This window comes from Bdellovibrio sp. ArHS (assembly GCF_000786105.1).
GTDB lineage: Bacteria > Bdellovibrionota > Bdellovibrionia > Bdellovibrionales > Bdellovibrionaceae > Bdellovibrio.
The window spans coordinates 56,662-114,332 of record NZ_JTEV01000001.1 but is presented as its reverse complement, the minus strand read 5'-3'; the positions used below and the strand labels follow the sequence as shown (position 1 = coordinate 114,332).

At 46.6% G+C, this 57,671-nt stretch carries 55 protein-coding genes, 1 tRNA gene and 1 pseudogene (2 of these 57 only partly in view); 30 read left to right on the top strand and 27 right to left on the bottom strand.

What is annotated here, in order from left to right:
* The 4 genes in view from OM95_RS00565 to OM95_RS00550 are tightly spaced (at most 3 nt apart) and all read left to right on the top strand, a layout consistent with a single transcriptional unit that may run on beyond the window.
* Positions 1-1,116 carry the 3' portion of a hypothetical protein gene (locus OM95_RS00565; RefSeq protein WP_041869115.1) on the top strand. It extends 459 nt beyond the left edge of the window, so 1,116 of the gene's 1,575 nt are visible here — the last part of the coding sequence; its start codon lies beyond the left edge, outside the window; the stop codon is at positions 1,114-1,116.
* A 1-nt stretch (position 1,117) separates the two neighbouring features.
* Positions 1,118-1,876, top strand: coding sequence for a hypothetical protein (locus tag OM95_RS00560; RefSeq protein WP_041869113.1), 759 nt, complete (start codon positions 1,118-1,120; stop codon positions 1,874-1,876).
* A gap of 3 nt (positions 1,877-1,879) precedes the next feature.
* Entirely contained in the window at positions 1,880-3,085 is a 1,206-nt protein-coding gene (locus tag OM95_RS00555; protein WP_041869111.1) for a hypothetical protein, read from the top strand.
* Positions 3,076-3,480 (top strand): hypothetical protein, encoded by a 405-nt coding sequence (locus OM95_RS00550; RefSeq protein WP_041869108.1) that lies wholly within the window; start codon positions 3,076-3,078, stop codon positions 3,478-3,480. Before OM95_RS00555 ends, OM95_RS00550 begins: the two co-directional genes overlap by 10 nt.
* Positions 3,481-3,503: 23 nt before the next feature.
* Here the strand turns inward: OM95_RS00550 and OM95_RS00545 are convergent, their stop codons facing one another.
* Both OM95_RS00545 and OM95_RS00540 read right to left on the bottom strand, forming a co-directional pair.
* Positions 3,504-3,908 (bottom strand): hypothetical protein, encoded by a 405-nt coding sequence (locus tag OM95_RS00545; RefSeq protein ID WP_041869105.1) that lies wholly within the window; start codon positions 3,906-3,908, stop codon positions 3,504-3,506.
* Complete coding sequence (locus OM95_RS00540; RefSeq protein ID WP_041869103.1) at positions 3,908-4,780, bottom strand: hypothetical protein; 873 nt, start codon at positions 4,778-4,780, stop codon at positions 3,908-3,910. Before OM95_RS00540 ends, OM95_RS00545 begins: the two co-directional genes overlap by 1 nt.
* Positions 4,781-5,255: 475 nt before the next feature.
* Between OM95_RS00540 and OM95_RS00535 the strand changes: the two genes are divergently transcribed.
* The 3 genes from OM95_RS00535 to OM95_RS00525 all read left to right on the top strand — a co-directional run bounded on the left by OM95_RS00535 (position 5,256) and on the right by OM95_RS00525 (position 8,409).
* Positions 5,256-5,453 carry a DUF2892 domain-containing protein gene (locus OM95_RS00535; RefSeq protein ID WP_041869100.1) on the top strand — a complete coding sequence of 66 codons (198 nt, stop codon included), beginning with the start codon at positions 5,256-5,258 and terminating at the stop codon, positions 5,451-5,453.
* A gap of 209 nt (positions 5,454-5,662) precedes the next feature.
* The gene (locus tag OM95_RS00530; RefSeq protein ID WP_041869097.1) at positions 5,663-7,084 is read left to right on the top strand and encodes a hypothetical protein; all 1,422 of its coding nucleotides are present in this window, start codon (positions 5,663-5,665) and stop codon (positions 7,082-7,084) included.
* 173 nt (positions 7,085-7,257) lie between these two features.
* Positions 7,258-8,409: an alpha/beta hydrolase gene (locus OM95_RS00525; RefSeq protein WP_291515392.1), complete on the top strand. Its 1,152-nt coding sequence runs from the start codon at positions 7,258-7,260 to the stop codon at positions 8,407-8,409.
* A gap of 126 nt (positions 8,410-8,535) precedes the next feature.
* Here OM95_RS00525 and OM95_RS00520 read toward each other — a convergent pair whose 3' ends face one another.
* Entirely contained in the window at positions 8,536-8,988 is a 453-nt protein-coding gene (locus OM95_RS00520; RefSeq protein WP_041869091.1) for a hypothetical protein, read from the bottom strand.
* Between the two features lie 462 nt (positions 8,989-9,450).
* Between OM95_RS00520 and OM95_RS00515 the strand changes: the two genes are divergently transcribed.
* Entirely contained in the window at positions 9,451-10,155 is a 705-nt protein-coding gene (locus OM95_RS00515; RefSeq protein WP_041869088.1) for a hypothetical protein, read from the top strand.
* A gap of 7 nt (positions 10,156-10,162) precedes the next feature.
* Here the strand turns inward: OM95_RS00515 and OM95_RS16965 are convergent, their stop codons facing one another.
* From OM95_RS16965 to OM95_RS00500, 4 genes are all read right to left on the bottom strand, one after another.
* Positions 10,163-10,387, bottom strand: coding sequence for a hypothetical protein (locus OM95_RS16965; RefSeq protein WP_291515391.1), 225 nt, complete (start codon positions 10,385-10,387; stop codon positions 10,163-10,165).
* Between the two features lie 376 nt (positions 10,388-10,763).
* Positions 10,764-11,339, bottom strand: a complete 576-nt coding sequence (locus tag OM95_RS00510; protein ID WP_041869087.1) for a hypothetical protein — start codon at positions 11,337-11,339, stop codon at positions 10,764-10,766.
* Positions 11,340-11,369: 30 nt separating this feature from the next.
* The gene (locus OM95_RS00505) at positions 11,370-12,287 is read right to left on the bottom strand and encodes a nucleotidyl transferase AbiEii/AbiGii toxin family protein (protein ID WP_041869085.1); all 918 of its coding nucleotides are present in this window, start codon (positions 12,285-12,287) and stop codon (positions 11,370-11,372) included.
* An 11-nt stretch (positions 12,288-12,298) separates the two neighbouring features.
* On the bottom strand, positions 12,299-13,078 hold the full coding sequence (locus OM95_RS00500; protein ID WP_041869083.1) for a type IV toxin-antitoxin system AbiEi family antitoxin: 780 nt from the start codon (positions 13,076-13,078) through the stop codon (positions 12,299-12,301).
* A 185-nt stretch (positions 13,079-13,263) separates the two neighbouring features.
* Between OM95_RS00500 and OM95_RS17495 the strand changes: the two are divergent.
* Positions 13,264-13,371: pseudogene (locus OM95_RS17495) on the top strand (transposase); the annotation flags it as partial.
* A 93-nt stretch (positions 13,372-13,464) separates the two neighbouring features.
* On the opposite strand, the gene OM95_RS00495 reads toward OM95_RS17495, so the two are convergent.
* The 3 genes from OM95_RS00495 to OM95_RS00485 form a co-directional block, all read right to left on the bottom strand.
* Positions 13,465-13,540: transfer RNA gene (locus tag OM95_RS00495), tRNA-His, on the bottom strand.
* 82 nt (positions 13,541-13,622) lie between these two features.
* Positions 13,623-14,594, bottom strand: a complete 972-nt coding sequence (locus tag OM95_RS00490) for a hypothetical protein (protein ID WP_291515390.1) — start codon at positions 14,592-14,594, stop codon at positions 13,623-13,625.
* Positions 14,569-15,336, bottom strand: a complete 768-nt coding sequence (locus tag OM95_RS00485; protein ID WP_041869080.1) for a glycosyltransferase family 2 protein — start codon at positions 15,334-15,336, stop codon at positions 14,569-14,571. Before OM95_RS00485 ends, OM95_RS00490 begins: the two co-directional genes overlap by 26 nt.
* Positions 15,337-15,427: 91 nt before the next feature.
* On the opposite strand from OM95_RS00485, the gene OM95_RS00480 reads away from it, so the two are divergent.
* Both OM95_RS00480 and OM95_RS00475 read left to right on the top strand, forming a co-directional pair.
* Entirely contained in the window at positions 15,428-16,042 is a 615-nt protein-coding gene (locus tag OM95_RS00480) for a hypothetical protein (protein WP_041869201.1), read from the top strand.
* A 2-nt stretch (positions 16,043-16,044) separates the two neighbouring features.
* Positions 16,045-17,088 carry a rod shape-determining protein gene (locus OM95_RS00475; protein ID WP_041869078.1) on the top strand — a complete coding sequence of 348 codons (1,044 nt, stop codon included), beginning with the start codon at positions 16,045-16,047 and terminating at the stop codon, positions 17,086-17,088.
* Here the strand turns inward: OM95_RS00475 and OM95_RS00470 are convergent.
* On the bottom strand, positions 17,085-18,059 hold the full coding sequence (locus tag OM95_RS00470; protein ID WP_041869076.1) for an aminotransferase class IV: 975 nt from the start codon (positions 18,057-18,059) through the stop codon (positions 17,085-17,087). The genes OM95_RS00475 and OM95_RS00470 overlap by 4 nt on opposite strands.
* A 119-nt stretch (positions 18,060-18,178) precedes the next feature.
* Here OM95_RS00470 and OM95_RS00465 point away from each other — a divergent pair, with 119 nt between their 5' ends.
* From OM95_RS00465 to tsaA, 4 genes are read left to right on the top strand one after another with little or no spacing between them, the layout of a single operon-like run.
* On the top strand, positions 18,179-18,943 hold the full coding sequence (locus tag OM95_RS00465; RefSeq protein ID WP_041869073.1) for a carbonic anhydrase: 765 nt from the start codon (positions 18,179-18,181) through the stop codon (positions 18,941-18,943).
* A 17-nt stretch (positions 18,944-18,960) separates the two neighbouring features.
* Entirely contained in the window at positions 18,961-21,021 is a 2,061-nt protein-coding gene (gene metG / locus OM95_RS00460) for a methionine--tRNA ligase (protein WP_041869071.1), read from the top strand.
* On the top strand, positions 21,021-21,800 hold the full coding sequence (locus OM95_RS00455; protein WP_041869069.1) for an RNA methyltransferase: 780 nt from the start codon (positions 21,021-21,023) through the stop codon (positions 21,798-21,800). Before metG ends, OM95_RS00455 begins: the two co-directional genes overlap by 1 nt.
* Positions 21,785-22,564, top strand: a complete 780-nt coding sequence (gene tsaA, locus OM95_RS00450; protein WP_291515389.1) for a tRNA (N6-threonylcarbamoyladenosine(37)-N6)-methyltransferase TrmO — start codon at positions 21,785-21,787, stop codon at positions 22,562-22,564. The genes OM95_RS00455 and tsaA overlap by 16 nt, the downstream gene beginning before the upstream one ends.
* Here the strand turns inward: tsaA and OM95_RS00445 are convergent.
* The 3 genes from OM95_RS00445 to OM95_RS00435 all read right to left on the bottom strand — a co-directional run bounded on the left by OM95_RS00445 (position 22,533) and on the right by OM95_RS00435 (position 24,884).
* Positions 22,533-23,789 (bottom strand): hypothetical protein, encoded by a 1,257-nt coding sequence (locus OM95_RS00445; RefSeq protein ID WP_041869066.1) that lies wholly within the window; start codon positions 23,787-23,789, stop codon positions 22,533-22,535. The genes tsaA and OM95_RS00445 overlap by 32 nt on opposite strands.
* Positions 23,790-23,807: 18 nt before the next feature.
* Positions 23,808-24,185: a cysteine rich repeat-containing protein gene (locus OM95_RS00440; protein ID WP_041869063.1), complete on the bottom strand. Its 378-nt coding sequence runs from the start codon at positions 24,183-24,185 to the stop codon at positions 23,808-23,810.
* Positions 24,186-24,293: 108 nt separating this feature from the next.
* Positions 24,294-24,884 (bottom strand): exopolysaccharide biosynthesis protein, encoded by a 591-nt coding sequence (locus OM95_RS00435; protein WP_291515388.1) that lies wholly within the window; start codon positions 24,882-24,884, stop codon positions 24,294-24,296.
* 91 nt (positions 24,885-24,975) lie between these two features.
* Between OM95_RS00435 and OM95_RS00430 the strand changes: the two genes are divergently transcribed.
* Positions 24,976-25,248, top strand: coding sequence for a TMEM165/GDT1 family protein (locus tag OM95_RS00430; protein ID WP_041869195.1), 273 nt, complete (start codon positions 24,976-24,978; stop codon positions 25,246-25,248).
* 2 nt (positions 25,249-25,250) lie between these two features.
* Here the strand turns inward: OM95_RS00430 and OM95_RS00425 are convergent, their stop codons facing one another.
* The 5 genes from OM95_RS00425 to OM95_RS00405 all read right to left on the bottom strand — a co-directional run bounded on the left by OM95_RS00425 (position 25,251) and on the right by OM95_RS00405 (position 29,446).
* Complete coding sequence (locus tag OM95_RS00425; RefSeq protein WP_291515387.1) at positions 25,251-25,775, bottom strand: hypothetical protein; 525 nt, start codon at positions 25,773-25,775, stop codon at positions 25,251-25,253.
* Positions 25,776-25,965: 190 nt separating this feature from the next.
* On the bottom strand, positions 25,966-28,032 hold the full coding sequence (locus OM95_RS00420; RefSeq protein WP_041869059.1) for a sodium-translocating pyrophosphatase: 2,067 nt from the start codon (positions 28,030-28,032) through the stop codon (positions 25,966-25,968).
* A gap of 112 nt (positions 28,033-28,144) precedes the next feature.
* Positions 28,145-28,522 carry a hypothetical protein gene (locus OM95_RS00415; protein WP_041869056.1) on the bottom strand — a complete coding sequence of 126 codons (378 nt, stop codon included), beginning with the start codon at positions 28,520-28,522 and terminating at the stop codon, positions 28,145-28,147.
* On the bottom strand, positions 28,500-28,769 hold the full coding sequence (locus tag OM95_RS00410) for a heavy-metal-associated domain-containing protein (RefSeq protein WP_291515386.1): 270 nt from the start codon (positions 28,767-28,769) through the stop codon (positions 28,500-28,502). Before OM95_RS00410 ends, OM95_RS00415 begins: the two co-directional genes overlap by 23 nt.
* A 44-nt stretch (positions 28,770-28,813) precedes the next feature.
* Positions 28,814-29,446 (bottom strand): hypothetical protein, encoded by a 633-nt coding sequence (locus OM95_RS00405; protein WP_041869053.1) that lies wholly within the window; start codon positions 29,444-29,446, stop codon positions 28,814-28,816.
* A 70-nt stretch (positions 29,447-29,516) separates the two neighbouring features.
* Here OM95_RS00405 and OM95_RS00400 point away from each other — a divergent pair, with 70 nt between their 5' ends.
* The 3 genes from OM95_RS00400 to OM95_RS00390 all read left to right on the top strand — a co-directional run bounded on the left by OM95_RS00400 (position 29,517) and on the right by OM95_RS00390 (position 31,142).
* Entirely contained in the window at positions 29,517-30,050 is a 534-nt protein-coding gene (locus OM95_RS00400; RefSeq protein WP_291515385.1) for a sigma-70 family RNA polymerase sigma factor, read from the top strand.
* Between the two features lie 8 nt (positions 30,051-30,058).
* The gene (locus OM95_RS00395) at positions 30,059-30,580 is read left to right on the top strand and encodes a hypothetical protein (protein ID WP_041869050.1); all 522 of its coding nucleotides are present in this window, start codon (positions 30,059-30,061) and stop codon (positions 30,578-30,580) included.
* A 64-nt stretch (positions 30,581-30,644) separates the two neighbouring features.
* Positions 30,645-31,142 carry a hypothetical protein gene (locus OM95_RS00390; RefSeq protein WP_041869048.1) on the top strand — a complete coding sequence of 166 codons (498 nt, stop codon included), beginning with the start codon at positions 30,645-30,647 and terminating at the stop codon, positions 31,140-31,142.
* Here the strand turns inward: OM95_RS00390 and OM95_RS00385 are convergent.
* Positions 31,136-31,903, bottom strand: coding sequence for an endonuclease/exonuclease/phosphatase family protein (locus OM95_RS00385; protein WP_041869046.1), 768 nt, complete (start codon positions 31,901-31,903; stop codon positions 31,136-31,138). The genes OM95_RS00390 and OM95_RS00385 overlap by 7 nt on opposite strands.
* 3 nt (positions 31,904-31,906) lie before the next feature.
* Entirely contained in the window at positions 31,907-32,896 is a 990-nt protein-coding gene (gene cysK / locus OM95_RS00380; protein WP_041869045.1) for a cysteine synthase A, read from the bottom strand.
* Positions 32,897-33,111: 215 nt separating this feature from the next.
* Here cysK and nrfH point away from each other — a divergent pair, with 215 nt between their 5' ends.
* From nrfH to OM95_RS00365, 3 genes are read left to right on the top strand one after another with little or no spacing between them, the layout of a single operon-like run.
* On the top strand, positions 33,112-33,558 hold the full coding sequence (nrfH, locus tag OM95_RS00375) for a cytochrome c nitrite reductase small subunit (protein WP_041869042.1): 447 nt from the start codon (positions 33,112-33,114) through the stop codon (positions 33,556-33,558).
* A gap of 9 nt (positions 33,559-33,567) precedes the next feature.
* Positions 33,568-34,956, top strand: a complete 1,389-nt coding sequence (locus tag OM95_RS00370) for an ammonia-forming cytochrome c nitrite reductase subunit c552 (protein WP_041869039.1) — start codon at positions 33,568-33,570, stop codon at positions 34,954-34,956.
* Complete coding sequence (locus OM95_RS00365) at positions 34,956-36,317, top strand: cytochrome c biogenesis protein ResB (protein WP_041869036.1); 1,362 nt, start codon at positions 34,956-34,958, stop codon at positions 36,315-36,317. The genes OM95_RS00370 and OM95_RS00365 overlap by 1 nt, the downstream gene beginning before the upstream one ends.
* 2 nt (positions 36,318-36,319) lie before the next feature.
* On the opposite strand, the gene OM95_RS00360 is transcribed toward OM95_RS00365, so the two are convergent.
* A complete protein-coding gene (locus OM95_RS00360) occupies positions 36,320-37,219 on the bottom strand; it encodes a hypothetical protein (protein WP_041869034.1) in 900 nt (299 codons plus the stop codon).
* Between the two features lie 244 nt (positions 37,220-37,463).
* Here OM95_RS00360 and OM95_RS00355 point away from each other — a divergent pair, with 244 nt between their 5' ends.
* From OM95_RS00355 to OM95_RS00340, 4 genes are all read left to right on the top strand, one after another.
* Positions 37,464-42,260, top strand: a complete 4,797-nt coding sequence (locus tag OM95_RS00355; protein WP_291515384.1) for a hypothetical protein — start codon at positions 37,464-37,466, stop codon at positions 42,258-42,260.
* A 129-nt stretch (positions 42,261-42,389) separates the two neighbouring features.
* On the top strand, positions 42,390-42,812 hold the full coding sequence (locus OM95_RS00350; RefSeq protein WP_041869029.1) for a PPC domain-containing DNA-binding protein: 423 nt from the start codon (positions 42,390-42,392) through the stop codon (positions 42,810-42,812).
* 139 nt (positions 42,813-42,951) lie between these two features.
* Positions 42,952-43,413 (top strand): hypothetical protein, encoded by a 462-nt coding sequence (locus OM95_RS00345; protein ID WP_291515383.1) that lies wholly within the window; start codon positions 42,952-42,954, stop codon positions 43,411-43,413.
* Positions 43,414-43,473: 60 nt separating this feature from the next.
* Positions 43,474-44,916, top strand: coding sequence for a hypothetical protein (locus OM95_RS00340; protein ID WP_291515382.1), 1,443 nt, complete (start codon positions 43,474-43,476; stop codon positions 44,914-44,916).
* On the opposite strand, the gene OM95_RS00335 is transcribed toward OM95_RS00340, so the two are convergent.
* Positions 44,906-45,853, bottom strand: a complete 948-nt coding sequence (locus OM95_RS00335; protein ID WP_041869024.1) for a glycosyltransferase family 2 protein — start codon at positions 45,851-45,853, stop codon at positions 44,906-44,908. The two genes, OM95_RS00340 and OM95_RS00335, sit on opposite strands and share 11 nt — an antisense overlap.
* A gap of 69 nt (positions 45,854-45,922) precedes the next feature.
* Here OM95_RS00335 and rfbF point away from each other — a divergent pair, with 69 nt between their 5' ends.
* Genes rfbF through OM95_RS00320 form a run of 3 tightly spaced genes read left to right on the top strand, consistent with a single transcriptional unit; the run spans position 45,923 to position 48,665 of the window.
* Entirely contained in the window at positions 45,923-46,699 is a 777-nt protein-coding gene (gene rfbF, locus OM95_RS00330; RefSeq protein WP_041869021.1) for a glucose-1-phosphate cytidylyltransferase, read from the top strand.
* Positions 46,690-47,763, top strand: coding sequence for a CDP-glucose 4,6-dehydratase (rfbG, locus tag OM95_RS00325; protein ID WP_041869019.1), 1,074 nt, complete (start codon positions 46,690-46,692; stop codon positions 47,761-47,763). The genes rfbF and rfbG overlap by 10 nt, the downstream gene beginning before the upstream one ends.
* Positions 47,763-48,665, top strand: a complete 903-nt coding sequence (locus tag OM95_RS00320; protein ID WP_041869017.1) for an NAD(P)-dependent oxidoreductase — start codon at positions 47,763-47,765, stop codon at positions 48,663-48,665. The genes rfbG and OM95_RS00320 overlap by 1 nt, the downstream gene beginning before the upstream one ends.
* On the opposite strand, the gene metH is transcribed toward OM95_RS00320, so the two are convergent.
* The 4 genes from metH to OM95_RS00300 form a co-directional block, all read right to left on the bottom strand.
* Positions 48,658-52,251, bottom strand: a complete 3,594-nt coding sequence (gene metH, locus OM95_RS00315; protein WP_041869184.1) for a methionine synthase — start codon at positions 52,249-52,251, stop codon at positions 48,658-48,660. The genes OM95_RS00320 and metH overlap by 8 nt on opposite strands.
* 87 nt (positions 52,252-52,338) lie before the next feature.
* Positions 52,339-53,283 carry a methylenetetrahydrofolate reductase gene (locus OM95_RS00310; RefSeq protein ID WP_041869014.1) on the bottom strand — a complete coding sequence of 315 codons (945 nt, stop codon included), beginning with the start codon at positions 53,281-53,283 and terminating at the stop codon, positions 52,339-52,341.
* A gap of 142 nt (positions 53,284-53,425) precedes the next feature.
* The gene (locus OM95_RS00305) at positions 53,426-55,237 is read right to left on the bottom strand and encodes a nucleoside-diphosphate sugar epimerase/dehydratase (RefSeq protein WP_291515381.1); all 1,812 of its coding nucleotides are present in this window, start codon (positions 55,235-55,237) and stop codon (positions 53,426-53,428) included.
* Between the two features lie 84 nt (positions 55,238-55,321).
* A complete protein-coding gene (locus OM95_RS00300; protein WP_041869012.1) occupies positions 55,322-56,623 on the bottom strand; it encodes a nucleotide sugar dehydrogenase in 1,302 nt (433 codons plus the stop codon).
* 590 nt (positions 56,624-57,213) lie between these two features.
* Between OM95_RS00300 and OM95_RS00295 the strand changes: the two genes are divergently transcribed.
* A protein-coding gene (locus OM95_RS00295; RefSeq protein WP_041869010.1) for a class I SAM-dependent methyltransferase crosses the window boundary here: on the top strand, positions 57,214-57,671 show its 5' portion. 328 nt of this gene lie beyond the right edge of the window; 458 of the gene's 786 nt are visible here — the first part of the coding sequence; its start codon is at positions 57,214-57,216; its stop codon lies off the right edge, out of view.

The following is a 57,671-nucleotide window of genomic DNA, read 5'->3' as shown; positions in this document are numbered from 1 at the left end:
TGTAAAGTGAGCAACCAAGGCCCTAGCATCGTGCAACTTGAAGGAGACTACTGCTTCTTAAACATCAATCCAAGCTACAACTTGGCCATCTCACTGGGCGTGAAACCCGAATGCCTTCACATTGAGAAAATGCAGGAGTTGGGTCTTGAGTTCGGAGACATCGAAGCAGCCTTGAATACTTATGTTACGGGTGATGATACGGGCTTATCCACAGAAGTGGATCCGATCGGCTCGTCCCGCTATCGATATACTTTCCAAGCGCAAGAATCGATGTTGAAACTGAGCGAAGACTTGGGACCTGATGCTCCCCGTTTTCCTGATACTTATAATGTCGAACTGAATATGGGCGACCTGCAATTTTCGCCAGCAGGTGAGCAGCGTTTAGACCTGAACATGTATATTTCCGTCGACAACTTTCACAAATCTGTGTGCAAAGATGGTCTTTGTGTCAATCCATCGAATTACAATGTTCCCGTTGCCGCCGAGGTCGAGATCTTTAAAGTGGAATCATCCGGCAAACTTAGTTTTGTCGATGGCTGGTCCACCGGCGGAATCGCTCAAGGAAGCTGGCAGGGGCTTTTACGCTTGCCTCAACAATCCATTGATGGTGCTAGTTTTGAAAAAGGTCAGGCTTATAAAGTGGTCGTGACGATGATTGATCCCTTTGAAGATTTCTATATCTTCTTGAACCGCGCCGAACAACTTCTAGTGGATTTAAAGGGCGCCAATGGCGTGGCTGGTTTGGATTCAATTCCTGCTCTAAACTCTTTGCATCTGCTCCCTCACCTGCCAAATTTATTGGGACTGCCGAATATCACTTCCAATGACATTAACGGAGATCTGGCAACATCCCTGGCCTTCTTTAAACAGCTAGGCGCGACTCGCTTGTGGCCGACTTTTTACGGAAATCTATGCGACCCGACGCATGGACAGTGTTTCCAGGCCAGCAAACAGAAATTCTGGAATCGTTTTACGACAACATTCACTGTCGGAGATCTTGATGAGCAGGGAACGTTCAAGCTTGAGAACATCCGTGTGGTGAAAGAGTCTCCGAACAAAGTGATCATGGATAAAAAAATTAAAAACCTTCCGCGGTACACTTGTGAGCCTTTCTAAAATGAAACCATTTCTAATAAGCTTCATTTTGATCTTTTCAGCCTCTTCGGTTTTCGCTCAGCAAGCCGGTGTGAATGCGGCTTCAACATCTGAAGACATCTACGCATGCAATCTGAGTTTGAATGCCGTTCCCACCGATAATCCGGTCGGAAAAATCATGGGCTCTTTGATCTGGGAAGATCTGACAGTTTCGGAAAACTCTATCAATAGAACGCGTTCCGGTGGCTATGTTCTTAGTGACGAAACTTCGGCCATTTTTGATTCCTCAGGCCAATGGAATGCGGCCATTAATAATTTGAAGCTTTCTTTTTCAACCGAGCAGATGGGCGTAGGTTACAACGTCCACGTCTGTTATGTCGGTCCGACAGAAAAGAAAAACGGTCGCAACGATCAATCTGAACAGGTCTACACAATCGCCAACTCGGTCTATCACTCGTTGCAGGATTATGCGAAGTTTGCGCAACTTTACTATCGGACGATCACACGCTGTGACTTGCGCGGTTTGGGCTCGCAGTCTTCGGCTCGTCCAAAAAACCAACGTCGCCCCTCTGGCGAAATGGAAGTTGACTACACCTACGCCTCCAATTGGGCGGCCTTTGATGGCTCTTACAAGGAAACCATCGCGGTTTTAAATAGCAATCGCCCCAAGAATACGCCGCGCTTCTGTGAAGTGATTTTTCAATTTAAAGAAGGTAGCACGGAAGCTCGTCCTAATGATCTTAAGTACACCGAAGTCAATCTTGGTGTCGACGTTTACTAGAAGGTGGCTTCGTTGCGCACTCTTTTAAGCCTGTTCTTTCTAATAACGACAAGCATGGCCCACGCCAAAGTGTGGCAGGCCGTGAATGCGTGGGATGAACACTACGAGAGCCTTTATTCTGAATGGGTGCAGGAAAATTATAAGTATAATATTTTCTCCAACCCTTCCAGCCCCTGGTATGGCATCGCCACGGACTGCGCTGATGCCGTTTATGCGGTTCGTATTATCTTCGCTTACGAAAACGCCCTCCCCGTTGCGTTCACCAACATTGAAAACATGCGTCCCACCCTGACAAACACAATGTCGAACTGGGATCACTTGCCGGAAAAGCAACGCCTGCGTGCCTTCATCAACCAGGTGTCCTATCTGACGAGTACAAAAACTTTGGGCTATGACACTTATCCGATTAAAATCGATCGTACGATCTTTCGCCCGGGTGTCATTTTTCTAAATCCCGCTTTGACCCGCGAAGAAGAAAACATCGTTGGTACCCGAGGGGGGCACGCGGAAATCGTGACGGAAATTGAAGAGAACGGATATATTCGTACACTTTATTCGACAACACCCATGAAAGTCCGAGATCTTATCACCACTCGCAATCCCTACTCGTGGCCCCTGAGTCGCCTGGGTGGATATCGCGCCTGGAAAACCGCAGCCCCCAAACCCTTTATAAGCAATGAGCAGTTTTCTATGGCGGATTGGCGCGAGAATGTGGCGCCGACGCGCAAGCAGATTTACCAGTGGCATGAAAGCATTCGTAAAATCTTACGCGTAAGACCGCCCACTGTGGATGAACGCATTGATGTTGTCGTGGAAAGTATCTGCAATCTTTGGCAAGGTCGTGTTCTGGCCGTCAGCGCCGCTTGGGACAGCATTCAAAATAATGGAGGCCGTTGTCTTTCAGCGAGCCTCATGGATGAACACTCGACTCATAAACGAGATGCCCGCCTGCGCGAGGCCTATGGTCAATTGAACGATCTGACTTACTGGAAGAAACAAAACTATCCCGCTGATGAAAATACAGATGGTTCAATCCGAGATGCCAAAGAGGTTTTGCGACGTTGCCAGGTAATAACCGGAGTCGCAAACACAGATGCCTGGGAACTGTTTCTCAAGATGATTGATGGCCACTTAAGTCCCGATGCTGCTTGGCACCCGGCCGTCCGTTGGGGAGAGACCTCCCCGCAAAGAGGTGTTCGATGTCGCTAATTTCTGCTTTAACAATGACCTGCCTGGTTTATGGACCCGCCGAGACGAGTGAGAACCTAAACCTTTACAAAATACTTCAGCCCCTGCAAATCAGTGAGGGCACTCTTCGCACGACGTCTTTGAATCAAAATTCTGAAGTAGAGCACTTGGAATTTAAAATTATTCAAGACAACTCCGAGGCCTGCCCTGGCGCCGTGGTCGCGAAGGACCGCAAAGGCCACTTGGCCGCGCTGAAAGGACTTTACACAGGTCCGGCAGGATACACCAAAGGAGCTCTTCTTTTTGAAGATAAGGATGGCGTTGTTTTTCGTGCTCTTATTGCTTGCCCGGAAGTTACTTTAAATCCCACCTGCGAGACAACGTGGGAGCCCGTCGAAGGCTGGGAAGTCCTCTGACAGAAAGAACTTCCCAGTAAGAATTATTTTTTAGCGCGCTTTTGAATTTGCTCAGGACCAATCAGAATCAGATCCTCTTTCAATGGAAATTCCGAACCGATATAATCACGCTTTTTTGCACTGAACGTTGCAAAATCTACGTTCATCTCTGTTGCACGATACAGCTCTTCCGGAGTCGTGACATTCGGGCCTACGCCGGGCTCTTTGATGATCGTCACTTCAAAGGTATCTGTATCATCATCATAGTGAGAGATCTCAATCTCAGTCCCCTTCATGATTTTTAAAGCTTCCAACTCGGCTTGCGAAGGGCTGCGATTTTCTTTGGCTTCTTTTTTGGGCGCTGCCACTTCTTTGGTGGGAGCTTTATCCACAGCCAGAGCAAATGCTGAAATCAAAAGTGTTAGAACTATAGCAGTGAAAGACTTCATTATTTTGCTCCTTGTTTCTTAGTTGAAGAACCCTTTGTCGATCCGCCCGTGGCCGATTTTGTCGAGTACTTGCTATTACCGCCATACTTCGATGACGAAACTCCATTGGCACGAGCTGCGGCGACGGCAGCGGCTTCGGGTTCACAGGAAGCCGGGCGCTCCATACCAGAGTTGTCACTACATTTGGAAGCACGGGCGCCACCAAAGTAATTATAAACTAACGATCCGATTCCGAGAGTTTTCATAACGGTCGACAAATCTTCATAGTTTACTCCGGTGCAACCCCACGTATTGGAGGTTCCTGCTGGGCTTGTACCGTGAATCACAACACCCCGCTGCCCCAGACTGTCTTGCCCCGAAAGACCCGCCATTCCCAAAGAATTGGAACTATTATAGCGTGCCCCATTGTGAACCGCGGTCAAGTGAAATCCTGGCGGTGTTTTACGCGAGTTCTCAGTACTGCAGGCCTCAAGACGGCCGCTGCGGTCTGCACCAACCCCCCAACTGATCGGAAAGCCTTTTACACAGTTCCCTTCCTGATCAAATATGTACATGGTCGGTTTGCCATCGCCGGAATAGTCGTTGATGGCGATCATTTTACCTGGGGATAACCGTGCATAAGAACAGGTCTGCGTGAATTTCTTTGCTTCCGCAAACGCCGATTTTACTTGCGAAGGAACAGAGCCACACCCGCCTCCCGCACTAGAATATGAGGGCGATGAGGAATACGACGAGTAATAAGTGTCTCGCGCACTGTTTGAATTAATATCATTGCTTTCTATGATTTTTGAGGGACGACCGAACAAGGCGGCTGCTTGGGTTTGTGAATAACCGAGTAGCAACGCCGACAGAACAATAAGATAACGCGCCATGATTCTCTCTTTGTTAAAGTGGACCCGAATAAGATTTAGATTCTTAAATTCTAACGAAGAAACACATAAGGTCAACTTACGAGGGTTTGAAGGCTGCAATCTCGAAAAGAGATTTTTTTGATAATACTAGTGTATCGTCAGAAAAACCGCTCTGAAAGGCACTTTATTTTGTTATCATTGCCGGCCTGGCCTTTTATTAAATTTTTCAACTTCTTTCATTTTCTTCACTAGGTCGTCTCAAATTAAGTCATGGAAAAAGGGACCGCCCTTGGATTGTAACAATAATCTATACCTTTCAACGGGGATCAACCGGCCGCCCGCGAGGACATTATTTTTTGAATCATGATCCAGCACATGGTCTTCCACCCATCGACAATGTTACTTTGGACTTGCGTCGCCAACCAGAGGGCGACTGCGGACGCAGCATTTGCTTCGCACGATTTTTTTGTGCAACAATGATTTAAAGAGGAAACACATGAAAAAGAATATTCATCCCGTTGAAAGAATTATTCGCATCGTCCTTGGCGCTGCTTTGACTTCCTTGGCCTTTTGGGGACCCGCAAACCCGTGGTTCTTATTAGGACTAGTTCCCCTTATCACTGGTCTTTTAGGGTGGTGCCCACCTTATGCGTTGTTGGGTATTAACACGTGCAGATTGGGAAAAAAGGGATAAGATCGACTGCTACCAGCAAAGGCTTTGCAATCTCTGAGCGAACACATTCCCTATCGTTTTTTTAATCCTTGAAACTACAAAAAAAAGCAGCTTGTAAGGTGATACGGTTTTAAAGTATCACCTTCTCGGTTTGCTCGGCGAAGATCTTCTTCTATTGTGTCTCTTCTTCGACTTCGGGCAAATAAAAACTCTTTCAAGGAATAGGCTCGATGTTTAAAAAGCTAAGTCCACAAATTTTCGTAATCGCCTTAAGCGCCCTTCTTCCTTTCAATAATAGCTTTGGCGCGGTCTTTGGTCCTCCCTTTCATTTTAAAGACGGTCAGTCGCACGAACGAAAAGACATCAAGAAAAAAATCAAATCCTTCCGCGTGCAGACGTCGCGCAATCCACTTCCTTCGCTGGTCTATGTTGAAACAAGTGATGTGAAGCTTGTGATGTTCACGGAAATAGCGGAAATGCTGGAACGAACGACACAGCCTGATTGGTCTGTCGTTCCCTCGCCTTACGAAAGAAGTTGCCAGGCGCATCTTCAAAAAAATCACTTTGCTGTTCCGGCTTTGGCGTCCTTTGAACCTCGCTGCGTGAATATTAACAGTCAGTTGGCAGCCTTCTTTTCTTCAGAAAGTCTGAAAAGTTGCCGCTACACTTATTTGCCGGAAGCTTTCGTCGAAGAGCGCGCGCCTGGGTCCGTTCGCGAGGAAGACCTTGAAAATCTAGAAGGTCTTTTGGCAGTTCCGCTGGAGGCTCTTCGTAGAATCCCGTCGCCGACCAATCTAATGACCCCAGAACAGAAAAATCAACTTCGTGAAATTATCGTTAAAGTACGAGCCCAAAAGTTACGAGGCCTTGTGGCTGCCGAAAGAACTCGCTTAGAGGGCGTGCTGTCATCTCTTGAAATGACCGACGGATGTTATGCAGAGGATGATAGAAAACTTATTTACACAAAGATCCACGACCTTTATCAGGAAGTGACTCAAGCAGGAAATTATATTCAAAACCTCGAGACCCAAGGACAAGCACAAGCCCTTGCGGACTCGCAAAGAATAAGAAATGCTGGCAAACAACGAGCTACGCTTCCATTTCCTACACTGACGGACAAGGATCGTCAGTTTATCTCGATGTATCTGGGTGGCATTTACTGGCGCATGCGTGGCGGCGGTTTGGTTTCCGAGCCGCAAGGCACTCAAAAAACTCGTTATTGGTACAATTATCTACCGATGAAAATGATCGGCTACATCAATGGCGGCTCTGACGGAGAAGAGGCCGGTCAACTGATGTTCCTGCAAATCTTCCAAGGCTGGGGTGAGTGGATGGACATGGGCCGCACGGCCGGAGGAAATGATGCTTACTACGACCTTACCTATATGACTGATCGAGGCGTCGATCAGGTAAAACCTCTGATGAGTTCGCTCGCGCTAAAAGGCTATGAATCGGCCGATCTTGCCATTGGTGGAATGCAGATGGGTGTTTGTTATTATTTCGCTTGGGATCGCCTTCCCCGATTCCTTTTAGGTGCCGATCTTACGGCTCCTTACGCCGGGTTTATTGATGGCCCTACAGCAGTGGGCGAACTTTGCACGGGAGCTTCCATCTCTTTAGGTCTGAGCAAAACCCTTCTTAATGGAAAATAGCAGGCGCGACCAGCCCTGCTATTTTCTTCATTTTGAAACACCAGGGACCTTTTGCCTGTTTCAAAATAAACAAATAGTAAATTATTTTAAGTTTAAACAGCTTTTTGATTAAGTTCGTAAGCGGGTTCTCCGAAACATCTCCTGGTGTTTACCAAGACATTAAAGGAGAACGAATGAGACTCTCGATTTTTTGCACGATGTTCGCGTTAGTTGTTGGAGGTCTGAGTCATGAGGCCTACGCCCATGGCTCTTCCGCTAGCTTTGATCTAGTCCCTTTTAAAACCATCGCTCTATCCAGCGCCCCCAGTATCACAATTCCTATTTACAAGAGTTCAGGGCATCACGGTCCTGCGATTCTTTTGGTGCACGGCAATTCTTCTTCCAGTCGATCTTATGTGAAGCAGATCTTGGGTTCCTTGGGTGTTCATCGAAAGATTTTTGCTTTGGATTTACCTGGGTATGGCCAATCCGGAAAAATGCCTGTTCACCTTCCCTTGCCCGTCGATGCTCAAGGTTTACCCCTTGGATTTCCTCAATACCAAAGTGGTCTTGTCGAGGCGATCAGTTTGGTGGCCAACGACGCGGCTGTTAACGCCGAGGTCGTCGTGGGCTGGAGCTTGGGAGGAGATTTAACGCTTCTGACACAAGGCTTGGGACTTCTTCCCAATGTGAAAGGCATCATGATGTTTGGAACGGCTCCGGCGGGGGCGCAATCCCCTGCGGGCATTCAACCCTTTAAAGAACCTAACATTCCCGGTCTGCCATTCACGCTGGGAATCCTTCCCTCTTTCGGTTTCGCTTTCCAAATGAACCCTGCGGCTCTTTATGGCTTTGATTTGGGTGCAAGCTTCTTGGACCCCGTGCCCGCTTATGCACCCGCGCCTATTAATCAAGCGCCGAATGTTGGTACGGCTTATGTCAGAGCTTTCTTTAAAGAGAGCACTCGCTTGAGCGGTCAAGTTCCTTGGATCTTCTATGAAGATGGAATGTATCGTGCCGACGCGCGAGCTCGTGCTTCTTTGGGTGCTATTGTTTTGGGATTTGCTCCCCAAGGGCCCATCGCCTTCCCTGATGAGATTCAAGTTCTTCAGAATCTGGCGGGCTCACCTGCGACCAGCGCGGACGATATCAAGATTGCTGTCCTGCATGGAGAAGAAGATGCCTTCGTCAATTTGGACTATTTAAAGGCGTTAAAAACGAACGGACTTTTGCCAACACTGTGGAAAAATAAAATCCATGTGATCAAAGATGCGGGACATGCGCCTCATTTTGAAAGACCGGCAAAGTTTAATCATCTGTTGGATGGGTTTGTTCGGGATTTGTGAGATTGCAGAGGGATCTTAGGCGGTCCTCTGGCGGTCAGGTTGGAACGCTGCTGATTCGAATGATTAAGAAAAAACCCCGTAGTTATTTTTAATTACGGGGCTTCGTTTTACTATAGTTTGTAACAACTATTTAACTAGGCAGTCTTTGGAAATTAACAGAGGACCTTCCATCGAAATATCGATGGAGGAAATAGATCCTTCTGCCATCGCGACGCCAGGTTTTATATCCTGCAAACTTTTAAGATCCGCAGTGATGGTTACGCTTTGCTCTTTAGATACGCCACCGGTGGCGCTAAACGCAGAAATGGAAGAAACAACTTGAAGTTTGTCTTTGATAATCTTTAAAGAAGATTTTTTTGTTGGACTAAGTTCTACTGATAAAACTTTATTTCCTGCAACTTCAGAAACCAAGGTCGATTCTGAAGTCGCCCCATTGGCATAAGTATATTGTGTAAAACTTAACTTGAAGGGGCCATTTAAATAAACGACAGAACATTTTTTAACCGGTGACGCCGCCAACGAGTTTAAAGACATCAGTCCAATACTTGCGATTGTTAATAAAGCCTTTACTGCTTTCATTTATTATTCCTTTTCATTAATTTGGTAGTTCCAAAATATTATAAGAACGTGGGAACAGCATTTCGAGGTAAGGCTATAGTTTAGAGAAGCAACGCAACACAATGCCTTCGCGTGAAAGTACTCGTTATAGCGCTCGTTTTCGCGATAGAGCGACGGTGTTTTTACGTGATTGGGAACTTTCTACTTGGGGATGGGGAATCCTGGGGCTGTGGGATGTTGTTGGATGTTTGTGGTTGAAGTGATGATTTTGGTTGGTTTGGTTGTTTGGGGTAAGACAGGAAAAATGGGGTGAATATCGACGCCATTCTGATTTTCAATCAGTTAGGCCTGCCTCCCTACGACTGAAAAAAAATGCGCCTTTTCGACGCCCAGTCTTTCACGAAAAAGCTCTAATTATATCCTCTGCATAAGATTCTTTGTTTTTATTAGACCAAACAAATTTCAATATACTACTATTATAACATGTTCAATGTAATACAAGCCTCAAGTCAAATTAGAGCCGAAGTCGAAAAACTTAAAATATTTCTTCATCTGATGTTTATTGAGTTTTGCACCCAAAAATGGGGGAAAGCAGCTATTCTTGCGGGTATCACCCTACTCGTAGCAGAAAATAAGAATTGGCTCTTAGAACTTGCTAACAATAATAGATTCATCTTTCTATTTCTTTTCTTTGTTCTTTACTGGCTTCGTTTCTATCTCGCAGAACTTATTCCAAAAAGCTCAGCTCAAGAAACAACTCTGCACCACACGAATCTAAAAAAGATAAAGGAAGATACTAAGATTGCAGTCACGCTTTATGAAGATGCACAGATGCTCGGAGGAGGCTTCAGAGTTCATTGGTCATTTGTACACCGTCTAAGGGCCATACCACTCGTAATTTTACAATCATATACCTTAAGCGAGCAATTTAGAAATCGCACACCTCAGTTAGAACTTAAATATGAGCCTCATGAAGGATCTAAAAGTAAGCTTGAATTTTCACTACACTTCAATATTGCCGGATTTGGCGGAAAGAGTTATCAAGCGCTGACCCTTGAAGACGTATTTGATTCCCTAGATTTGTCAGTCGACGCCAGACCATTCTCTCCTGAAAGCTTTTATGGCAGAACGATTCACATCTTCTCTGTCAAAGCGAAACAGCACAAATATCTTAAGATACTTTGTTAATCTGAGCTTAACGAGACTGCGTATTTAAAGAGCACATTTCCTCCTCAATAATGGCAGTGATCACCCAATCAAGACCATACTCACACCCATGGCCCGGCACTAATCTCATAAGATCATCCGAATGACATGACTTATCGACACCAGATGGAGCTTGCTGATAGCAAGAGTAGCAGAATGGAATTGTACGCTTAAGGGCGAAATTTCTAAGTTGTTGTTTCATTTCTGAGTTCATATTGCCTCCTGTTTTGTTATTTTCCCTGTTTCGAGGTTCCTTCACCAAAGGCTCAGGAACCTTGAAAAGGGAAAAGCGAACGCAGGCAGAGACCCCCGCCCCGACTCAGCCCAAGCGGCAGAGCGAATGACAGGCGCTGCAAGCCCTGGCGTGAAGCCTGCAAAGCGAAGACTGTGTACGGCGGCGATTCAGGGGCCACAACGGAGCATGCGGTATAAAAACAGGAGCGCGGACTCAGGCTTTGCTAAAACAAATTCGGAAGCATTGACGCAATCGTTAGGTAACCAATAAAACTTTATCTTACGTTTTCATTTTTTAGCACTTTTCGCTAAAATCCTAGAATGCATTGGGTGTAGCACACGAGTCGCCGTACTTCTTAAAACCTCCGAAACAGCTCCGATTTGGTGATCTTTTTCTCATCAACAGGGTCGAATTGAGAGATCTGAAGTCCAAAACACTGAAACTCTCGATCAGCACCGCTTTGCCCGAGTTGCAGTGCGAGATTTAGCGTTTTCGCTGGCGCAGGGGATACAAAATTCTGGTCTCGACAAAACTCAATCACTTTTCGAAATCGCTCTTCATCAGCTTTTATCATCAGGGCACCAATAACATTGAAATCACACTTTCGAGACTTCGTTGCCTTCAAAAGAATCTCAGCATTAAAAGCCTGAGCATGTGTAGTCACGGCACCAATCGCCAATACTAACGCCTTTGGATCTTGCAAAAGAAATGGCGATAACTCAACAAGGCATTCTTCAGGTGACATATCTAAAGGAGGTTCAGCCATCATATTGCAGCCGATGCCCTTCAGAAGAGAATCAACAAACGCCTTAGTTTTTTCAACGGATGTCGTTCGCAAATTCCCCTTTCCGCTCTCAAATAGGACAACTTCTTTTAGAGCCTTTAGTAAACCCCGCCCCAGGCTATTAGATTTTTCTTTATTATGACTCATACGAAAATGACTCCATATTGTTGGCGCTCTTTATAGTTTAAGAATTTGCTCCAATGCACTCAATTCCTTAGCTCGTCTATCAGGATTCATTTTTTGGATATTCTCAAGTTTCCACTGCACGGCAGGCAAGCTTGAGAGATTGGCAACATCTAAAAGACTCCAATCAGGTTCGCCTCGCTGAAGAGAAAGAAGATACTTCCTTTGGTTATTGCTTAACTTTTCCTGAATATTTGCAATTAACTCTTCCCGAACTTTCTCAAAGTCAGAATATGAAAAATCGACATTTGTCATACCTTCAAACTCACTGGAGAAAGCCTCTTTCATATTTCTTTTTGTTGGGCTTATAACTTCAGGCAATGGGCGATTGTGGCTGGATAAATAGACCAAAAAACCTTTTAAAATATCTGAAGTCAGGCCTTCGTTTTCCATAAGTAACTTAACATCGAAAATATCTCGCGGATGCTGACGATCAAGGGCTGCGACAATTTTTCCACCGTACAAGTCAGGGATGGAGACCACCGGAACATCGAAGGCCACTTTAAATTGATTTTCAGCGCTCTCAACCAAATCTCGACGTTCACTCTCAAATGCAGTGCCTCTGATTACTGGATTGGCTTCTATTTTAATCTGAATGCCATCTTTCACCACAAGCAACTTCCCAATGTTGTCAGGGCCGGATTTTGTTGGCGCCAAAACTTTTGTCCTTGAAAGACTTTTCTCAATATCACTCTTGATTCTTTTAACTGCGGCCTCTGCATTTGCGATAGCCTTCGCTCTTGACTCCAAGCCGACATAGGCCAAATCAATATCAATGCTCAATCGAGGCATATCTCTGACAAAAAGATTGATTGCTGTGCCACCTTTTAGACTGAAGCATTCTTCTTTTGCTACGTAAGGAAGCACTTTCAACATCAAATCGACATAGGCTACATATTTTTCTCTACTCATCGAAGTATCCTTTAGGGATTTCCTATTGTGATCTTATACTTACTATCAAACTCACCGCCACTCACAAGCTGGCGACTGCCACTTCCTAAATCTACTTTCGATAGATCAAGCTTTTTGAGCCATGGATGATTTACTCTGTCTGCCATTGCTAAAAAAAGTCTTTTTGCTTTCACTGAAGTGCAGTGAGCTAACAATGTTTGAACAAGCTTTGGCCTTAGCGTTAGCAGGTTTTCCATTATCTCGTGCGCTTCTGTAAACGAGTGTCTTTCTGGGACCTGATCTAAGTATTCGAGCATAGCTCTCTCTCTTGAGGAATAAACGAGCTTTAAGCGGCCAAGCTCTACGGACGTTAAACCTTGCTCTGCAATTGACAGCGACTTAAGGCCTTCATCAAACAGCGAAGACTGTAGGTAGACTATTTCTGCATCCCATTTCTTATTCTTGAACCATGTTGGTAGCTTCGTTTTGGGCTCCGCTATAAGAAAAACTCTTTCCTTGCCCATCGTAAGATATTGAGCGCTGCCGGCCTGCTCGATTGCAGTTTTGCCGCCAACATGAACCGGGAACTTTAGTTGCTCTTGCAAAGCCCAAACAGCCCCAGGCCACCCAACCTCATCACCGCTCTTTATGAGGGCCCCCGCCCCTATGGCCTTTACCCATCCGCTCTTTTTGTAGATCTGTAGGTTCGAATACGTGTAGCCATTCTCTTTGAGCCACTTCACAGAGTAGACAGCGCCGGGGATCCAGCTTGTCATTAGTTCATTTATTTTGGTTCTATTTTTCATATCCATAATATCAATTATAGCTCCAAAATAAACTTCGGCAAGAGTGGCTGTTTGATTTAGTCCTATTTTTAATATTTAAACTATTAAAAATAGGACAAATTTAAATAAAAATATAGTATTATCCTGTATTTACATATAGTTGTGACGGATCTTAAAAGCCTGGACCTAGCCCATTCAAAGCGAAGACAAATTCGGTTGTTGAAGGGATGCATACCCGAATGGAGGAATTGATCAGAAGAGCTTATGGATTTAGAAAATTTGAAAATTTCCGATTACGAGCAAAGTTATATCTTGGATAGCAAAAGTTCGACTGCCCCCGTTAATGGGCAAGAGCCGTGAAGAGAACCTTATGATTTTTGGAGGACCTTATTCAATTTCCTAGGAAAGAAAATTGGGGTGAGTAACGGGGCTTGAACCCGCGACACTCGGAATCACAATCCGATGCTCTACCAACTGAGCTATACCCACCACAAAGGAAGAACCTTTATAGGATTTTGTGGTGGAAATGGCAAGCAGGAAATTTGCGGGGCTTTAGGAAAACTTGAAAAGCTTAGTAATCACAAGGGGCTACGACGGGTTGCGCCTTACAAAGAATGCTGGCTTTTTCAGCATCTAAAGTCGTTTCCTCGGCCCACTCCCCGTTGGCGTTGCAACGGCGGCGCACGCAGGTCGTCCCAGGGTTTTGCACAAGGCAGGTCTTCTTTTCTTTCTTGGGATTGTTGAGGCACGTCCAAACGCACTCATTAAATTTACCTGCGGGTTGAGAACAAATCACTCCCTCGCGCTTTTCTTTCGCCAGACGGGCTTGTTCTTTCGCGCGCAGATGAGCCAGGTCGGCCAGGCGTTTTTTTTCTTCCGAAGCGGCCTTATCTAATTCCCCTGCATCGATGGCGGTCACAGCGGTCAAACGACCTTTAGGGATTTTCTTTCCCTGCAAAAGAACATCGTAAGAAATCTCGCCGTTTTCAATGACTCCTTGAAATCCGGCCTGCTGCCCCTTTTTTACGGTCACGGATTCTTCCCCGTTCAAGGCCGAAAATTCCATGCTGCCTGCAAACACTTTCACGCCGGTGAAGGCCTTTTGCGGATAGACCGAAAGAACATAATCCCCGGGAACAGCCAGGAACTCAAAAAGATCCGAACGCAAGGCTATATTATAAGAGCCTTTGTCCTTCTGGCTCCAATGCAGATCACCACTTTTCAGAATAACAACCGGAGCCTCGCCCGATTCCCAACTGATCACCGGCAGTAAGACTTCTCCTGAACCTAACAAAACAAAACTGCGCTTTTCATCAAGTTCCACTTTAACTCGGCCAGATAAAGAGGTTTCAAGCAGCGCTTTTTCACGAAGAATCTGCCGGTTTTTCACGAGGACTCTTTTGCCATCCTTGCCGGTCAACCACACCTGACCAAAGATGTCGCGGATCGCAGGATACTTGGGAGCTGCGGCAAACAAGGTGTTCGTCACCAGCATTGAAGAAATAAAAAGCAGAGTTTTACTTAGAAGCTTTTTTCTGAGCACGTTCAATCTCCCAAAGCTTGGCGAATTTCAGAAACAAAGAATAAGCCGCGCCGACAGCGATAATAAAACCCGGCAGGCCATCAAGGAATCCCGCTTTAACAAAATAGGTTTCCACGAACTTACCCCAAGGCTTAAAGATCATCTTTAAGTAAGAAAACTTCTTTCCGGCGGCGGCCAGCTCTTTGGCGCCCAAGGTGGAATAGCGGTCGTTCGTGATCACCTGATCACTGATGCCATCAAAAACCCAGTGCAGAAGATCTTTCTTCATTTTCAACTTTAACTTTACTTGCACTTTTTCGTGTACATCTGCGGAATCCCACTGAGAAATCGATTTATTAAACAGGCGCAGCTGATAATCCGGGTACCACCCTCCGTGCGAAATCCAACGTCCTAGATGATAGGATTTGCGCGGGAAAAGATATCCCGCTTCGGGGTTCAATTCGGAAAAACGAGCACAGATTTCATCAGCCAACTCGGGGCTTAAAGCCTCGTCGGCATCCAAAGCCAAAATCCACGGGTTCTTGGCTTGAGCGGTGGCAAAAGCTTTTTGCGGACCAAACCCCTTCCACTTTTCCTGAAAAACACGAGCCCCGCAGTTTTTAGCAAGTTCCACCGTGCGATCCGTCGAAAAGCTGTCCACCACGACAATGTCGTCGACAAAGGGAGCCGAACGAATACAGCGCTCTATATGCGCCTCTTCGTTTAAGGTAATGATCACTAAAGATATGGGAAGTTTCGTCACTTCTTAAAGGTCTCTTTGGATCAAGGTCTTGTCAAACGATTCGCGAATGGCTACCATTTTTAGATCGGATGATTTGAAAGGCTTTAATTTCATGAAATTTGCTAAATACTTCGTTTTAGGTCTGTTTTTAAGTTCCACGGCGAATGCCTACTTAAGCATCGCTGAATCCGGCGAATTGCTGGCGCCTGGAAAATATCAGGTTGGAGTTGAACCTCAGCTTTTAACGAACAAAGGAAACGGCGCTAACTTCAACGTCTTTGTTGATACGGCGATCAATGAATCCATGAGCGGTCGTATTTCAATGGGCGCTGGTGCTGTCGATTTCAACGCCTTCGCATCGCTAAAATGGATTCCTATTCCTGACGTCGACAATCAACCAGCGATGGGCTTTCGCGCCGGTGCTGGTATCGCACGCGATGAGGAAGAAAATCTGATTCAACTGCAATTTGCTCCGATGCTGAGTAAAAAATGGGACACCGAGTACGGCATGACCGTTCCCTACTTCGCCATCCCCTTCACCTTCCTGAATACCAAAGAAGAAAACTATGTGGCGTCTAATCTGGCAATCGGCACAGAGTTTCACTATGTCGACTGGAATCAAGTGACCTTAGGCGCCGAGTTGGGTGTTGATTTGAACAAATCCTATTCGTATATTTCTATTTTCGCGACCTTCCCTTTCGAGAGCCACAAAGGATTCGGTAAATAAATATGTTGTCTTGGTTATTTAAGGATGAAGCCGGAACGGCCGCTGATTTGTACGTCGACCTGGGAACCGCGAACACGCTGATCGCGGGTCGCGGAAAAGGGATCATTTTAAATGAGCCTTCGCTCATCGCGTACCAACAAACAAGTCCGGGTAAAAAAAGAGTGATCGCCGTCGGCACAGACGCCAAAGAAAAATTGGCTAACAATCCCGGCAGCATCTTTCCGCAAAAGCCCATTCGCGACGGAGTTATCGCGGACTTTGAAACCACAGAAGTGATGCTAAGACATTTTCTGTCTGCTCCTGGAGTCAAATCAGCGTTTTCCCGCCCGCGTGTTGTTGTCTCTCTTCCCTATGGTGTCACGGAAGTTGAAAAGAAGGCCGTGATCCAATCCTGCAAAGCGGCTGGCGCCAAAGAAGTCTTCTTGATCGATGAACCTATGGCTGCGGCGATAGGCTCGGGGCTAAATATCAAATCCGCTGAAGGCAATATGATCATTGATATTGGCGGTGGCACCACAGAAGTGGCCGTGATCGCGCTTGCGGATATTGTTTATTGCGAAGCTGCTCGCGTCGGTGGACATCGAATCGATGATGCTATTATCGATTACTTCCGCAAATACAAAAAAATGATCATCTCGGAAACTACGGCGGAAACGCTGAAAGTCTCTATCGGCACTGCCGTTCCTAAAAAAGATATTAAGACGGCTACCGTGACAGGCCGGGACGCTGATACGGGAATGAACAAAACCATCGAAGTCAGTTCTGAAGACGTCGGGCTTGCCATGAATAACTCTATTCAAGAAGTTATCAATGCCATCCACCGGGCGCTGGAACACACGCCCCCTGAGCTTGTCTCTGACATTATCGAACGAGGCGTTGTTTTAGCTGGCGGTGGTGCTTTGATTCGCGATTTCGATTTGCGCATTCAGAATGAAGTGCGCCTGCCGGTGCGAATTGCGGAAAACCCTCTGACAGCTATCGCCCGCGGCGGCGAAGCTGTCTTGAGCGATCCGGAATTGCTGGATAAAATTCAATTGGAAGTTTAAAGAGCCACAGGGGTCGACTTCGGCCCCTGTTTCATATCGTCCCGAAGAAGTTTAAGAAGTTGCGCTGACACGGGACCTTGTTTTCCCGTCCCGATTTTCTTACCCTCGTATTCGGTCACAGGCAAAACATCCAAAGTAGTGCCAATCATCATCACTTCTTGCGCTTCGTAAAGGTCCATTTCCGTCAGATCCTTTTCCTGAATACCTGTTAAAGCCCCTGCTGACAGCAACCCTTGAGCCAACTCAAAAGTTCGCATCATTGTGGTCCCCTTCAGGATCTGGCGCAACCGAGGCCGAACCAGCGTGCGATTCTTATCGATCATCACGATGTTTTCAGTCGAACTTTCTGTCAGATATCCTTGAGAATCCACACCGATCGTAAAATCAAGTTTGCGATCCACACTTTCTTTCTTCATTAAAACATTCTGAAGATAGTTGCAGGTTTTGATGGTCGCAAACCATGGATCTTTGGGTGGAATCTGACTGCGCCCTGCCCTGACACCGTTGATATAGCGTTCGTCTGGATACGGCGTGTAAGCCGTAACCACCAAATACATTTGCGACGAAACACATTCATAGGGATTCGTCGTGAAACCGCCGGGGCCGCGCGAAATATAAAGGCGCAAAACAGCGTTCTTCGTCGCCGCCACCTGCACCGTTTGAAAAATCACCTCGCGCATTTCGTCGAGAGGCATGGGTAATTGCAATCCGATTTTTGCGGCGGAAAGCTCAAGTCGCTCTAGGTGCTCTTGCATAAGAAAGGCTTTGCCATCGACAACTTTAATTGCTTCAAACACGCCGTCCCCACGATGCACCAGGTGGTCGTCAATCGGCACCATCATCAACGCGGGCTCTGTTGTGATACCGCCCAACCACGTGCTGTACATGGCTAAATATGTTTTCTGTGCGGCGTAAGAACGCTCTTGAAGTTTGGCTTGAATTTCCGAGGGGGAAAGAACTGCAACGGACATGATAGTCTCCTCAACAAACATTCTAGTCAGCTCCTTATCAGGGTAAAAGTTTTTTTGTTTTTAAATTGACGTCTCTCGATGGAGGTCCTGAGAATAAGAACAGCATGACGGAGGACAAAATGCTAAAAGCTTTCACCATAGGTGTTATTTTACTTACTATGACGGCCTGCTCTTCCTTGCTGCGCCGATCTCCACAGCAGGAAACCAAAGTCGTTCTGAAAGATCAGCAAGGCGGACAAAAAGAGGCTCCGGCCGAGGCCACTTCCAATGACGCAAAAGAAATCACCAAAGTCAGCCCCAACGATCAGGAAATGGACGAAGCCCAAGCGCAAGCCGCGGAAATGAAGAACGCCGTCGCCGCTGCTGCTCAACATATTTCTGCAAACCATGGCAAAGAACCCATGACCCGCACACTGGGTCCTGTCCCTGCGGAAAAATCCTTGGGTTGGTTAAAAAATGGAAACACGCGCTTCGTGAAAGGCAAGTTTCGCGCCGATGGCGCCTCCGCCAAAGACCGTCAGCGTTTGCTGGGTGGGCAAAAGCCCCACGCGGTGATCGTGACTTGCAGTGACTCACGCGTCCCGCCCGAGGTGATTTTTGATCAGAAATTGGGCGAGATCTTCGTTATCCGCACCGTTGAACTTGCAGCTTCTTCTGATGTCCTCGCAAGCGCTGAATACGCCGTGGGCGAATTGGGTTCTAATCTGGTCGTCGTCCTAGGTCACGAAGCCTGCGGCACGGGTCGCACCTCGAGCGGTCTGCAAACGGTGACCCAAGAACTTGCTGAACGCTCTGCACTTCTGCGTGACGGCATTGCGTCGGGTGAGGTAAAGATTGTTCAGGCCATTTACCACCTGGATTCTGGAATCGTGGACTGGCGCTAATTCTTGAAAGGCATTCGATGAACCAAAACCGTAAAATCCTCATAACTTGTGCTCTTCCCTACGCCAACGGCTATATCCACTTGGGTCACTTGGTGGAATATCTTCAAGCTGACTTCTGGGCACGCTTTCAAGAGATGCGCGGCAATGAATGTGTTTATATCTGCGCAGACGACACGCATGGAACTCCGATCATGGTTAAAGCCCGTGAACTGGGCATCACGCCGGAAGCTTTGATTGCGAAAAGTTATGAAGAGCACACGCAAGACTTCGCTGACTTTCAAGTGAAGTTTTCTTTGTACGGCTCTACGAACTCGGAAGAAAATAAAAATCTTTGCGAATACTTCTATCACAAAATGGTGGAAGGTGGTCACACCCGCAAACAACTGATCCAACAGCTTTACTGCAATCACGATAAAATGTTCCTGCCAGACCGCTTTGTAAAGGGCACTTGCCCGAAGTGCGGCGCGAAAGAACAATACGGTGATTCTTGTGATGTGTGTGGTTCGACCTATTCCCCCAGTGACATGAAAGAGGTTCACTGTTCTCTGTGTGGAAATACCCCTGTTCTGAAAGACAGCGAAAGTATTTTCTTTAAATTAAACGACTTTAAAAAATATCTGGAAGAGTGGATTCCTCAACACTGCTCTTCAGACATTTCTAAAAAAATGCTGGAATGGTTCAACGAGGATCTTCACGATCTGGATATTTCTCGGGACGAGCCGTATTTTGGCTTTGCGATTCCGGGAACCAACAATAAAAAATTCTTCTATGTGTGGGTGGATGCCCCTATGGGATACATGTCTACGACTCAGCAATGGGCGCAGAAGAACAATCTGTCTTTAAAAGACGTTTGGGATGATCCAAAGCGTGAAGTCTATCACTTCATCGGCAAAGACATCGCCCGCTTCCACACTATTTTCTGGCCGGCGTTTTTAAAATCCGCAGGTTTTAGATCTCCGGATCAGGTTTTTGTTCATGGCCACTTGATGGTCAACGGTGAAAAGATGTCCAAGTCTAAAGGGACTTTTATTGCCGCAAGAACTTATTTGAATCATTTAAATCCGGAATACCTTCGCTATTACTACTCGACGAAGCTAAATAGCTCTGTCGATGACATTGATTTGAACCTGGAAGAGTTCGTCAATCGCGTGAACTCAGAACTTGTGGGTAAAATCACAAATCTGGGATCTCGTGGCGGTCAGATGTTGAAAAAGAAAATGGACGGCATCATGAGCACGCCCGACGCGGAAGGGGCAAACCTTATCGCGCATGCGCAAAAGAAGGCAGAAACTATCGCGGCCCATTACGAAGCCCGGGATTTTGCAAAAGCTTTGAATGAAATTCGTTCTTTGGCAGATGATGCGAATAAATACTTTGATGAAAAAGCCCCATGGAAAACCTTAGAGTCGCACCCCGTGGAAACCAAACAGGTGATTACCACGACCTTGAATGTGTTCCGCATGTTGGCGATTTATCTGAAGCCGGTTCTGCCCCTGTACACTGAAAAAGTGGAAAAGCTTTTGGGCGAGTCCAACTACAAGTGGTCTGATATTAACACAGTTCTGACCCATCGTCCGATTGCGGATTATGAGCATTTAGCCACTCGCGTGGAGGCTGACAAAGTTAAAGCGATGGTGGAAGAAAGTCGTAAAATCAACGAAGAGATTCAAGCGACAAAAAAAGCAGCTTCGACTGCTGCACCGAAAGCGGCGGCTGGCAAGACAGAGGATCGCAACGGTGAGCGTCCTGCGGAAATCGAGTTTGCTGATTTTGAAAAAGTGGATCTTCGCATCGGTCAGGTCATCGAAGCTGAAGAAATCAAAGAAGCCGATAAACTTCTTCGCTTGAAAGTCGATATTGGGGATGGACAGATTCGCCAGATCATTGCGGGAATCAAATCCGCTTACAAGCCGGAACAGCTTCTGGGACGGAAGATTCTGGTTTGCGTGAATCTAAAACCGCGCAAGATGAAGTTTGGTATGTCAGAAGGAATGGTCTTGGCAGCAGGAAGCGGCGGCAGCGATCTTTTCGTACTGGCTGCTGACGAAGGCGCGCAAGTCGGCCAACGAGTGAAATAATGGCACTTTCTGCTCAAGATAAAAAATCCCTTGAAGAGATCCATCGGCTTTTTGTGTCGCTGGAAAAATCCTCAAGGAATTTTTCTTTTGAGCCTGAACCCCTCTTAGAACTCAAAAATAAAATTGCCGCTCTTGAAGCATCAGAAAATCCTGATGTCACCCGCCTTGCGGATCTAAACAAACATCTTGTCGCTGATATGACACTGAAACATTTTGTTTCATTTGCGATTCCTTTCGAACGTCTTTTGCACAAAAATCTTCAGGACGATGATTTTCTGGTTATTGAAAACGACAAACATGCCTCGCCGCTGGAGCCTTTGCCCTTGGTTTTTGTTTTGGATAATATTCGTTCGGCATTCAACGTCGGTTCGATTTTTAGAACCGCAGAATGCCTGGGGGCGCAAAAGATTTATCTTTGTGGCTACACCCCCAATCCGACCCAATGGAAGGTTGAAAAGACCGCCATGGGTACGCAAGACTATTTGCCTTGGGAAGAAGCGCCAAAACTTTTGGAGTGCCTGGAAGAACTTAAAGAGGCTGGCTATCGTATTGTCGCGCTTGAAACCGCCGCCAGTGCTGTGGATCTTTTTACAAGCTTCGAACTGGAGCCGACGGCTTTTGTCTTAGGTAATGAACGCTTTGGCCTGGACCCGGAAATACTTAAAGTCATCGATGAAGTCCGCATCATTCCTTTACGGGGTCGTAAAAACTCTCTCAATGTCGGTGTCACCGCGGCGATTGCGGGTTTTGAATGGATGAGGCAATGGCGGAACAAATAACTCTGACCCCGATCGGAATTTTTCACAGCTCGCAAAAAGAGCCCTACGAAGCGGGAAGACAAACTGACGAGTTTCACTCTGAAGGTGTTATCGAATTGTCTTCAGGACAGAATTTTGAACAGGCGCTGATCGGTCTTGAAGGTTGTTCGCATATCTGGGTGATTTTCCAGTTTCACCACAACACTCATTGGAATCCGATGGTGCTACCGCCAAGAGGAAGAACCACGAAAATCGGCGTCTTTGCCACGCGCTCCCCTTACCGCCCCAACGGTCTGGGTATGAGCTGTGTAAAAATCCGCCGCATTGATAAGCTTAAAATATACGTCGAGGCGGCAGATATCTTAGATGGAACTCCCGTGCTGGATATTAAACCCTACGTGGCCTATGCCGATTCCTTTCCTGGTGTGGAGCCTGACTGGCTTGCCGATGTCAGCAAATACACGGTCTCGTTCACCGGCGAAGCTTTAGAGCAACTAGAATGGCTGGACAATGCCGGGGTCGAACAATTGCGGGGATTTCTTCAGCACCAGCTTGAGTATGAGCCCACGAATTCGAAAAAGAAGCGAGTGAAAGCGCAAAATAGTCATTTTGTTATCGCCTATCGCACTTGGCGCGCGGCCTTCACAATCAACGAACACGAAGTCGAAGTATTTAAGATTTTTTCTGGTTATAGCGAAAGCGATCTGGCCGTGGAAGAAGACACCTATCACGACAAAGCTTTGCACAAAGAGTTCAAGAAGCTTTTTCCGTCGGCTCGTCCGTAGAGGCAGCGGCCTGTCCAAAAACCTGATTTTTCAATAATAAGTAAAGTGGTAAAAATCCTAAACCGCGACTGACCGAACCGAGAATGAAGACCGCATAATAGCTTGTGATCTTTTCACCAAAGAACCACAGAAATTTTCCGCCGACATAGGTGCCTAAAATAATCGCCACCGAGTTTAAAAGATTATACACCGTTAGTACCGGAACTTTTTCTTCCTGCTTTAGATCTTTAAAGAAAATCAAAGAAAGACCCACTTCAACAAAGGCCCAAGCAAAACCACTAATAAGCTGCAGAAAATAAATAAAATATGCGCCCGTGCTTAAAGCCCACATCGCTGGCAAAGGCACGATGGCCCCCGCGCCAAAAAGCAACAGATTAAAACCTGAAGTTTTGCCGCGGAATCTTTCAATGGCCGTTAAAGCCAAAATTTTACCCACAAATAAAAGGGCAATCGCCACCATGTAATGGCCATACCCCATTTTTACTTGCGCCAGCATATAGGGCGTCACAAACGGGGAAGACACAAAGACAGCGGCCTGAAAGGGCACTAGATAAAAGAAAAACTGTCGCTTCTGCGTATTGTTCCAGAAGACATTCCATGAGGCCCTGAAACCCAGACGCGGTTCACTTCTCCATTCGGGATCAAACCACTGGGTCGATAGAATTGCGGAAGACAACAGACGACAAGTCGCTGCGAATAAGAAGAGCAAAGTGAATACAGACGAAAAAGGCCCTAGCTCCACCTTGTAATTCAACGCCAGACCGCCGCCGATCAATCCCAATAGAATACCTAATTGGGAAATACGAGCGCGTTTGGCAAAGAAAGTGTTGCCTTCATCCACCTGCACCAGACGTCCCATCCAGTAATTCCAGGCAAGGCCCGAAGAAAAACCCGATCCCCAATACAAAGTCAGAATACCGAAAAGCATCCAGAAGTTCGGAGCCCGTGTCGCCGAAAAATAAATCAACGGAATAAACGTCAGGGCCTGCATCACACTCGAGGCCACCACCCAGTGCTTGTGCGATTGCACTCTTTGCAAACCCCGCGGGGTGATTAATTGTAAAATGGCGCCACTGACAATCGGAAGACTGGCAAGAATACCGGCGAAGACCTCGCCCATGCCGATGGAAAGAGAATAAGCCGGCAGATAGGTTTCGCCGGCTCCAACCATGAGAGAACATAAGAAGGCGTCAATCAAACTAAGACGAAGACTTTTTTCTCTCATGAATACTGACTGGATTCCTTATTTACGTTTTTTGCGCATTTCTTTTGCAGAGGCCATTTCTTCCTGGCAGGCTGCCGAGAATTTTTCTTTATTCTCTTTCATACACTTCATCATGCGACCTTTTCCGGGCTTCATGTCGCCACAAAACTTTTGCATCTCATCGTGACAAGCTTCTCGGACTTCTTTCATTGTCTCTTTAGCTTTTTCCATGTGCGCTTTACACTCTGGAGAAAGCTTATCCTGATTGTCTTTCATACATTGCGCGACTTTGCCGCCGCCGTGTTCTACATTTCCGCAAAGAGTTTCACGATCCTTTGCGCACACCCCGCCTCCGCCAGGCTGAGCAAACGAGGAAAATCCTAAAACCATCATACAAGCTAAAACATACTTACCCATGGTGACTCCTTTTAGATCAAATTGTAGCAGCAGCCTTTTCAGGCGCACAAAGAGATTGAGGTCCTATGGTCCTTTGTTATGAAGCACCCAAGCCTGGACCTTCGTGGGTTATAAAGTAAAGTGGACAGCTCCCATGGTTAAAGTTGCAAAGAACGACGCAACTATCAGACACCATAAGTAGCTAAAAAGGATAAAAACGCCGTCTTTTTCCATGTGCCCAATGGCGCACAAAATGATGCCGACAACGGGAACAGTGTTGGAAAAAGGAATGGGCAGCGGCAGCGATAAAAGCAAAGAGTTCGTCACAAAGACACCAAGATTCAAGATTCTGAAAAACCAGTGATCATGCAAAAAGACCAGTCGTTGTTTTATAATCTTAACGGCATGGCCCCAGATTTTTTCGGCGATTTCAGAGACCTTCAAAAGCACTTCGGCCGAGACCTTCAGATTTTCAAACCTTTGTGGCAACCATGGCGGTTTGTTTCGATAAAGAAAAACCGCCACCACGGCAATAAGAAGTCCCAAGGGAGTTGAGAGTCCAGGAATAGGGATCGGCTGCAAAAAAGGCAGACTTAGAAAAAGCATAAGCATGGCGTGCCCCTCTTCCCCCAAAAGTTGGAAGATTCGGCGCAACGTCAGGTCCCCTTTGGCTGCTTCTGCCTGCAAAAGATCCATGGCAGTAATAAAACGGCTTTTCAAACTTGCTTTCCCACCTGTCCGATTTTATCAATATGCTTTCAAATTAATTCAACGGCCGTTAAACGGCCTGGTTTATTTTAAAGGACTTGGTATGGATTGGAAGATTTTTGCGAGCACTTTTATCACTATTTTTTTGGCTGAAATGGGTGACAAAACGCAGTTCGCGGCCCTTGCTGCTTCTTCACAATCAAAATCCACATTAACGGTGATGATTGCTGTCGTTCTTGCCTTGGGACTTGCCGGGGTTTTGGGCGTTATCTTTGGGAAATTCCTGGGAACCCTGTTAAATCCCCAAATTATGAAGTACGTTTCCGGATCTTTATTTATTTTAGTCGGTATCTGGGTCCTGACAGCGAAAGGGTAGCTTCACCAACCGCAGCGATCTGCCGCTGTTTCACCAACTCCCTTCTGGCCTTTATAGAGGTATAAATCCCCTGTACTCCCCGCCAGAAGAGTTGAATTGTAGTTTTCTGAATATAGCAAATGCATATAAGAACGGCCTCTTCCCGTCTGCAGAACCTTTGCAACACCGAGGCCCGCTAAATAAATCTCTTTTCGTCTGTGATCCAGAGAGTACGTTGACTGAAAGTTTTTTTCGAAGAGTTGTGTCGTAAAGTCGAATTCTCGGTAACGAGCCGAGTAGGTCCCGTTTTTTTGCAGATAGAGTTCGATCTGCCCGACGCGGACTTGCGCAGGGTCAGTCCACAACTGCGTTCCACCACCAATCAAGACAGGAAAGCCCAGGGTGCCCTGTTCACAAGATCCCAAAGTTTTATAAAAGAAACTTTCGGGAATCCAGGTTTCTGAGGTTGTGATTGAAGACGTGAGTTCTCCACAAGAAGAAATAATGAGAGTTGCGCAGGTCCAGGAAAGTGCATGAAATATTCTCATAATTCATTTATAGATTTATGAGAATAGCTTGTCATTGCTTCGCGGCATGATTTAGAGGTTCGTCGAGCCTACCAGAAACACAAAAGCCCCATGTCACCTAGACCTGGGGCTTTTATTTTTTTCAACTCGTTAAGATGTTGCTGCCGCGTTGGGCGCCAAGACGCCCGAAGCTGCAGTCATCGAGTTCTAATTACCCACCGATCGTAGCGATCAATTGAGCAATCAACAAAGAAACAACGGACATAACTTTGATCAAGATAGCGATACCTGGACCAGAAGTGTCTTTGAACGGGTCGCCGACTGTGTCACCAACGACCGCCGCTTTGTGAGCGTCGGAACCTTTTGGATGACCAGGCAATCCACCTTTTTCGATGAATTTCTTAGCGTTGTCCCATGCTCCACCGGCATTAGCCATATAAAGAGACATTGTCGCACCGACTGCCAAACCACCTGCTAGAAGACCCGCAAGAGCTTGAGGGCCCAAGATGAAGCCAACAAGAACTGGAGCAAGAACCGCGATCATACCTGGCAAGATCATCTCGAACAAAGCTGCTTGGGTAGCGATGTCGACGATCGCCGCCGGTTGTGGTTCCGCTTTACCTTCACGAAGGCCTGGGATTTCTTTAAATTGACGAGCAATTTCTTTGACGATTTTTTGCGCCGCTTTACCTACCGCAGTCATAGTTGTGGAACCAACTAGGAATGGCAGGATAGAACCTAGCAAGATACCGATCAAAACGCCTGAAGAAGTCAGATCCAAAGACATTTTCGCAAGACCTGCTTTTTCACGCACATGGTTTACTTCCATGTTGAAAGCCGAGAAAAGGGCAAGAACTGTCAAGATCGCAGAACCGATCGCAAAACCCTTACCGATAGCTGCTGTTGTGTTACCAACGGCATCTAGTTCGTCAGTGATGTCGCGAACGTTTTTACCAAGACCTGACATTTCAGAGATACCACCAGCATTGTCAGCGATAGGACCGTAAGCATCCACCGTCATAACAACGGCTGTACCTGCCAACATACCTACTGCAGAAAGAGCGATACCATAAAGACCCAAAGCTTGGTCGGCAACGTAAGCAGCGATAACAACGATCAACATTGGGATCGCCGTTGATTCCATACCTACTGCAAGACCACGGATCACACCTGTCCCCGCACCAGTCAAAGCAGCTTCAGCCACTAGACGGATGGGACGAGCTGCTGTGTAGTACTCAGTGATAAGACCAATCAAGGCCCCACCGAATGCACCCGCAGCCAAAGCTACAGTCACAGATTGGCTGATACCAAACATTGGCATCAAGATATAAGAAGCGATTGTCAAAAGGATTGGTGGAACAATCAACGCATTACGAAGAACAGTTGCAGGCTTGCCGTTTTTGAAAGCGCGCGCCGCAAAGATCACGATGATTGAAATCACTAGACCTAAAGTTGAAAGAAGAAGAGGCAAAGCCACGCCTGTGATACGAACGGTTTCCGCTTCCGCAGAAGGCATCAACGTTGTCAAAGCATCGGCTGGAATTGTCAAAGCAATCGCCATGGCAGAAACAATCGCCGCCACCATTGACTCATAGATATCAGCGCCCATTCCCGCAACGTCACCGACGTTGTCACCCACGTTATCAGCGATAACACCTGGATTGCGAGGATCGTCTTCAGGAATGTTTTCGACCACTTTACCAGCGATATCCGCACCCACGTCAGCAGCTTTAGTATAGATACCGCCACCGATACGAGCGAAAAGAGCGATTGAAGAAGCGCCCACTGCGAAAGAGTGAAGAATCGTGCCCAACACCTCTTGACCTTGGAAGATCCAGTAAAGGACGCCAAGACCGATAAGACCTAGACCCGCAACGGAAAGACCCATCACAGCGCCGCCATCAAGAGCGACAAGAAGAGCCGCCGCTTTAGAGCCACCAGCTGCCGCCTGAGAAGTGCGAACATTGGCATAAGTCGCAGCCTTCATACCGAAGAAGCCTGCTAGCAACGACAAGAATGCACCAAGAACAAAAGATCCTGCTGCGATTCCGCCCAATGCAAAAGCAAGAGCTGCGCCTACGACGATCGCGTAGACGAAAAGAACTTTGTACTCACGAACCAAGAAAGCCATTGAGCCTTCACGAACGTAAGTCGCGATGCGATTCATAGTTTCATTGCCTGCGGGCTGAGCCTTTACGCGAAGGTAAAGCGCCAAAGCAACGAACAAACCAACAACCCCAGCAATAGCCGGAGAAATCAGTAAAGATTCACTAAACATTGTTGCACTCCGTGTTTGATTTCTCGTTTAAATTACGAAGACTTAGAGGTACCCGACTTCATTGCAATTAGTCAATGGAGAGTCGTCGTACTTTCATCCGAAGTGCGGCGCATTAAAAGAGGCTGGGGGCGATGAATGCGAAAAAGAATCCTGTCAGAAAAACGACCAGAGAAAGAATATAGACACGCGCCGAGAACTTTCTGCCTGAAATACAGGCATCTCGAAGCTGCGGATCTAGCGGACACGGGGCGTTGCGGTTTTTCCAAAGCCAAAAACCATTGAAGGCCAACATGCTGCCAGCAAATATAAAGACAGCCATTTTATTTTCAGACACCCAAATAAGCCCGGGCATTTGCGCAGCCACACCGGCCAAAACGGCGCCCATCCCTAAACTGACCAAGAGGGCTGGAAGGGCACAACAGATCAGAGTGCTGGCGGACCCAAAAAGCGTTAGAAAGGTAAAAAATTTATTTGTCGAAAGAGACTTCATATCCCGCCTCTTTTAAAAGAGTGGCAATCTTTTCACGAGAAAGCTTCTGCCCGTCCTTATAAGTCAGCTTTACAAATTTATTTTCAAGACTGACCTGCACCTCCGCAATTTCCGGCTGTTCTTTGAATTTCTTCGTAATGCCTTGCGCGCAGAAAGAACAAACCATCCCCTTCACGCCAACCGTTTCAACTTCACTGGCAAACGCGAAAGAAAAAGTAAGAAGAAGAGCGAAGACCATCTTTTTCATATTAAGATCCTTTTTTTAAAAAACTTACTAGTAAAACTTTTACCCTAGAAATGAGTCATAAAGTTAAAGGCAGCGCCGCCGCCGATACGAGCACCCACCTCGATAAGAATATTGCGATAAAAAAGTCTGACGAACTGGGTGGTCTCGATGGCTGAGTCATTCTTTTTTTCAAACTGCACAATCAACCAGGTGTTCAATTCGTTAAACTCTGCCAAATAAGGGGCCACGCCTGCCCGCAATTTCGTCTGTTCAAAATCCGTGCGGTCAATGGCATCGGAATCCTGACGAAAGAATTTGGTGTATTGAAAGGCTGTGTAGTATTTGCGAGACTCCCAATCAAGATCGGCAGAGGCCATCGCCACACCTTTGACCTCGTCAAAAGAGCGATCCGTGCCGTAACCGGCACTCAAATAGACATTCCCCTGAGAGTCTTCGTTGTTCCAGCGTTTTGCCAGAAAATTCATTCGCGGCAACGTGTATTCAGCCTCGGCAGTTTTGACGTAACTTACGGCCAGCGCCGTTCGACTGGTCATTGAATAACCCAGAAAAAGTTCATTCTCGTCATCTTTATTGTATGACATTAAAGAAAAGGCACCGGCAAAAGAGACCGGATGTGCCTGCACACCACCAGCAAAAAGAAATACCGGCGCGAAAAACCAAATCCACATTTTACTCATCTTAAAACTTCCTTCTTGTGTGCTCTTTCAACCTTCATTAGGATGGAGATCTATAACTTGTGACAGGTCTATGAAAATTAATTTGCAGGAATGTACAGACGAAGAACTTTTGCTAAAGCTTGCCGAAGGCGAAAATAAAGCTTTGGACATTCTCTATTTAAGACATTCCGGCCGTGTTTTATCCTATGCTTTAAAGCGCGGCTTACCGCAGGAGCGGGCTGAGGATCTTTTGCAGATCGTTTTTTTGCAAATTCACCGCAAAAAACACCTTTATGACTCTCGCTACAAGGCCTTGGCCTGGATCTATGTCATCACCCGCAGCGAGTTGAAGGATTATCGCAACCGAGAAATCAAAGACTTCTCGGAATGGGATGATTCTTTGTCACAAACCGAGGGCTCAGTTCCTATACTCGAAGAGAAAGAAGAAGCGGCCACCTTACTGGCTGAATTGAAACCTCGAGAACAAGAGGTCATGAAACTGCGCTATCTAGATGAACTTGAGTACGAGGAAATTGCCGAAGTGCTTAAGATCTCGGAAAGCAATATCCGGCAAATCGTCAGTCGCAGTTTAAAAGTGCTGCGCAGCCTAGGAAAGAAGAGTTAGGAGACTTTATGAAAGACGTAAAAAAAGATTTTGAGTCTTTTATCAATGACACCGCAGATGTTGGTGGCTCTTCTTTTGTTCTCCAAAAAATCCATGCGCAATTGGCGGCAGAAAAATCGCCGCCTTGGAAAGTGATTGCGAAAATGGGTTTGGCGCATACCTTCGGGTCTGTTGTCACACTGATGAGCTGTTCACAATTCGGCGTGCAATTATTTTTCGATGGCGGCGGATTGATGCATTATTTTATGAAAATCAGCCCGACCTTCTGTCTTTTCTTCTGCGGCGCTTTGTATCTGTCCATTTCCGTTTTCTTTGCCCGCCTGATTTTAAATCATGACGAGTGGATTCGTGTGATGAGGTCCCGCTCTCTGAGTCTGGCGGCCTTATCCCTGATCACTTTGGGGGCTCTTTCGGTCGTCAGCCATGAGGTCACTTGGGAATCCGGGGTTTTGTGGTTCTTTGGTGCCGCTTTGGGAGGCGAAATGATGACTCTTGTAAAATCTCCCCTGCTCTGGTTGGCGCGACGATAAACGATACGTCCTCCGACTTTTATTAAACTTGATTTTGCGGGGTTTTTAAGTCAAAACCCCTTGCATGCGTTTGGCCTTTTTCTTTCTCTTTTTATTAGCAGCGACTTCTTCGTTTGCGAAAACACGAATCGCTTTCTTAGAACTTTATGATCGTCATGGTCGTTTGGTTCAATACGAACCCGGCGGAAGATTTGCCCACACCGCCATTCAGTTTGATGACATCGGTGACAAATGGCTCAACGCCTATCCCGGCGAAGGGGTCGCGATTATTTCCTGGGAAGATCTGGAGCACCGGGGCGTGATTGCCGAAATCGTCGAAATCCCGCAGGATGTTCGCTTATCGCAAGTGCAACCCTATATGGGACGGCCTTTTGATTTTTGGTATTCTTGGAATGACAAGGCTCTGTACTGCACGGAATTGATCGGGAAACTTTTGAATATTCCCACGCATCCGATGAAGTTTAATAAACAAGTGTGGCCAAAGAATTATTGGGATCTTGAAGGCACACCGGGACTTTCTCCCGATTCCGTTTACGCCTGGGCTCGGCAACAAAGTCAATAAGGCTTGTTGGGGTCTGCAATCTTCAGGCGGATTTCCAAGGGAAAATGATCTGAACTGATGATGGTGTGATGCACTTGGGCTTTGATGACATCAAAGCCTCTGACGAAAACATGATCGAGCTTTAAAAGTCGTCCGTCGTTTTCCAAATCCAAATGCTCTAAATTCAAATCTCGAAAAATACTTTTCATAATCAGGTAGCGTTTGACGTTCCAGGTATTGAAATCCCCCGCCAAAACAACCGGCCCCTTGAACTCGCTCATCTTTGCCGCGATTTCATACAAAGAGGCCGTGAAGGCTTTTAAGGTTACAAAGTTAAGAACGTGCGTGCAGACAAAAAGAGCCTTCGTGCCACCAAAATCATATTCATTAAAAAGCGTCAGCTTCGGAGTCAGCCAAAAGAGCTCGCGTGTTTTTGCGCGAATGAAATCCACCGAAGCTGGCTGCAGCTTGGCCCCGATGGCAACACCCGTACTTCTTAAATCTTTTTTGTAGTGAAAACTCTGGGCCAAATGCCATTCGTAAGTCGCAAAATCCTGCTGCCAGATCTTGGGCATCTTGTCGTCGACCAAGGCCTCTTGAAGAAGAATAAAATCTTTTCCCTCGCCCAGCTTCTTAAAGTCTTTTTCAAAGATATGGGCCTTTTGTCCCTTAAACACATTCCAAACAAAGATGTCGAACTCTGAGGACGGTGCGGCCAGTTTTTGGGCCTCACCGATTTTCAGAAGAACTTTTTCTTTCGCTGGTATGATATAGGGAACCATTCTTTATTTCACCCGACTTAAATAACTTTCATCAACAGTAGCGATTGGCAAAGACTGGGCTTCTTGGCGTTCTTGCTCCGCTAACAGTGTTGAAAGATAACGCTCTGTATAACTAGGAACGATCACAACAATGTTTTTCCCGCGATTTTCTTCTTTCGCCGCCAACCGGAGTCCCGCCGCAATCGCCGCGCCCGAAGAAATCCCCACCGGGATGCCTTCCATTTTTATCACTTCCTTAGCCACCTTCATAGATTCTTCTGACGAGACTTGCTCAACACCGTCAACCACAGCGCGATCCATCACACTAGGAACGAAACCGGCTCCCAGGCCTTGAATCTTATGAGGCCCCGGTTTGCCACCGGAAAGAACCGGACTTTCTACAGGTTCCACCGCAATCATCTTCACGCTGGGCTTTTTGGCTTTTAGAACTTGGCCCACCCCCGTGATGGTTCCGGAAGTCCCCACGCCACTCACGACGATGTCGACGGTGCCGTCAGTGTCATTCCAAATTTCCAGAGCTGTGGTTTTTTTGTGAATTTCCGGATTCGCGGGATTATCGAACTGTCGCGGACTCCAGGCATTGGGATTTTTTTCGGCAAGCTCCAGCGCTTTGGCGATCGCGCCCTTCATCCCCAAAGGTCCTGGCGTCAGAATAAGTTTTGCGCCTAAAAGCAGAAGCAACGTTCTTCTTTCCTGCGACATGGTTTCTGGCATTACCAAGGTAATGGCGTAGCCTTTCGCCGCAGCCACGAAGGCCAGTGCAATTCCGGTGTTCCCCGATGTCGGCTCTAAAATCTCCACCCCGGGTTTGAGTTTTCCTGTGCGTTCGGCCTCTTCTATCATCGCCAGACCGATGCGATCTTTTACGGAGCCTAAGGGGTTGAAGAACTCTAGCTTCAAAAGCAATTTTCCCGGAAGATCTTTTCCGATTCTTTGCATTTCTACCAATGGAGTTTGGCCAATTGTCTTCGTGATGTCAGAATATATTTTCATGAATGCCTGCCTCAATAATGTTCGAAAGGGCTGTCTTTAAGAATACTCCCAAGGTTGGTAGATGTTAAAGACTTACTTCCAGCAGTCCGGAAAAATAAAAGCGTTGTCTTGTATTGAGAATCCACATCTGTCATATTGCAGACAGTCCAAGTGCTTTTTGGGATTGAAATTGTCCCGATATTAATGTGAATTTGTTTGTAGGAGCAAAAAACTACATGAGTAAATTGAACGCCCTTTTTCTTATCCTCTTCGGTGTTGTCCTTGGACTGGGATGCTACTCGTTTATTTATGCCAAGGGTTACTCGTACATGTCGGATGACCCTAAAGCCTGTGTGAATTGTCATATCATGAATGAAAATATGGACTCATGGATCAAGGCCACCCACCACCACGTTGCCAAGTGCAACGACTGCCATCTTCCTCACAACATCATCGGAAAATATGCTGTCAAAGCTTTGAATGGCTTTAATCACTCGGCTGCTTTTACTTTGCAGAACTTCCCGGATCCTATTCGCATTCGGGAGCACAGTTTAAAAGTAGTTAAGAATTCCTGCTTAAGTTGCCACCAACCCATGGTTCAAGCAATGAACCATGGCGGTAAAAATATTAACGAAGAGACCAATTGCCTGCACTGTCATCGGAATGTGGGACACGCGAAATAGGAGTACAGTATGACAAAATCAAAGACGATTTTTCTGGCCGTAGGCGGTGCTGCCGTCGTCACGGTGTTATTGACAGCTCTGTTAGTAAATATCTTTGAACGCAAGAGCGAAGCTAAAAATGTCTTCTATCGTGTCGTTGAAATCACCGATGACATGGATGATCCAGCGATTTGGGGAAAAAACTTCCCGCACCAGTATGACTCTTATCTTCGCACGGCGGACATGCGCAGAACCAAGTACGGCGGCTCAGAAGCTTTCCCGCACGTTCCGACTGAAAAGGATCCGCGCGACACGGTTTCTCAACAGAAATTGGACGAAGATCCGCGCTTAAAGATTATGTGGGCGGGTTACGCGTTTTCAAAAGACTTCCGTGAAGAGCGTGGTCACGCTTACATGCTTTCTGACCAGATTTTCACCGAACGACAAAATGTCGCAAAACAGCCGGGCACGTGCTTGAACTGTCATGCTTCCACTTATGTGCTTTATAAAAAATTGGGTAACGGTGACATCACCAAAGGTTTCGAGGAAATGAACAAGGTCCCTTACAAAGAGATCGTTCATTCTGTGAATCACCCTGTTTCTTGCATCGACTGTCATGACCCTTCGACCATGTCTTTGCGTGTGACTCGTCCCGCGTTTATTGAAGGTATTAAAGCCTTTAAAGCCACTCAGGGCATCAAAGAGTACGACGTTAACAAAATGGCCACTCGTCAAGAGATGCGCACTTTCGTGTGCGGTCAATGTCACGTTGAATACTACTTCAAAGGCCAGGACAAGCGTTTGACTTATCCTTGGGCGGACGGCCTTAAAGCCGATCAAATTCTTGAGTACTACAAAAAAGACGGACATAAAGACTGGGTTCATGCGGATACAGGTGCGAGCGTACTTAAAGCCCAACATCCCGAGTTTGAAATGTTCAATCAAGGAACCCATGCCCGTGCTGGTGTTGCTTGCGTAGACTGTCATATGCCGTATGAGCGTGTGGGTGCGATGAAGGTCACAAACCACCACGTACAAAGTCCTTTGTTGAACATCAACAAAGCCTGTCAGACTTGCCACAACGTGCCTGAAAACGAGTTGAAGGCCCGAGCGGAAACGATCCAAGATCGCCACATGGAACTTCGTAATGTCGCGTTTGATGCTTTGATCGATTACATCAAAGACCTTAAAGAGTTTAAAGATATCGATTTGACGAAAACGCCGAATAAGAAGTTAGCGGATGCGCGTGATTTGCAAAAACAAGCCCAGTTCCTTTTTGACTTCGTTGAAGCGGAAAACTCTTCCGGCTTCCATGCGCCGCAAGAGTCGGCTCGCGTTCTAGGCCTTTCTATTGAAAAAGTGCGCGAAGGCCAAAAACTTGTGGCTGAGCTTCGCAGAGAATTAAAGACTGGGAAGTAATGCCCTGGTATCGACGTCTTATTAAAAAATTAGCCTCGATGGAGTTAGCGGTTCTGATTATCGCCTCCATCGCGGTGATCATTGCCATCGGCACCGTTGTCGAATCCAAATATGATGCTTGGACGGCGAAGAATCTCGTCTATTCATCCATCTGGATGTACCTTGCTTTGGGCGCTTTGGTTACGAGCTTGATCGCAGTGATCGCGGATCGCTGGCCTTGGAAGCCTCGTCACGCGTCCTTCATCTTCGCCCATGTGGGAATTATTATTCTTATTTACGGCTCTTTGCTGACTCAGATTTTTGGCATCGATGGCACCATTCGCCTTGCCAAAACAGACGGCCCGGTGAAAGAAGTGACTGTTCAGGAAACCGATCTTATCGTCTATCGTTCTCCTGATGGCTCGGACTATGAAAAAATCTACTCTGAAGAAGTGAACTTTCTTAAGAAGCCGGTGACTTCTGATAAACCAGTCCTTATCAAAAGCCGTGATTTGAATTTTGAGATCCTTGAATCCATCCCCTATTCTTTGCCCAAACTTCAGGTCGAGGCGTCCCCCCAACCGCAAAGTGGCGCGGCCGTCCGTTTTCAACTGGCGAACCCCAATGTCAGCCAAGTAGATTGGCTTGTTCAACGCAATGTCTTTGAAAAAGTGGAAGCGCAAGTGGGCCCGGTTCTGATGACTCTGGGTGGACTGTGGGATCGCAACAAAGCCATTAATGAAATTCGTTTTACGATTTCAGAAAAAGGGGCCTTGTCCTATGCGCTTTATGCAAAGGACTCGGCAACTCCTTTTAAACAGGGCCTCGCCAAAGAAGGTGACTTGGTTGAAACCGGCTGGATGGGATTGCAGCTTCGCATTCTTCGCTACTTGCCTAAGGCTGTCCAAAAATATGAACTGACTCGCTTGGATCACCCTGTTCCCGGAAGCTCCCCGTCGCTAAGAGTTCGCTACAACGGGCAGGAAAGTTATCTATTCTTGAACGACTACGTAAAAGTATTCACAGAAAATCGTGTGTACTTGGTGTCCTATCAGAATCGTCGACTGCCTTTGGGTTTTGAGATTTCTTTAGATGAATTTAAAAAAACAGACTATCCCGGCACCATGCGCGCGATGGCTTACCAAAGTTCTGTCGAATATGATGGCGGCAATAAAGCCTTGATCTCGATGAACGAGCCCTTGAAGTACAAAAAATTCTATTTCTATCAGGCGAGCTTTGAAGAAGGACCTAATGGTCTTGTGAAAGCATCCATTCTATCGGTTAACCATGACCCAGGCCGCGTGTGGAAGTACCTGGGATCAGCTGTGATGTGTCTGGGAATTGTGCTTTTGTTTTACTTCCGAAAAAGAAAAGCACAATAGCTTTATCTTATAGCTCCGCTTCTTTGGGTCGAACCTGAGCTTGGCGCCGCAGATCTGTTGTTCAAGGTGAGGCGGTTCTGCTGGGCGAGTATTCCACATCCATTTCGAACTCTTTGAATCACCTCGTATCGTGTCTTTACTGAAGGCTCTTTATCGGGATTACGAAACACATCTGCATCAAACTTGGATGCAAAGACGCCTTTTTCTTTGGTTTGAAACCACGCCTTAAGATAGTTACTTGTTCCTAGTTGCTCCGAAAGCTCTTTAAGATCGTAAGTTTTACTCATACTTTCGATTATTTGTATGCACTGATGAGCCTTCTTATCTTTCTTGGCCTCAATGAGCGCAGCTGGAGAGTTGAAGACATTTGGATAGTTATTCCAACACTCAAGCCCCACCTCATGACGTGGAGAATCTTTTGGCGCCATATACTGCTCACAAACTTCTGGCGACACAGATATACAACCATTCGCTCTTTTTCGATCTTTTGAAGCTATACATTCCGTATAGGAGGTCGCCTCTACACCATCTTTGAGCTCTAAAGTTCTGATCACAGAATCTTCCGAGAAGCCTCTCGCAGGTTCAATCGAAGTAATCTGGAGTGTTTCTTCCTTAGAGTCTGAGAAATTTGGTTCATTTATTGTTCTGACCTGAGCAGAATATCCTGGCATTCCTGACATAGCCAAGATCGTCTGCCTGTTGGGTTTCTTGATGTCACCCTCTCTCTCTTCGGCTGAGTTCAATTGAATACTCCAGCGCTCTTTGGCATTAGAATTGTAATCACGCTTTACGCAATACACATCTTTATTCAATACCCCGCCACTTATCTCTAGGCAATTCTCGGCATAAGAGTTCACTACAAACAGTGACACGAAAACAATTGCCGCAGTCTTTAGAATCAAGGTGACCCCCTTCAAATAGCAAAATGAAACCTCTGTCAGGTTATGACTTCTCATTGAGATGTCGAGTCCCGAAAAAAGCAATTAAGTCACCACGCGAACAAACCTCCCTACCTTCCCTACAGTGCCTTCTATTTGAGTTTTGTAAGGAAACTCCCTCGGAAATCCGTCTCATTATTGGATTTCCGAGGGATTCCCCCGTCTTTTGTCCCTTTAAAAAAGCTCATGAAACTCCGATAAGTTATTCGTGGAAAAGCTTATTCGGTCCGTTTTTGGTACAAGCCTCTTCTACGTCCTTTTTCTAGGGCTGGGGTCGTGTATTGACACGAGCATGTTCAATAATATGTCGTTCATTCCAGCAGAACTCACCATCATAGACGGTGGCATCTCGAAAAAATTGCCGGTGGGTGATTCTTCACTACTTACGAAAGATACAAATTTAAGAATCATTGGCGTCTCTAAACCTGGATCGACGATCAAGATTTACACCTCCCCTGCGGATCCGCTTTGCCAAAATCCGCCGCAGGATTCAGACGTGATCGGAACGGGCGGCACAAAAGGAATTGATTTCAATATCGATCTGACAACTCTTCCCGAAGGCCGCCATACGATCTGCATGTATGTTGAAAATCCCGCAGGTACTTCCACCGCCAAGCTGACTGAAATCATCATCAAAAGATCCGTGCAGGCTTTTTCAGGATTACAAATTTTACCCGCGCCCCGAAGCACCTCGCGACAACCCCAGTTTGTGGGAACGGCCGAGGCCGAGGCACGCCTCACTCTGCACGCAGGGACAGTTTGTTCAGGCACTGCGCTTGAATATCTGGCAACAGATAGCACGGGCAACTTTGTGATGCCCCTCTCTATTCAGAATTCCATTTTAATCGATGGCAACTTTAACTACTCTATTTTAGCAACAGATATCCTGGGAAATACTCGCTGCTCACCAGCGTTGGGTTATATTTTAGACACGATGATTTCGCCGACAGTCCTCCAGGCGATTGTTCCAGCAAGTCCTTCAAACAATGACTCTCCGACCATTGATGGAACTACAGAAGTAAACTCTTCCGTTGAGCTTTTCAACTCCGCCACTTGTTCTGGGGTCGTCCTTGCTTCGTATGACACCAACTCTCTTACGACGTTCCATCTCGCTTTGGATTCTGTATTAACCGCTGAAGGTCTTTATGACTTCACAGTGAAAGTCACGGACGATCTTGGCAATGCCGAGTGCTTTACGGCGCAAAAACAACCTTATCTTTTTGATGTGACACCGCCCGCTCTTTCGATCTCTTCACCCACTGCAAACTCGGCATTCCAAGGGTACTTTACCTTGGGTCTGACTTGCGAGGATGCGGCCCTTATCGCAGTCACCGGCGGTATTTCCTCTTCGGCCACTGCAAACTGTTCGGGCGGAAGTTTGAACATCCCATTGTCCTTAGCTGGCGTTGATGGCACAAAAAATATCCAGGTCGTTGCGACTGATGCTGCGGGAAATACGACGACCGCGAATATCAATCTGTTTAAAGACACCACGCCCCCTGTGCTCCCGACCTTTACGCGCGCATCAGCCAGTCCTACGTCAGCCGCAATTATGACGATAACGGCCAGTTCCTGCGCAGACATCGCAGGAGTGTTAGTTAAAGAAAATTCGACGATTCCGACGGGCACAGAGCCCGCTTGGGTCTCTTGCACAACGACTGCGGGCGGAATCTCGTTTGATTTAAGTACGACGCCCACGCAAGGAACTCGCAATATCCGCGTTTTCGTTCGCGATGCCACGGGAAATATTCAACCTTCTTTTGCCAGCGTGCTTGTGGACTACGACACGCTTCCACCGGCAATTTCTTTAGAGGCGATTCCGGGGTTCTTGGGGACCAACAGCTATTATGAATTTAAGTGGACTTTGACAGAAGGAAATGTACCGGCGGGTGCCAGCTTCGCTTTGGAATACAGCCAAAATGGCGGCGCCTCTTGGACGGGTCTTGCAACGACCCCGGTGGGCATCACTGGAGCCGTTAATAGCAAGATCTATAAGTACAAACAGTTTCTGCCTTCGACGCCGGGGCCGACAAGTTTTCGCGTGAAGTTAACTGATAGCACTGGGCAAACTGGGTATGGAAGTCAGTCGGCGCTTCTGCTTTACGATATCACGCCTCCTGAGATCACGCCGAACAGCTATTTGATCGAAGGCTTGCAAGGCCCCGTCACAGTGTATGATCCCTTTGTCAAAGTCAGCTTTGCCGCGACAGACAATCAAACGCCCGTGACCCAGTTTTGTCTTAAGAATGATTCTGCAGCCCCGGCACTGAGCAACCCATGTTGGATTGCCATTGATGCCCCTGGCGTGGGTGTACCTGTGGATTTAAGTGTCGCTTTGACTGATTATGATCATCTTGTCGACTGGCGCCAAGGCTCGTACACAGTGTATCTGTGGGTGCGCGATCAGGCAGGAAATGTTTCAAGCAACTTAGGTCCGATCAATGCCGGCACCGATAGAATTGCTGTCACATATTCACCAGTGCCGGACCCGACTTTAACAGATCTTATTATTTCAAAAAATCCCGCAGACACTGTGCAACCGGACCCTTGGGATCTGGTGACAACTCCGGGGACTCAGCTTTATTTAAAATGGAATCAAAAAGTCTATCTGGGAACTGCGAAAGTCAGTCTGTGGTACACGATTGATGGCAATGAATACATCCTGATCGAGGATAACGCAGAATCAGGCAGCGCGCTTTCTTGCAGTAACGCCGGAGCCGTGGATGCCTGCACTTACAGTTGGAATTCACCGGTTCCTGTCAATACAAGCTATAAGGTTCAAGTCCGGGTGAAAGATGGTATTGATCAGACGACCATCAAAAACACCGTTTACATCAGCAACCCTAACTTCAGACCTATCGCCGGGAATACAGACCCAGGGACGAATGGGTCCGCGAAGAAAGCAGCGTTTCGCGGGGGCGCTCCTGATAGCGGGTCCTTTGTTGTCACCCGCAACGGGATTCTTTTTTATCGAGACATTGCGCGCGGTCTTTTGATGGTCGATCCGAGCGACGGCGTACAAAAAATTGCTCTGAAGCTGGCGGAAACAACCACCGGTGACGGCGGTCCTTTGGCAAACGCGACATCTCAGGGAATTTTAAAGATCGCCCTTGATTTTGAAGATCGTGTTTTAGTATTTGAGCCAGAGCGCATTCGCCGTATCGATACACGGGCTTCACCGATGACGATCGAATCCATTATCGGTGCATTCAATGATGGACGTGTCGGCAATAACACGGCCGACTATGTCGCCGATCCTCACGACGTTAAAATAAAACTGCATCCCACGACCGTTTTATACGGCATGGGTTCCCCTTATTTGAACTTCCTGGCTTTACCTAATGGGGATATTTACTTCCAAACAGAGGCTCTTTTCACAACACGAGCTGCGGGCACTCGTATCAGGGTCTATCGCGGAAGCGCCGTCGAGCCCTATGTTGATACACTTCGCGTCGGTGGCGCGGGCGATTATGGCGATGCTTCGACGGACATTGGTGCTTGGCAATTTGCGCACCTGAAATTCCTTTTCGATCCTTTCTCTTACGTTATTCAAGGCGCCTACGTTACGACCAATCATCCGATTTATCCCGGCTGTAGCTATTTCAGCAATGCCAAAGTTAATATTGCAAATCTTCAGTCGTTGGGAGGAGGCCATCCCAATGTTCCTTTTGAAACCTGTACGGCGCCTTACCATATTCAAGGAATGAACGGACAAATTTACTCGATGAATCGCAGCAACCCTTGGGCCTTTCAAATTGTTAAATTCGATGGCGTTTCGAGCTGGTCGGTAGTTGCAGGGACCGGCGCTCGCAGCAGTTGTGTGGATGGAACTTTGGCCACGTCATGTTCCATTATTCCAAATGATGTCTTCGTTTCCCAAACCGGGCAAGTGTACTTCAAAGATGATGGACAAATTCGCATCGTCGGCAGCGACAATCGCATTTACACGCTTTATGGTTACAACTTAAGCAGCGGCGATGGCGGCCACCCCATGGAAGCTCGTTTGAACGAGATTGCGTCGATCGACCATGGGGTCAATGACAAAGTCGTACTTCTCGACACCCAAGCCGGACGATTTAGAGAAGTGGATTTTAAAGGCTCACCCGGAATGAAAACAATCGCAGGCAACGGCTCAGATGCTCCAGGCTCGGTGACTCCATTGGGAGTCGCCGCCAATACCAATCCCATTGGTATGTTCTGGGCGACACCGGGACGTTTTGCTACCAATCCTGCAACAGGTGATGTTTATTGGTATTGCGGAGGCTCCTCCAGTATTTGTCGTCTGAATCGCGCCTCGAATATATGGCAAAATGTTTTTGGAACAGGCGGAGCAGTTCCATATGAAACACCAGCCGCATATTATTCTTACGATCTTGATAATCCCACGTATCCTTTGGCTCCGTTGGGCTTCTACAATAATTCTTTATTAGTGGGGTTCGATTCCTGGAATGGATATGAACACTACAGAAGGGTCTGGCGCGAATTTGACGTGAGCAACGGATATGGACGTTTTGTTTTAGGAAATGGCAATCCTATATCCTCTACGTCCTGCAATAACGGATCGTCCGCCTCTTGCGTTCCAGAGTCTGCTTATTTTGGCTGGGGTATCGGCGTTGGCAGTCCGGTGCATCAAGTAAATACCGCGGGCGTCAACTATTGGCTCTTCTTGCACAATAACCAAAAAGACATCATGCGTGTGGGTGGCGGAACTGCGACCAAGCTTTTCTCTCTTGCTACGCGCGCAAGATCCATTTTATACAAATCTCCTTACCTGTATTATTGCTCTGCCCCTGAAAACGGTCCGGCCAAGCTTTATCGTAAAAACTTTAGCTCGCCATACACAGAGGTCGAACTTATTCTTCCTCACGGAAGTACTTGTGCCAGCTCTAAAATTATCTTCAAAAATGGCTCGGGAACCGAACCGGATCGCCTGGTCTTCCCTATTCAGCAAAACGGAATTTACGGAATTTCAGAATTCCTAGATCCCGCAAACTATGCGCCTTAATCGCGAACAGATCTTCCTGCGGACAGATTCAGAACGACGTGCAGAAGTTCAACCTTTACATTCCCTCTTTATAGACGTTGACGATTCTGCAAAGGGCTCCGAAAATATTCTTTTAAAGAGAGGACAAATATGGCGACTCAATCTCATACAAGTTCTGTTGTCAGTCATTGCTTCCGTTTGCGCCCTCAGCAGGATCTAAAGAAGGAATTGCTTTACTACTGTCAAATGCATCATCTTCACGCGGCCACTGTTATTTGCAGCGTAGGCAGTCTGTCCAAAGCCCATATTCGCCTTGCTGGTGGAAAAGATGTGGTCGAATTCCAGGGTCCCTTTGAAATCATATCTTTGAATGGCACCGTGAGCGCGGAAGGCATTCACATGCATATCTCCTTAAGCAACTTCGAAGGCACCGTCATCGGCGGACATCTGATGGATGGGTGTCTGATTCACACCACGGCAGAAATTATTTTGTTAGAAAACACCGAGCTTACTTTCGCTCGCGAGCAAGACGGCCACACTGGTTATAAAGAGCTCGTAGTGAAAAATAAATAGTTACGGTTCTGAGACAGCCGCAGAGAGTTTTAAGTATTTTGTCAAAAGTCTTGGCAGCAAGATTGATATTGAAACGAGTTGATGAGTTTTTGTGGTCACGTGCCGCGGATTTGGCATAATCAACTTGTGGAGGAACATCATGATGAAGTTCTTTATTCTGCTGGTCTTACTCACGACACTACTCACCTACAGAGCATATGCGGATTCAGGGATTGGCATAGTTCTGGGCGACCCCACCGGTATTTCGGGCCGTTTGGGACTGGACAACCGCCACTCTTTAGAAGGAGCCCTGGCTTACTCTTCAAGCCACTATGAAGGCCTGCATTTACATGCCACATACCTGTGGGATCGGGCGCGCACGATTGGGACCAGTGAAGGCCCCCTGGAAATGTATTATGGCCTGGGTGTGCGCGTGATAACAATTCAAGAAGGGAAATACGACGGCGACGTAGCCGTGGGTCCCCGCGCCCCTTTAGGGTTGCTTTATAATTTCACCAATCCCAATCTGGAAGTCTTCGGAGAAATCTCCGCAGCCTTGGATTTAGCCCCGAAAACAGATGTTGATCTGGATGTGGGGCTTGGTATACGAGTCAGATTTTGACACGCCACGGGGACAAAAAAACTAGTATATTTTCACACCGAGTCCTAAACTCCCTCGAGTATGTTTCTCAAAAGAAATTGCGTCACTCTCTGCTTTTTGATTTCTGCCGCTCTATTCATTAGTAGCTTATGGGGACGCCCCATCCACATCGACGACGTCTGGTTAGCAGAGTACTCTTATTGGCTTAGCAAATTGGGTTACGTAAAATCCGAGGCCATGCGCGGATTCTTTACGGCGGAGAAACAGCTCTTTGTCTATCATAAGTTATTCCAAATCCAAGGCGCTTGGTTGATAACTTGGTTTGGATTCAAACCTTATGTTTTAAAATCTTTAAGCCTGATCTACGTCCTAGGCACTTTACCCCTTTTAGGACTTCTGTATCGCCGTGGTTCTTCTAATAAAAAATATATTTTTCTATTGTTCGCCCTGTTTTTAGCCTTCTTTCATACTATGAACTTAGGTTTTGTTTTTCGTCCGGAAACCCATTTGGTATTCTGGGGCCTGCTCTCATATCTGCTCTTGGATTCTTATTTCGAGTCCCGCAAAAAATGGCTGCTACTGACATCAGCATTTATTTCTGGCATTGGCATCGCCACTCATCTCAATGGTGTGGTGTTCACTGGCGCATCTGTTTTGCTACTTTGGCTCTATCGCCGTTGGTGGGCTGGATTGGTCTTTGGAACTGTTGCGACATGGGGTCTTCTATTCTTTTTCACGTTTGATGTGAGATCGTGGGCCGACCTACACCAGCTTTATCTTCAACTCACGAATTGGCGCGATGTCTCTTCGGGCAAATATGGTTGGGAGTCGGTGTTCAGAATATTTTCTGAAACCTCGCGATACTTTCACAGTCCGCCTGAAATCGTTTACTCGATTATGCTGCTTTTACTAATATTCCCAGCAAGAAAACATGTAATTCAATTTCATAAAAGAACGCTCTACTATACGGGTTTGCTTTCCCTTTGTGTGGCGCAAGTCACTCACGGGCATAATACAAACTATTTGATGTATGCTTTGCCTTTTATGTTGGTACTTGCAACATGGTCATTTGAAGAACGACTTTCGGTAAATCATTGGAAAACTCCTGTTGCGGCTATCGGTGTATTTTTAGTTGTTTCCTGGGGCTATGACATTTCTAAATTTTGGGGCGCTTACAAGACTCATTCTCATAAAGAAATGCAGGAACTCGAAGTGATCACAGAAATCTTGCCGGAAAAGGCGAATGTTTTATCTCATCATATGCTTATTTTTCCAGGTATCGAAAAGTTGCGGATTCAGTCTTTAGTCACCTATCGTGACAAGGTTGAAAATGGCCTTTTACAAGCAACTCCAGAGTCCCTCTTCAACGAAGCAAATAAATTTGATATTGATTACGTCGTTTTAAATAAAGGCAATCAGGACTTCTTCAATACGATCCAAAACACATACGGATCATTTCGCTTCATGCCAATTCCGCAGGTAGAAAACTTTCGGGTCTACCAAAGAGTGCCCACTAAAAATTGATTCGCCGCTCTTCTATGACTAACGGGCCCTTTCGGACCTGATTGTGTATTGATGCGACGTATTCTCCGACCAAAGAGATAAAGAAGAGCTGAATTCCACTCAACAAGAATAAACCAACCATCAAGCTTGCCATGCCGGCGTTGACATTCGAACGACCATTCACAAAAAACAGAATCATCAAGAAAGCGGCATAACCCAAGCTTAGCAACGACATCACAAAACCGAAAATCAGTCCGACGCGAATAGGGACTGTTGTCGAAGAAACTATGCCGTTCAGAGCGAGATCAAAAAGGAGTCCCAAGCGTCCCTTGGCTGTGCCTTTTTCTCGCGCCTTCATGAAGTACTTAACACCAATCGATTTAAAACCACACTGCGCAATAAGACCGCGCAGATAAGGCTCATAGTCATCGAAAAGTTTCAGTGCTTCAACCACTTTACGGTCGATAAGCTGAAATTCGCCTGCATCCAGCGGAATTTTTGCTTTTGAAAATCGATTGACGAACTTGTAGTAAAGCTTCCGAGCAGTTTCGATAAGAAAGGGCTCATCTCTTTTGTCGCGCTGACCGTAAACGACCTTATAGCCTTTTTTCCAATACTCCACAAATGTAGGAATTAATTCAGGTGGATCTTGCAGATCCGCTGGCATCATGGGAATCACAGCATCACCCTTTGCACTAATGACGCCATTGAACATAGATCTTAAAAAGCCGAAGTTACTGGCATTGACGATGACTTTGACTCGGGCGTCCTTTGCTGCGATTTTCTCTAGCTCGAAGACGGTTCTGTCTTCAGAGGCATTGTCGCAAAAAATGTGCTCATAGTCATAGTCCGACAACTGCGTTTCAAAAATCTTCTTAATCGCTTTGTAGCAATCTTGAACATTCTCTTCTTCGTTAAAACAAGGCGTAACAACGCTGATTAGTTTTCCGTTTGACATGATTAAAAGCCCAACTATAGTTTACGACAAACTTTACTGAATTTATTTCATAACAGAGAAAAGGTCGACATGAAAGCAGTTATTTTAGCAGGAGGATTAGGCACTCGCCTTAGCGAGGAAACATCCCTTCGCCCAAAACCGATGGTTGAGATTGGTGGAAAACCGATTCTTTGGCATATCATGAAAATCTATTCTCACTACGGCATCAACGATTTCATTATTTGCCTTGGCTATAAAGGCTATATGATCAAAGATTTTTTTTTGAATTACAGTGCACACATGAGCGATCTGACCGTAGATCTTTCAACTAATCAGGCGACCTTCCACAACAATCGAAGTGAGCCCTGGAAGGTGACATTGGTCGATACGGGCGAACATACCATGACAGGGGGACGTTTAAAGCGCCTGAAGGAGCATTTAATAAATGAAGACACCTTCTGTATGACCTACGGCGATGGCGTCTGTGACGTGAACATCTCCGACTTGATTGAGTCTCATCAAAAACACGGTAAAATGGCGACCTTAACGGCAGTTCAGCCCGCAGAGCGTTACGGTGTCTTGGAGTTTGACGACCACAACCGAATTTCTTCATTTAAGGAAAAACCTGAAAACACCCACACCTACATTAACGGTGGCTTCTTTGTTCTTTCGAACAAAGTCCTCGAGCATATTTCGGGCGACAATATCATGTGGGAAAGGGAACCCCTAGAGACCATCGCTCGAAGCGAGAACCTTTACGCTTATAAGCATTCAGGGTTCTGGCAATGCATGGATACTTTGCGCGATAAAACACTTCTTGAAGAACTTATTAAAAACGGAAAAGCACCTTGGATAAAATGGACTTAAGATCTTTTTATAACGGAAAAAAAGTACTTGTTACAGGTCACACGGGATTTAAGGGCTCCTGGCTGAGCTGGCTTCTTTTGGATCTAGGCGCCAAAGTCGTGGGCTACTCTAAAGCTCCTATTGACTATCGCGGCAATCACTTCAATTTAACAAATCTTTCTAAAGAAATGGCCTCTTATGAGGGCAACACGCTGGATTATGAAAAGTTCCACAAAGTGATCACCTCGGAAAAGCCAGAGATTATTCTCCACTTGGCAGCCCAACCTATTGTCAACGTCTCGTACGAAGACCCGGTTGAAACATTTCAGTCCAATGCCATGGGGACAATTCACCTTTTAGAAATCATGCGCAAGACTGATTTCATAAAAACAGGTGTTTTTATTACCAGTGATAAATGTTATGAAAACCAGGAATGGCTGTGGCCCTATCGAGAAACCGAGACATTGGGGGGGCATGATCCTTATTCCGCAAGTAAAGCCATGGCCGAAATCGCAATCTCGGCTTATTATCGCTCCTACTTTAAAAAAATCGGTGTTGGTGTCGCCTCTGCGCGAGCTGGCAATGTTATCGGCGGCGGCGATTTCGCTAAGGACCGCATTATCCCCGATATAGTTCAAGCCATGGACGAGAGAAGACCCGTTATTCTTCGCAACCCGCAGGCTGTTCGCCCCTGGCAACACGTCTTAGATGTTGCGCGAGGATATTTGACTTTAGGAATGCACTGCCATCTTGATCCCGTGAAACACTCAACCCCATATAACTTGGCACCCCAGGGCGTACTTAACAAACACAATGTCTTGTATATAACGAAAAAATTCATCGAAGTCCTTGGCCATGGTGAATATCAAATTGATCCGACTTCAGGTAAATTTCACGAAGCCAACCTGTTACGCCTGGACCCGAGTAAAGCGATGGAATTTCTGGGATGGACCCCGACGTTTTCTCCGGATGAAACAGTGGCATTCACTGCGGCTTGGTATGGTGAGTTCCTAAAAAACAAGGACAACCTTAAAGCGGTCACGCTGAAACAGATCCAAGACTATCTTAAATTGAGTGAGGACTAATGAGGGTTTTTGTAACAGGTGCTACCGGAGGCATAGGCCGATTTGTTGTTCAAGAGCTCTTGAACCGAAATTGCGAAGTTGCCTGTCTTGTTCGAACCCCTGATAAATTAAATCCTCAAGCCTATGCGATTCAGGGTGATTTGAGTGAGATAGCAAAAATAGAAGACGCTTTTGCCAATTTCAGACCTGATACCATCGTTCACTTAGGCTGGATCGGCGTCGACCAGAAGGAAAAAGGCAGTGACTCGCAAATAGTAAATCTGCAGGTGGCGGTCGACCTGTTAAATTTGGCGCGAAAATACTCAGTTAAAAGTTTTATCGGCATGGGGTCTGAGTCCGAGTACGGCGTTCATAACAAAAAAATCGATGAAAACACCAGCACTCTTCCGCAAACGAAATATGCGATCGCGAAGCTGGCGACGGGATTGGTTTGCGAAAAAATCTGCAAAGAGCAAGGGATCAAGTTCGCTTGGCTCAGACTTTTTTCTTCCTATGGCCCCGGAGATCGTCAAGGCTCCCTTATGTCCCTGCTAATCCAAACCTTGCTTAAGAAAGAACCGATGAATCTTTCAGAGTGCAAACAGATTTGGGACTATGTACATGCCAGGGATATTGGGCGTCTTATTGCGACTATGACAGCCGAACTCAAAGAATCAGGATTTTACAATCTGGGGGGAGGGCAAGCCCAACCTCTAAAGAACGTTGTTTTGAAAATTGCAGAAATTATCGGGACAAATATTGAGGACCTGCATTTTGGAGCTGTCCCCTATTCTGCGAATCAGAATATGCATCTTGAGGCTGACATTTCAAAGCTTAAAAGAGTTTACGGCTGGGAGCCGCAAACTCCTTTAGATGTGGGGTTAGTCGAGACTGTGGAATATCACAAAACACGAGCTAGATAGCAAAGTACTTCGCCTGTGGGTGCATGAAGTAATATCCGCACACACTTGAAGGCGGTGTCATAGCAAAATTTTCCGTCAAGCGCACACAGGTGTTTTCATTGGCCTGCAGAAGCTTCCACAATTTGCCTTTTTCGCTGTGATCCGGACACGCAGGATAACCCGGCGCCGGGCGAATGCCGCGATATTTTTCCGCAATCAGATCCGCATTCGAAAGATTTTCTTGAATGCCGAATATTTCGCGCACTTTCTTATGCGTGTACTCGGCCAAAGCTTCGGCGATACGATCTCCGATGGCTTTCACCAAAATCGATGAATAGTCGTCATGGACTTTTTCGTATTCGCGCGCGATCTTTTCGATTTCTTCACCGGCTGTCACTACGAAAGTGCCAATGTAGTCTTGTCTTTGCACTTCAACTGGCGCCACAAAGTCGGCCAAACAATAGTAGGTATCATTGTTCGCTACTTTTTTACGTGTCTGTCGGTCAAAACGAAGTTTTTCTAGCGTCGCCCCGGATTCATCATATACAAAAACCTCATCTTCTTGAGATTTCGCGGCAAAAATGCCCACGCGCGCCTGCGGACGTACGCGATCGTCTTGCATGATTTTATTCAGCATTTGTTGAGCATCGTTAAAGAGCTTGGTCGCCTCTTCACCGTACTTTTCAGATTTAAGAATATTAGGGAAGGTGCCTTTAAGCTCCCACGCCCAGAAAAAGGGTCCCCAATCGATATATTCCACAACATCCCGAACCGAAACAGGGATCTCGAAAACACCCGTCTTAGAAGGCTTCGCAATATCAACGTTCTGCCAATCACAATTGAACTTCTTCTTGCGAGCCTCTGGTAAACTCAAGGCTTCCGCCTCATTGAGTGAGGTCACATATTGTTCTCTCATTCGGTGATTTGTTTGTTTCACTTCTTGGGTGTAGGTCTCTTTGCTGTTGGGGCTTAAAAGCTTATTACAAACCTCTACAACCAAAGAAGCATCCGCCACGTGCGCGACGACACCTTCGTAATGAGGGTCAAGTTTGACCGCCGTGTGAATCTTACTGGTGGTCGCGCCACCAATCAGCACCGGCAACTTCAAGCCCGCACGCTGAAACTCGCCCAAGTTAAAAATCATTTCATCCAAAGAGGGCGTGATCAGACCACTCAAACCGACCATGTCGGCTTGATGCTCTTCAATGGACTTCATAATCTGCTGAACGGGAGTCATCACCCCCAAATCGACCACTTTATAGCCGTTACAAGCCAAGACGACAGAAACGATGTTTTTACCGATATCATGAACGTCCCCCTTCACCGTTGCGATCACAAAGGTGCCACGACTTTGCAGACTCGACTTGGATTTCTTTTCCTCTTCCATAAAAGGTTCAAGATAGGCCACCGCCTTCTTCATAACCCGCGCGCTTTTTACTACTTGAGGCAGGAACATTTTTCCCGTGCCAAAAAGCTCGCCAACAACCTTCATGCCTTCCATCAACGGACCTTCGATGACATTTAAGGGACGATCCAAAGACTTTCGGGCCTCTTCAGTGTCCTCAACAATGTAGGTGTCGATCCCATTCACAAGGGCGTGAGTAACCCGTTCTTGTAACGACAGCTTACGCCAATCTTCCGCGTGCTGAGATTTAGCCGCGCCTTTTTCCTCTTTGAACTGCTCGGCGATACGCAGAAGCTTTTCTGATGATTCCGGAGACTTATTAAGTACGACGTCTTCGACCAGGGTGCGCAATTGCGGCTCGACTTGTTCATAGACTTCAAGCATCCCCGCATTCACGATCCCCATATCAAGACCCGCTTTGACGGCATGATATAAGAAGACGGCGTGCATCGCTTCGCGAACTTTATTATTTCCCCGGAAACTGAAACTGAGATTTGAGATTCCTCCGGAAGTGTAGACTCCCGGACATCTTTTCTTAATTTCAGAAACGGCCTCGATAAAGTCCACCGCGTAATTGTTGTGTTCTTCCATGCCGGTCGCGACGGTCAGAATATTCGGATCGAATACGATATCCGCTGGATCAAAATCCAACTTTTCAGTCAGAAGCTTGTAAGCTCTTTCGCAAATACGCACTTTGTCTTCACGTGATACAGCCTGACCTTTTTCATCAAAAGCCATGACGACAACAGCAGCCCCATATCTTTGCAGAAGTCGCGCCTGACGTAAAAACTCAGCCTCGCCTTCTTTCAAAGAAATGGAGTTTACGATGGGCTTGCCTTGCAGACATTTAAGACCGGCTTCCAACACTTCCCATTTGGAAGAGTCAACCATCACAGGCACTTTTGCGACATCAGGTTCCGCCGCCAAGAGGTTCAAGAAACGAGTCATGGCCTTCGGGCCATCGATCATTCCTTCGTCGAAGTTGACATCCAGGATATTGGCACCATTTTCAACCTGACTGCGAGCCACATTCACGGCTTCTTCATATTTATCTTCTTTGATAAGTTTCGCAAACTTCGGCGATCCGGTGACGTTGGTTCTTTCCCCCACCATCACAAAATTGCGCACTTGATCCCATGACAAATTGTAAGGTTCCAGACCACTTAACTTCATGCCTTCGTTTTTCCCAGTAGTTTTGGCATGAGGCTTTTTGTCTTTCAAAAGATCAGCGATAGTTTTGATATGCGCAGGCGTCGTTCCGCAACAGCCGCCCAAGATATTTACAATGCCCTCTTCGGCCATCAATCCTAACTGATAGGCCAGAGATTCTGGGGTTTCATCATAGCCTGTGGGGCTCAGCGGATTAGGCAATCCCGCATTGGGATAACAAGATACAAAACAATCGGAAACGCGCGCCAGTTCACGAATATAGGGATGCATTTCTTTTGCACCCAACGCGCAGTTGATACCCACACTTAAAGGTTTGGAGTGGCGAACTGAATTCCAGAAGGCCTCAACAGTTTGTCCAGAAAGAGTGCGCCCTGAAAGATCCGTGATCGTCACAGATAACATCAAAGGCAGCTTTTCTCCCCGTTCTTCCTCGACTTCAGAAATCGCAAACAAAGCGGCTTTTAAGTTCAGAGTATCAAAAGTTGTTTCAGGCAGAAGGATATCTGCCCCACCATCCAGAAGCCCTAATACTTGCTCTTTGTACGCGTTTTTCAGCTCGTCATAAGTAACCGCGCGATATCCTGGATTGTTAACATCCGGACTGAGCGAGGCAGTCCTATTCGTCGGTCCAATGGCTCCGGCGACATAACATCGTTTGCCGGTTTCTTTTTCAAAATCAAGGCAGGCTTGTTTTGCGAGTTTTGCCGCAGCAACGTTAAGTTCATAAGCCAAATGCGAAAGCTCGTAATCAGCTTGAGCGATCGACGTTCCATTGAATGTATTTGTCTCGATGATATCCGCACCTGACTCCAAATACTGCTTATGGATGGCGTAGATAACCTCGGGCTTTGTTAAAACTAAAAGATCGTTGTTACCTTTCAGATCCTTGGGATGATTTTGAAATCTTTCACCACGATAGTCAGCCTCAGTGAGTTTATGAAGCTGGATCATCGTTCCCATTGCTCCATCTAAAAACAACAACTTGTTCTGAAGTATCTGCTCTAATTCCCTGAGGAGAACTGACTTTTTCATGAAACTATTTACCCCATCTTTGTAAAGATACTTTACGGCCCGTTCGAGCCGACGCGAAGCTCATATTTTAAGTTAAAGTGCCCGTGACTATTTAAATCCCTTAACGACCTTCACTATGGAATGGACGTCATTGAGCACATAAAAGTGCACCGCCGGAACACCGAAATTCAAAAGACCTTCAACTTGCTTGCGACACCAGTTCATGCCGATTTCGGCTGCATGTTGCGGGCTTTCCAATAAGCCATCGACTAATTCTTCTGGCAAATCGATATAGAAATTCTTGGGGATGGTTTTAAGCTGATTTGCCGACTTCAACACTTTCAGGCCTGGAATAATAGGCACAGTGATGCCAGCTTCCCGGCATTGCGTGACGAAATCAAAATACTTTTGATTATCAAAAAACATCTGCGTGACGATGTAGTCAGCGCCCGCCTCAACCTTTTTTTTCAGGTTTTGAATGTCGTTCTTCAAACAAGCCGCTTCAAAATGTTTCTCTGGATACCCCGCCACCCCGACACAAAAGTCTAAGGAGTCAGCACGATCCAAATCATCAAGAAACTTACCGTCTCGCAGATCTTTAATCTGCGAAACCAAGCCTGAGGCATAACTATTCACCGTGCGATCAACGCGGATCTGCTTTTGAAAATTAGGCGTGTCGCCACGCAGAGCCAGGACATTCTCGATACCCAGAAAGCTTAATTCGATCAAGGCGTCTTCAGTCTCTTCTCTAGTGAAACCCAAACAAAGGATATGGGCGACCGTATCGATCTTAAAACGGTTCTGAATAACGCCGCAGATTCCTAAAGTCCCGGGACGTTTTTTCAAGGTCTTTTTTTGAATGGTCCCGTCGATGCGTTCCTGAAAGTAAGAGGTTGAACTATGAGAAGTCACATCAATCCATGGCGGATTCAGCGGTGCTAAAGCTTCCACGACTTCAATAATGTCCTTGATACTTCTTCCACGCGGTGGCGGAACGATTTCATAGCTAAAAAGTGGGGCTTGCGCCTTTTCGATGTGTTCAATTACTTTCATACTTTAACAATTAAAACCTATCAGTGAACGGTGCAAGAGGTTTATTCATTTAAACACTCATCGCCTTAATGCAAGTCTATCATATTCTTTCGACAAAGAGGAATTATCTCAAGTTGAGAGGAGGCAGCAGAACCCCCTCACTCTAGGGGTTTTTCATTTGGTGCGGAACATATTCGTGAACCACACGTGATAACGAGTCTTTAATCAACCCAGCGTCACCTTGCGCGCAGACGATCTCAAGACGACCCAATGCCTCCAGAATAGTCTCTTTCGGTAAGGAGTATTCTTTCGCTCTGAGAATGCGAGGATGGGAGGTTTTCTCAGCATCCGCACCAATTAACAACTCTTCATAGAGCTTTTCCCCGGGACGCAAACCACTGTAAACGATTTCAACATCTCCCTTAGGGCAGGACGAATCTTTAACCGTCAATCCGCTCAGCTCGACCATTCGTCGGGCCAGCTCCACAATTCTTACGGGCTCGCCCATATCTAGAACAAATACTTCACCCCCTTGTGCCATCGCCCCTGCTTGAATCACAAGTTGGGCGGCTTCAGGGATGGTCATAAAATAGCGGATAACATCCGGATGAGTCACCGTTACGGGCCCGCCTTTTCTGATCTGCTCTTTAAAAAGAGGCACAACAGAACCGGAAGAACCCAGGACGTTTCCAAAACGGACCATGGAAAAGATCGTCCGCGTGGATGTTTCGGCATAGGCTTGAAGAATCAACTCAGAAAGGCGCTTTGAAGCACCCATGACATTCGTGGGTCTAACGGCTTTATCGGTGGAAATCAGGACAAAGTGAGATACTCCGAATTCTTGAGATAAAGAGGAGACTCGTAAAGTTCCAATCGCATTATTAACAATACCCACACCGGGATTTTCTTCAACCAAAGGCACATGCTTGTAGGCAGCTGCATGGTAAACAGTGTCGATCTGCGCTTCCAAAAAAACTCGGCGCAGGGCTTTTTCATCACATACATCGGCAAGAACCGGTTTCACCCGAAGCTGAGGAAAGTGTATGCGCATTTCCCGCTCTATACTGTAAAGAGCGAATTCAGAATTATCCAAAAGGATTAGTAAGGAAGGAGCGTGCTTCGCTATTTGTCGGCACAACTCAGAGCCGATAGAGCCACCAGCCCCCGTGATCAGCACCGTCTTTTCAAACAAGCACTTTCGTAAAAGACTTTCGTCAGGCGGCACGGCATCGCGCCCCAACAAGTCCTCAATACCGACTTCACGCAGGTCACTCACTGTGACGGAACCGTTCACAAGTTCCGCAACCCCGGGCACTGTTTTTAAGACCGCACCATAGGGTCGCAAGCCCTCGATGATTTCTCTGCGACGACTGCGGGCCGCCGATGGAATAGCCAAAACAATCTCATCAATATTCTTTTTGACCAGAACCGCCTCAAATTCATCAGGTCCGAACACTTTAAGTCCGGCCAAATAGTGCCCCTGCAAATCCGGATCATCATCAAAGAAAGCGACCGGATTGAACTCCTTGGAGTTCACGAGGGCAAAAGCTATTTGAGTGCCCGCTTTGCCGGCACCATAGATAGCCACCTTTTTTCGTGCAACACCCACCTGCTCGGCACTGAGGATAACAACCCGAGCTAATGCTCGCGTGACGGCGATACAGCCGATGGCCAGAATCCAAAATATAACAAGACTTGAGCGCGGCACCTGATCCAATCTGACCAGGGCCACCAAGGCTAACAACAAAATGGAAAGCACTGAAACGCCGTAGAAAACTGTCCAGAAAAATTTCGCACTTGTATATCGCACTATCGAGCGATACAGGCCCAACCGCGTAAAGATAGGAATGGCAATAATTGGCAAAACCAAGAATAGCCAAAGGTATTCTCCGATACGGGGGCTTACGGTTCCGAAACGAAGAGCAATCGCCAGCCACAGCACGAATGGCAAGAGGATGACGTCTGTAAACATCATCAACAATATCTTCAATCGTCGCGGCCATGCCGACAGTTTTACAAAAAAGGACATCGCATAAACCTTAAGCCATCACGAAAAGCATTAGGCTTTTACCAGATTTGGCGCCGGTTGACGGTACTTACCCCGAGTATCCACAAGCAGTTTTGAATTTTTCAAAATCATGTCGTAGTCAAACCTATCGTGATCTGTCGTCAAAACAACACAATCGTAGCCCTGAATCACTTCAGGGGTCAGTGCCACTGATTTAAGATCAAAGCGATGTTCACGCATTTTCGGGAAAACCGGAACATGCGGATCTGAATAGTCTAATTTCGCGCCGTCATCTCTGAGTTTTTCCATTAGGAATACCGACGGCGACTCGCGCATGTCGTCGATATTCTTTTTATAAGAGATCCCCAGTACAAGGACCTTCGAGCCCTTCACGGATTTCTCGCGCTCATTCAAAGCGACCGCAATTTTCTTCATCACATACTTTGGCATGGCAGTATTAACCTCACCCGCCAACTCAATGAATCTTGTGTGCAGACCGTATTCGCGGGCCTTCCAAGTTAAGTAGAAAGGATCGATAGGAATACAGTGCCCACCGATTCCCGGTCCAGGACGATAAGCCACAAATCCAAACGGCTTCGTCGCCGCGGCATCAATGATCTCGTGAATATCAAGACCCATCTTGTCTGCGACAATTTTCATTTCGTTCACAAGCCCGATGTTCACCGCGCGATGGATGTTTTCCAAGAGCTTGGTCATTTCCGCAGCTCGGGTTGAGCTGACAGGAACCACCTTATCAATAACGCCGCCATAAAGAGCCATTCCGACTTCTAGGCAGGCTTGCGAGTACCCACCGACCACCTTGGGAATAGTTTTAGTCGAAAACTTGGGATTGCCCGGATCTTCACGCTCTGGAGAGAAGACCAAAAATATGTCTTCCCCAACTTTGAATCCTCTAGACTCGATGCGTGGTTTCAATTCTTCATCGGTGGTCCCAGGATATGTTGTACTTTCCAGTGAAACAATTTGTCCCTGACGTAAATAAGGAACAAGACTTTCCGTGGTATTTAAAACGAAGCTCAAGTCAGGTTCACGATATTTATTAAGAGGCGTCGGCACGCAAAGAATAATGGCGTCCACTTTAGAAGCTTCGGAAAAATCCGTGGTGACCGTAAAGTTACGCGCCGTCGCGGCCCTTACATCCGATGCATGAATGTGCTCAATATAACTTTCACCAGCGCGAATTTTTTTAATCTTCGCTTCATCAATATCAAATCCAACTACAGGAAAGCCCTCTTCAGAAAAGCGCAACGCCAACGGCAATCCGACATAACCCAAACCAACAATTCCAATAACAGAATTCTTTGACTTAATCTTCGAAACTAAATTTTTCATATTTCCCCAACTACCAAGATAGACGATGAATCCTATCCTTACCGAGGAAGTTAAGTAAACAGTTTTAGCTCCCGAAATAAGTATTTATCCCAGAGAGTCAAATTCTCTTCTTCATCCCCCCACTTCGCAGCGGCTTTTTCAGCGAATACGCCAACGAAGTTTCTGCTCGATTTCTACTCAGGAAGACCGGCACCCCAGATCTCTCGCCCGTCTTACTTTTCCGCAGAGCAGGCGGCAAAAATGCTGGGCACCCCTGACTATCCGCATCGCCCTGAGTTTCTGAATACTCACTTTTCAAAATTTCAGGATCGAGCTTGAACTCGAGCCTTGGGCTTCCGGCCTTTTCTTTGTTTCACTTTTTATGAAATCTTGCTGCCGACATCTTCGGCAACTCCACTGCCACCTCGCGAGCCCCGCCCACACTCGACAGTTTTCAGATTAAGCGCATCGCATCACTCAGCGCGATGCTCAGTCTTCAAGCAGAATCCCGCACTAAATATTTCGATTTCTTAAGAAAAATTTACAAACCAAATAAATTATGTACTATAGTTCCTCGCTATCACCCGAACAAATTAAACTGCGAGCATGCAATGTCTGAAACAAATTTTTTAAATGTTACCGAACTTGCCGGTGACGAGGTTTCAAAAGATCAACTCTTTCGTTTTTTTCAACGATATGGTTGGGCTGCCCAGTATACCGGAGGCAAAGACGTTCTGGAAGCCGCCTGCGGAACCGGCCCGGGTTTAGGCTATCTTTCCAGCCAAAGCAAATCACTGACCGCCGGAGATTTTTCTGAAACAGTCTTATCTGTCGCAAAAAATCACTATAAAGATCGCATTAAGTTGCTTCCTTTTGATGCGCAAAACAGCCCTTTTGCAGACGCCTCTTTCGACGTCGTTATCTTGTTTGAAGCTATCTATTATTTACCTGATGCCGCAAAGTTTATCGACGAGTGCCGCCGCATCTTACGACCTGAGGGAACTTTACTTCTGGCGACCGCCAACTGCAGTCTTTTCGATTTCAACCCCAGCCCTCACTCTACCAAATA

Bases quoted from the DNA above. Each gene is read 5' to 3' on its own strand.
- OM95_RS00440 (WP_041869063.1), bottom strand. From the start codon at position 24,185: ATGGGTAAGTATGTTTTAGCTTGTATGATGGTTTTAGGATTTTCCTCG.
- OM95_RS00520 (WP_041869091.1), bottom strand. From the start codon at position 8,988: ATGAAAGCAGTAAAGGCTTTATTAACAATCGCAAGTATTGGACTGATG.
- OM95_RS00445 (WP_041869066.1), bottom strand. From the start codon at position 23,789: ATGAGAGAAAAAAGTCTTCGTCTTAGTTTGATTGACGCCTTCTTATGT.
- OM95_RS00365 (WP_041869036.1), top strand. From the start codon at position 34,956: ATGCCCTGGTATCGACGTCTTATTAAAAAATTAGCCTCGATGGAGTTA.
- OM95_RS00560 (WP_041869113.1), top strand. From the start codon at position 1,118: ATGAAACCATTTCTAATAAGCTTCATTTTGATCTTTTCAGCCTCTTCG.
- OM95_RS00390 (WP_041869048.1), top strand. From the start codon at position 30,645: ATGCGTTTGGCCTTTTTCTTTCTCTTTTTATTAGCAGCGACTTCTTCG.
- OM95_RS00300 (WP_041869012.1), bottom strand. From the start codon at position 56,623: ATGAAAAATTTAGTTTCGAAGATTAAGTCAAAGAATTCTGTTATTGGA.
- OM95_RS00335 (WP_041869024.1), bottom strand. From the start codon at position 45,853: ATGTCAAACGGAAAACTAATCAGCGTTGTTACGCCTTGTTTTAACGAA.
- OM95_RS00370 (WP_041869039.1), top strand. From the start codon at position 33,568: ATGACAAAATCAAAGACGATTTTTCTGGCCGTAGGCGGTGCTGCCGTC.
- OM95_RS00480 (WP_041869201.1), top strand. From the start codon at position 15,428: ATGAAATTTGCTAAATACTTCGTTTTAGGTCTGTTTTTAAGTTCCACG.
- OM95_RS00400 (WP_291515385.1), top strand. From the start codon at position 29,517: ATGAAAATTAATTTGCAGGAATGTACAGACGAAGAACTTTTGCTAAAG.
- OM95_RS00310 (WP_041869014.1), bottom strand. From the start codon at position 53,283: ATGAAAGTAATTGAACACATCGAAAAGGCGCAAGCCCCACTTTTTAGC.
- nrfH (WP_041869042.1), top strand. From the start codon at position 33,112: ATGAGTAAATTGAACGCCCTTTTTCTTATCCTCTTCGGTGTTGTCCTT.
- OM95_RS00415 (WP_041869056.1), bottom strand. From the start codon at position 28,522: ATGAAGTCTCTTTCGACAAATAAATTTTTTACCTTTCTAACGCTTTTT.
- cysK (WP_041869045.1), bottom strand. From the start codon at position 32,896: ATGAAAATATATTCTGACATCACGAAGACAATTGGCCAAACTCCATTG.
- OM95_RS00500 (WP_041869083.1), bottom strand. From the start codon at position 13,078: ATGGATATGAAAAATAGAACCAAAATAAATGAACTAATGACAAGCTGG.
- OM95_RS00320 (WP_041869017.1), top strand. From the start codon at position 47,763: ATGAGGGTTTTTGTAACAGGTGCTACCGGAGGCATAGGCCGATTTGTT.
- metG (WP_041869071.1), top strand. From the start codon at position 18,961: ATGAACCAAAACCGTAAAATCCTCATAACTTGTGCTCTTCCCTACGCC.
- OM95_RS00540 (WP_041869103.1), bottom strand. From the start codon at position 4,780: ATGGCGCGTTATCTTATTGTTCTGTCGGCGTTGCTACTCGGTTATTCA.
- OM95_RS00455 (WP_041869069.1), top strand. From the start codon at position 21,021: ATGGCACTTTCTGCTCAAGATAAAAAATCCCTTGAAGAGATCCATCGG.
- rfbF (WP_041869021.1), top strand. From the start codon at position 45,923: ATGAAAGCAGTTATTTTAGCAGGAGGATTAGGCACTCGCCTTAGCGAG.
- OM95_RS00345 (WP_291515383.1), top strand. From the start codon at position 42,952: ATGATGAAGTTCTTTATTCTGCTGGTCTTACTCACGACACTACTCACC.
- rfbG (WP_041869019.1), top strand. From the start codon at position 46,690: ATGGACTTAAGATCTTTTTATAACGGAAAAAAAGTACTTGTTACAGGT.
- OM95_RS00525 (WP_291515392.1), top strand. From the start codon at position 7,258: ATGAGACTCTCGATTTTTTGCACGATGTTCGCGTTAGTTGTTGGAGGT.
- OM95_RS00340 (WP_291515382.1), top strand. From the start codon at position 43,474: ATGTTTCTCAAAAGAAATTGCGTCACTCTCTGCTTTTTGATTTCTGCC.
- OM95_RS00405 (WP_041869053.1), bottom strand. From the start codon at position 29,446: ATGAGTAAAATGTGGATTTGGTTTTTCGCGCCGGTATTTCTTTTTGCT.
- OM95_RS00530 (WP_041869097.1), top strand. From the start codon at position 5,663: ATGTTTAAAAAGCTAAGTCCACAAATTTTCGTAATCGCCTTAAGCGCC.
- OM95_RS00410 (WP_291515386.1), bottom strand. From the start codon at position 28,769: ATGAAAAAGATGGTCTTCGCTCTTCTTCTTACTTTTTCTTTCGCGTTT.
- OM95_RS00430 (WP_041869195.1), top strand. From the start codon at position 24,976: ATGGATTGGAAGATTTTTGCGAGCACTTTTATCACTATTTTTTTGGCT.
- tsaA (WP_291515389.1), top strand. From the start codon at position 21,785: ATGGCGGAACAAATAACTCTGACCCCGATCGGAATTTTTCACAGCTCG.
- OM95_RS00395 (WP_041869050.1), top strand. From the start codon at position 30,059: ATGAAAGACGTAAAAAAAGATTTTGAGTCTTTTATCAATGACACCGCA.
- OM95_RS00465 (WP_041869073.1), top strand. From the start codon at position 18,179: ATGCTAAAAGCTTTCACCATAGGTGTTATTTTACTTACTATGACGGCC.
- OM95_RS00425 (WP_291515387.1), bottom strand. From the start codon at position 25,775: ATGAGAATATTTCATGCACTTTCCTGGACCTGCGCAACTCTCATTATT.
- OM95_RS00515 (WP_041869088.1), top strand. From the start codon at position 9,451: ATGTTCAATGTAATACAAGCCTCAAGTCAAATTAGAGCCGAAGTCGAA.
- OM95_RS00385 (WP_041869046.1), bottom strand. From the start codon at position 31,903: ATGGTTCCCTATATCATACCAGCGAAAGAAAAAGTTCTTCTGAAAATC.
- OM95_RS00420 (WP_041869059.1), bottom strand. From the start codon at position 28,032: ATGTTTAGTGAATCTTTACTGATTTCTCCGGCTATTGCTGGGGTTGTT.
- OM95_RS00535 (WP_041869100.1), top strand. From the start codon at position 5,256: ATGAAAAAGAATATTCATCCCGTTGAAAGAATTATTCGCATCGTCCTT.
- OM95_RS16965 (WP_291515391.1), bottom strand. From the start codon at position 10,387: ATGAACTCAGAAATGAAACAACAACTTAGAAATTTCGCCCTTAAGCGT.
- OM95_RS00510 (WP_041869087.1), bottom strand. From the start codon at position 11,339: ATGAGTCATAATAAAGAAAAATCTAATAGCCTGGGGCGGGGTTTACTA.
- OM95_RS00550 (WP_041869108.1), top strand. From the start codon at position 3,076: ATGTCGCTAATTTCTGCTTTAACAATGACCTGCCTGGTTTATGGACCC.
- OM95_RS00470 (WP_041869076.1), bottom strand. From the start codon at position 18,059: ATGTCCGTTGCAGTTCTTTCCCCCTCGGAAATTCAAGCCAAACTTCAA.
- OM95_RS00350 (WP_041869029.1), top strand. From the start codon at position 42,390: ATGGCGACTCAATCTCATACAAGTTCTGTTGTCAGTCATTGCTTCCGT.
- OM95_RS00475 (WP_041869078.1), top strand. From the start codon at position 16,045: ATGTTGTCTTGGTTATTTAAGGATGAAGCCGGAACGGCCGCTGATTTG.
- OM95_RS00545 (WP_041869105.1), bottom strand. From the start codon at position 3,908: ATGAAGTCTTTCACTGCTATAGTTCTAACACTTTTGATTTCAGCATTT.
- metH (WP_041869184.1), bottom strand. From the start codon at position 52,251: ATGAAAAAGTCAGTTCTCCTCAGGGAATTAGAGCAGATACTTCAGAAC.
- OM95_RS00305 (WP_291515381.1), bottom strand. From the start codon at position 55,237: ATGATGTTTACAGACGTCATCCTCTTGCCATTCGTGCTGTGGCTGGCG.
- OM95_RS00505 (WP_041869085.1), bottom strand. From the start codon at position 12,287: ATGAGTAGAGAAAAATATGTAGCCTATGTCGATTTGATGTTGAAAGTG.